This is a genomic window from Pelagivirga sediminicola (assembly GCF_003072125.1).
Classification (GTDB): Bacteria; Pseudomonadota; Alphaproteobacteria; order Rhodobacterales; family Rhodobacteraceae; genus Roseovarius; species Roseovarius sediminicola.
Genome location: NZ_QCYH01000001.1, coordinates 115344 through 171331, shown reverse-complemented (window position 1 = coordinate 171331; position 55988 = coordinate 115344). Strand labels below are relative to the sequence as shown.

The following is a 55988-nucleotide window of genomic DNA, read 5'->3' as shown; positions in this document are numbered from 1 at the left end:
AAATGCGGTGGGATCGGGTAATGGATGACGGTGCCGATGCCCGCATCGGTCAGCCGTTGCTGGAATGCTGCACGATCGGGGTGGCGCAGGACGTAGAGATGCCAGACCGGATCGGCCCAATCCGGCACATAGGGCGCGCCAAGACCGGCTGCAGAGAATGCCTCGGAATAGCATCGGGCAATATTTTGGCGTCGGGTTGTTGCTGCGTCGAGCGTGCCCAGCTTGACCTTCAGCACAGCCGCCTGAATCGGGTCGAGGCGGCTGTTCACTCCCTTCATCTGGTTCTCGTATTTGACTGCCGATCCGTAGTTGCGCAACAGCCTGGTCCGGGCCGCGACCTGATCATCATCGCTCGTCAGTGCACCGCCATCCCCGAGCGCGCCGAGGTTTTTCGTCGGATAAAAGCTCCAGGCGACGGTGCCGGTACTGCCTATCTTGCGCGCCTTGTAGCGCGCGCCATGCGCTTGGGCGCCGTCTTCGAGAACGGAAAGACCGTGTTGCGCCGCGATCGCCTCGAGCGCGTCCATGTCGGCGGGCTGTCCATACAGATGCACGGGAAGGATGGCCCGTGTCCGATCTGTCACGGCCGCACGCACGGCTTCTGGGTCGATATTGTAGGTGTCCTCGCGCGGTTCAGCGGGTATCGGGGTCGCGCCGCATTGGCTGACGGCCAGCCAGGTGGCGATGTAGGTGTTGGCGGGCACGATCACCTCATCGCCTGGGCCAATGCCCATCGCTTTCAGCCCGAGGTGCAGCGCATCAAGGCCGTTGGCCAAGCCTACGCAATGACGGCTGCGCACATAGGCTGCAAATGCGCCCTCGAACGTCTCCAGTTCCGGGCCGAGAATATAAGAGCCCGACCGCGCGACGCGCAACAACTCGGCCTCGATGCGGTCTTCGATATCGGCATGGGCCGCTTGCAGATCAAGAAACGGAACCTTCACGAGGCAGCCACGGCGCTGATGAATTCCGCGCGATCCCGGATGTAATCGGATTCGTCGTAGGGGGCCGATGCCATGACCATGCAAACTGACCCGGAGGAAAAATTATCGAGGTATCGCCACATCATCGGGCAGACATAGACCCCGAAATACGACCTGTTCAGATGGAACCGCTGCGTTTCGAACCCGTCATCGAGCACCATGTCGAAACTGCCCGACATGCAGATCACGAACTGGTGCAACGCCTTGTGCGCGTGCTCTCCGCGATCGGCGCCGCCCGGCACGTCATATAGGTAGTAAACGCGCTTGATGTCGAATGGGATGTGATTGCCGCCCTCCACGAAGGTCAGGTTGCCACGCGCATCTGCGATCTTGGGCAGTTCTATAACACGGCAGTCGCTCAGGGACATGGAATTCGGGCCTCGCTTTTGTTGCTCATTAAGTATCCGACGAAGCGCCCTTCGACAATGGGTTTGCCCCTAGGCATCGGTGGTCGAGCGCCCTCGTGCAAGAGGTGTTGATCATGGGATCCCAACCAGCGATATGATACGGGACACTGGGCCGAACCCGGGAAAGTGGCATGGCAGAATGAACGAACCCCTGACGATAAGGCGCTATGCGCCCGAGGACGAAGAGGCGTGGAACATCTTTGTCGCCGCGTCCGCCAATGGCACCTTCCTGCATGACCGCCGCTTCATGGGGTATCATGCGGACAGATTCGAGGATCATTCGCTGATCATGGAGGTGAATGGCCGGATCATGGCCTTGCTGCCCGCGAATCGGGTTGGAAGGACGCTTCAGTCTCACGGCGGGCTGACCTATGGCGGGCTCATCACCGGGTCGGCCATGTCCGCGGAGATGATGGTCAAGACGGTATCCTCCCTGCGCGATACGCTGCGCAATTCGGGCTTTGACAGGCTGCTCTACAAGGCCATTCCGCATATCTTCCATCGCTTTCCGGCCGAAGCGGACATCTATGCCCTGCACCAGGCCGGCGCGCGGCTGGTGCGCTGTGACCTCGCGTCGGCCATCGCCATCGGACGGTCTCCGAAATTCTCCAAATCCAAACGGCAGGGCGCCAGCCGGGCCCGCAAGGCGGGTCTGGAGGTAAAGAAAAGCAACAATTTCAGCGCGTTTTGGCGCATCCTTACTGAGCGGCTAAGCGATGCGCACGGGGCGGCACCGACCCATAGCCTACAAGAGATCGAATTGCTTCGCGCGCATTTCCCCGAGAGAATTCGCCTTTACCTTGCTTGTGCAGGTGATCTGCTCCAAGGCGGACTGCTGGTTTTCGACTGTGGCCAGGTGGCGCATGTGCAATATATGGCGACCACCGATGCGGGACGGCGCGAGGGCGCGCTCGACCTGATCGTTTCCCATCTGCTCGATGAGATCTATTCGGACAGAACGTGGTTCAATTTCGGCATTTCGACCACAAATGGCGGACGAACGCTGAACACCGGGTTGGCAAGACAGAAAGAAATGTTCGGAGCGCGGAGTGTCTTGTTCGAGCAGTATGAATGGGATCTGGGCTGAAGGTAAGTTGTGGCTCGCGTGGGCTTGGGCTAAAGCCCGCCGTCCATGCAGATAACTGCGTGTTGCCCGCCCTCATCGCTTACGAAAATCTCGTAACATCTCGGATAAAAATGCGTGTGTCGTCGTGAGGGGACGGGTCAAAAAGCGTCGCGTCGCCCCAGGCTGCCTTCGATAATAGTCGAGACGCGTGGTCATCGAGTGAATCCTGCTGACCAAGACACGTCTGGCAGGATCATTCCGTGACAAACCGTAGATGTCAGCATCCTTTAGCCGCTGTTCGAGAACACGCCGAAGATTGCGCAAGATTTCTATGCGACGCGTTCTGTTATCGATTTCTCCTTGTCCAGCGCGTAGTTGGCTCGAGACTCCTATGCTTTCATGATACAAGACCAATTCCTCTTCTATGTAGTGAATGCTGTCCTCAAGAACTGCGCGGAATCCGAGAATGAGATCTTCATAGGCCCGCTCGGCGGGAAAGCCGCCGTATTTACGATACAAATCCTTGTGCCATGCAGCGGTAGCGCCAAGATACAGCGCGAAAGAAATCGCCGCCGATTTCACGCTACTTTCATGGTACAACAGCGCGCGCTTATAGGCGTCTGATCCACGTGAGCCGTCCTTAAGCACAGTTTGCGCATCCGAGAAGATGAGTTTTGCGCCGGTTTTGCGATACGCATCGATAATTCGTTGTGCGCGATGCGGAAAATTGATGTCATCTCCTGCCGTCCAGATCATGAGATCGGAGTCGGCCAGCTTGATGGCGCGTTCTATATGCCGATTTACACCCATATTCACAGCATTTTGACGTGCGACGATGCGGTGAGGACCTCGGTATGAGTGCGCCAGATCGGATATCTTCTTGAAGGTTTCATCTGTTGAAGCATCATCTGAAAGGATCACCTCAATTGGCTCACATGCCTGATCGAGTACAGACTGAGCAGAAGCCACAATTGTATCTTCCTGATTGTACGAGAGTAAAATGAAGCTTGCTGCGAGTGGCTTTGTCGCCTCGGTCATTTCGCTGGCTCCTGCGGAGGATCGAATTGTGTCCTGAAATTGTGCCCTGAAAAGGAGGCGGGCAATAACGCTCTAATCGATCCAACGCGCGACGCCGACACCGGTGCGCCCCATGCCGTTCCCGTTGTAAAATAGGAACTTGGACGTGTTCGAAGCTTCGATATGCGCAGGATAGCACGTCATTTCATCGTCCCAACTCCCGGCCTCGCCACGCGGAAGTTCATCGTCCTCGGTTCGCGAGAAATTGACACCGTCTGGCGACAAGAATCTGTGGCTGGAATATTGTTTGGAATAGGTGTCTGATGTTGCACGCAACTCCCAGGTCCCATCCTTCATCAAGTTGGCACGTGGACGGCCGATCCGATATTCGTTTTCGTTCGGAGTGATGATGCGCTGAGCTTTTGCATTATCGAAAAACAATCCGTCGTCACTTACGACAGTCCAACAATCATATTGCGGATATTGCCGGCCATTTATCTCCTGCCAGCCACGGCCACGTGATATCCATGCACGATACCGGCCATCCTGCAGGCGCGCTATGGAGTGCATCGCGCCAATAAACGTGCCTTCGGGGCAGCGATCCAATATCGGTGTAGTCCGGTGGCGCGTGAAGGTATCGCCACGGTCTTCGCTGATTGCCACACCGGTGAACGCCATGAATTTCACCTTTTCAACCAGTTGAAAGCCAACATAGTAGAGGCGTAGCTCATAAGGCGACACCTCGAGCACGTCACCCAAGATCACTCCATTGTCGTCGAACATGCCGGGCGCGCCTAGATCAAGGGCCGGACTGTCGGAAACCGCTTTGACATCAAGCGGATTTGAACTGTCCAAATCCACCCAGCCAATTCGGCTGATTCCTTTATCGTCCCGCATTCCGCCGAAAACACGTATCGTGTCTTTATCGCGCAGCCAGGGACTCGGTGTCATGAATGAGTGTCGCGCCCAAACTTGTCGGCCATCAGGGCAAAAGGCCAACCCCATCTTGCGCCAGGTCATTTCGGTGGCTTTAGCTTATAGTAGCGATAGGAAGAAACCCTAGACGCTTCCGCTGGGTGTCCGTTCAGTATCTGTCCGGGCCTCTCGAATGATTTGTTGATGACGGCTGCCATACCGACCAAGCTGTCAGCACCCACCGTCACACCATCGGCAAACGTTGCGTTGACGCCGACAAAACTACGCGGACCAATGTTGCAGTAACCGGAAACCACGATATGGGATGACAGAAAACAATAATCGCCAATCTGTGTCTGGTGACCGATGTGGTTTCCGGACCAAAGAACACATCCATTCCCAATTTGAACGCCATGTTGGACTACGTTATTTTCGAAAATGAAAACATTCGATCCCAACTTCGCCGTTCGCCAAACCATCGCCCGGGGACTAATGAAGTTGACCAGCGTATAACCATGATCTTTCGTGAGCCCGATCAGGCGCTCGCGGACCCTGTTGAGTTGTGTCGACGTGACTGCGACATGTGCCTTTGTAGTTTCGATATCGAAAATCGATGCCGCTTCGTCCAAAGCGACCACAGGAAGGCCGAATTTTTCGCTTTGAGTCAGGTGCTCACGTTCGACCGCAAACCCTACCACGCTATATTCACTGTCCACAGTGAAATACTCATAAGCGATATCGGCGAACTCACCGGCTCCGATCAGAAGTAGATTTTGCGACATAAGATAGCCTAGTTATGCTCATATTGTACAAGATGGTGGATACGTAGTTTGAGCATGCCTCTGCTCAACTGCCGATCCATACGGGTTCTAGCTGGTTCCTGAGATGTTGACATATCAATCGCCCCGGCGCCACCCGAAGACTGGAAGGGGATTGTGAATCTTCGCCGATTTGCAGGCCCAGGGCTACAGCGACGCCGGTGGACGCTGGAATGACTGGCTCATCGTGGAGCCGTCGCAGACGTTCGCAGACCACGCGCGAGCCAGTACACTGCCTCATCTTCGCGTCGTGCAGGGGTTCTTCGAGGACCTAGCGGATCGGGTTCCGCGTGAGATCGACGTGCTACTTTGTTCCGGGCTGCTTCATGAAGTCCCAGATTCGGACCGCCTGATCGCGGCCATGCGCCGACAGATGACTACAGAGACCGTTCTGCACATCAACGTCCCCAATGCCGCATCCTTGCATCGCCAACTGGCCAGCGCCATGGGCCTGATCGACGACGTGAAGGCAATCAGCCCGCGCAACGCGAGCCTACAACAACCGCGTGTTTACGACCTACCCGACCTGACGGCGCAGCTGCGGCGTCACGGACTTGCGATTACCGACACCGGCGGCCATCTGGTCAAACCCTTCACCCATAGGCAAATGGAGCCTTTGGTAGACGCACTGGGGCGAGATGTGATGAACGGGCTTTATAAGCTTGGCAAACGCATGCCGGAGTTAGCGAGTGAGATCTTCGTTGAGGCGCAAATTTTTTGATGAAATTCAATTTGCGCAAGAAATTAATCGCTCGGACTGATGTCAGTCTGATATTTGCGCACCGCGATGCCGAGACCGGCGCTGAAATCCAGCGCGTCCTTGTCTTGGACACAAGCTTCGAGGCGATCGCCCGGCAGGCAGACCGGTGCTCGCGATACAGCCGAATGCCGCGCTCACGGAACTCGGCCGTGTATGTCGGAGTGTGCTTCTCCTTCGACTCCATAAGGGTCATCATCTGAGAGTTTTATCCTTTCGAAAACCCGGGGCCGTTCAAACTGATCTGACACCATCGCCCCGGCTTCGCGGTCACGCTCCATCCATTCGCGGACCTCATCGTCTCAATAGCGAATGTTGAAGCCTTGGCGATAGAACGGAGGACCTTGGCGTTTTGCTCGAAGTGCCTCCAGCGTAGCCTTCTTGTACTTGGTGAGTTCCGCCACTTCTCGGGTGGTAAGATATTCGGGACGCGCATCCGGCGTTGAAGGACTGATTACACCCAGTACCAGAAGAAATCCGATCGCGCTTTTTTGCATCAGAAGAAATGTCGCCGGAATGAGAAACCCGCGCCGGATCATTCGACGTTCGGGCAGATTAATGACACTCGCACTGTCGCCAGTTTCGCTAGTCTGGACGCCTTGGAACTTGTTCTCCCGTTGGCCCCACGCTGTGATACGCCTTGGTTCACGACAGGAACTTTTTCTGCCCGTTGAATTGACCCCATATCCCAAGATGCGCGACCTTATATTTACATATCTATAACTTACCTCAACACCCCACCACCCCAGCCAGTTTTCTGAAATCATTCTTTGGAAACAGAGCCACCAGCAAGCTGGCTCAGGTGATCTGAGGATTTGGTCGCACGCGTGTTTAAACTAATGGTCGCACAAGTGTTTACTGCGACGGGCGCGGCCGGTTTGCTGATCTTGCTCGCCGGGCGGCGCGGGCGGCCGCGCATCCGGGATAGCCAGCCTTCCGGGCGCGCCGAGAACCTATCTGAATGCCTTCATATGAGGAAACTGGCCCTCGGCGATGTACGCCTCCTCAGCAGCACTCGATATGCGGTTCAGTATTTCATTGCGATGAGGATGTCGGCCGAATGCCGCAATGAGCTTGCGAACGGCGCGGGCCTGGTCGGCCAAGGCCGAGTAGATCGGTCCTAAGTGGCGTGGCGCGGTGGCGGCGATGTTTTCGCGCAGGCGGATCAGCCGGTCGAGCCGCTCCAAGTGATCGGGGCCTTCGCAATGCCCCAATGGCAGGCCATGGACGACCTGAAACCAAGGCGCTTCCAACGCTGCATAGTGCCCGTTCGAAAGCCCCTCGGTTGCCAGCGAGAGAGCATGGGGATCCTGCGCGAAGGCGCGCGCGTCATCGCGCCAGACCGAGCGGGAGAACTGATCGAGAAGGATGATCAGCGCCAGCCGCCCGTGCGGATCTTGCGCCCAGTGATCGAGGTTGCCACCCGCCGCGTTCCTGGTCAGATCTGAGAACTGCGCGATGATCTGGGCGTCCGCGCCGCCCTGCATGCGCCAACGCCAATGTGCATGGTGGGTCTGCTCATCCACATCGAGAAAGCGCCCTTCAGGAAACCAGAAATCGAGAACATCATCCCATTCTTGGCGATCCTTGATTACCGTCATGTCAACTTCCTTTCCGGCGAGGTGAAATGCATTGCCCGCGCCAACATAGCGCGGGCGCTGTACGATGTGTGCCGACGTTTATGCGGCAACGCGTTCGGTGCCCTCTTCAGCGGCTCTGGCGCGGTGGGCTTTCGGCACGCGCAGCAGGCGCATCGCGTTGAGGATGACGACCAATACCGACAGCTGGTGAACCAGCATTCCACCGGCCATGTGGACAGTGCCGGTATAGACCCCGAACAGCAGGCCCACAACGGTCAGGACCGCGATTACAAGGTTCTGGCGCATGTTGGCCAGCGTGGCGCGGGCGATTTCCATCGCCTCGGCGATCTTGCCCAGATCGTCGGTCATCAGGGCGATGTCTGCCGTCTCGATGGCGATGTCGCTGCCCGACGCGCCCATCGCGATACTGATATCGGCCGCCGCGAGGGCCGGAGCGTCGTTGATGCCATCGCCGACCATCGCCACATGCAGGCCCTCAGCGCGTATCGCGCGGATATGCTCCAGCTTGTCGTCAGGCATCATCGCGGCATGCACCTCGTCGACGCCGACCGCGCTGGCAATCGCCTCGGCCGCCGGGCGCTGATCGCCGGTCAGCATGACGACGCGGTGAACCCCCAGCGCGTGCAGCCGGTCGATCATCGGCTTGGCACTGGCACGCGGCATGTCGGCCAGACCCAGCAGGCCCACGACCCCGCCGCCTCTCGCCACGATCACCACGGTGTGGCCCAGCCCGTGCAGGCGCGCGATGCCGTCTTTCGCCTCGGTGTCGAAGTCGATCTTGAGATGATCGAACAGGCGGTGGCTGCCGACAGCGATCTGATGGCCGTCATGGCGCGCGATCAGGCCCATGCCGGCGATCTCCTCCAGAGACTCGGCGGTGGGCAGAGGGCCCTGCTTGCGCGCCGCTTCGATGATCGGGCGGCCCAGCGGGTGGGTCGATCCGGTCTCGGCGATACCGGCCCAGAGCAGGACATCGGCCTCGCTCTGGCCTTTCAGCGCCACGATTTCGGCCAGGCGCGGCTGGCCTTCGGTCAGCGTGCCGGTCTTGTCGAGCGCCAGCGCGGTGATGCGCCCGGCGTTTTCCAGATGCTCGCCACCCTTGATCAGGATACCGGCGCGGGCTGCGCGCCCGATCCCTGCAATCACCGACACCGGGGTCGAGATGACCAGCGCGCCTGGGCAGCTGACGACCAGCAGCGTCAGCGCCAACTCGGCGTTGCGCGTGACGATGTAGCTGATGATCGCCATGACGAATACGCCCGGCGTGTACCAGCGCCCAAAGTTTTCGATCATCCGCTGGGCCGGGGCCTTGGCCTCTTGCGCCTCTTCAACGCGGGTGATGATCCGCGCCAGCGTGGTGTCGGCGCCGACGCCGGTGGCACGCAGATGCAACAGACCGTTTTCGGCGAGCGTTCCGGCAAAGACCTTTGAGCCGGGGGCCTTTTCCGCCGGGATCGGCTCGCCGGTGATCGACGCCTCGTTGACCGCGGCGGTGCCGTCGATCACCTCGCCATCGACCGGCAGGCGCTCACCGGCCCTGACCAGAACAGTCTCACCCAAGCCCACCTCATGGGCGGCCACCTCGATCGTCTCGCCATCGCGCAGGACAGTCGCCGTCACTGGTGCCGCATCGATCAGCGCCTTCAGCGCGCCGCGCGTGCGGCTCATGGTGCGAGACTCCAGCCACGCGCCCAGCATGAACAGGAACGTAACGGCAGCGGATTCCCAGTGGTTGTTGATGAAGAGCGCGCCAATCGCGGCCACGATCACCAGCAACTCGATGCTGAGCTGACGCTGGCGCAGAGAGCTCCAGGCCCGCAGCGCGATGTCATAGCCGGCGAGAGCGGCGGCAATGGTCATCAGCGGCGCCCAGGGCGCGGCCAATCCGAACCCATACCAAGCGACCAGCGCCGTGGCGATGAACACACCGCTTGCGATGGTCAGCCATTTGCGGCGACTGACGGGATGCCTCAGGATGTTCATAAGTCCGGCAAACATGATCTTGTCTCCTTGCATCGGAAAGCCCCGCCGCCAAGGGGCAGCGGGGAAAGGGGTGGAGGTCTAGAACGCCGAAGGTTTGGCGGTATAGCCGGTCTTGGCGATGGAGTGCACCAGGGCGTCAACGTCGGTGAGCGTTGGATCATGCTCGACATCGATCCGCCCGCTGGCAAACTTTACCTCGGCACTCGTGACGCCCGGCAGCGCCAGCAGCGCATTTTCGAGCTTTGACACGCAGGACGGACAGGAAAGCTCGTCGCTGCGCAGTTTCGTATGGATTGTCTTGTTGGACATGGCGAAATCCTTTCGTGAGTTGTTGTCGCGCTTGGAATAGATATAGTCATTTACTCTGCGCACAGGGATTGGCGAAACCGGCAAGGAGCGATTGCATGAGTGCACAGCTTGCGAATTGGGACGATCTGCGGGTCTTTCTGGCCGTGGCACGTGCGGGCAGCCTCGCAGGCGCCGCGCGCCGCCTCGGCGTCAACCATTCCACTGTGTTCCGCCGGATCGCCGGACTTGAGGAAACGCTGGACGTGCGACTGTTCGAGCGTCTGCCGACCGGCTATGCGCTGACAGCAGCGGGCGAGGAAACACTTGGCATCGTCGAACGCATCGAGGCCGATGTCACGACGCTTGACCGCACCGTCACCGGGCAGGATCTGCGCCTCAGCGGCACCGTGCGGATCACGGCGATCGACATGCTGGCGTTCGGGCCGCTGGCAGATCATCTCGGGCGCTTTCGCGACATGTATCCGGGGATCGAGCTGGAGATCGTGGTCGGCAACGAAACGCTCAACCTGTCGCGGCGGGAAACCGATATCGCGCTGCGCATCGGGAACACTCCGCCGGAAACCTTGGTGGGACGGCGGGTCGGGCAACTGCAGTTTGCGATCTACGGGGCGGCGGATTACTGCGCCGCCCACCCCGGCGCGGACCTGACACAGCATGACTGGATCGGATTTGATAGCGCCCACGCCCCGCTGACGCGCCAGTTGGACAAGCTGTTGCCGGGAATGCGCCCGGCGGTGCGATCAAACTCGGTGGCCTGTGCCGTGCGTCTGGCCAAGGCCGGGATCGGTCTTGCGGTGCTGCCCTGCGCCGTCGCTGACCTGGAACCGGGCCTGACCCGTGTCGCAGAACTGCCTGAGGCCTTTGGCCTTGATCTGTGGCTGCTGACCCACGAAGACCTGCGCCACACTGCCCGCATCCGTGCCGTTCTGGACTTTCTGACACCCGCACTGGCTGAAAGCCTGTAGGGGGCTGACGCGCATTCCCAGCTATAGCCCGGAAATTTGCATTGCGTGAAAGAATGCGAAAGGCGCAGTTTTGCGCGGGCAAGTATCTGTGATAGTGGTTATTTTACTAAATAAAATCCGAAAGATACTGAACCAGTTCAATTCGAATATTGTCCGCGCGGCAAAGCGATACGGTCTGCCAAGGGATGATAACCGCAATTTGCCGGTTTGGGCTGACAGGAAAAGGACGTTGAAGTTGAAGATTGCTCGGACAGTTGGATTACTTGCGCCTGTCGCAATTGGCGTTGCCGTTGCCGTCTGGTTGATTTCCACGTCCGAACCTCCTGCCCGTGTCGACAGCCACGAACGCGGCGTCGTTGCGCACACCGTCATGGCCGAAGCGGGGCCTGTTCGCGCGGTCGTGCGTGGGTTTGGCAATGTTCAGGCCGCCCGAAGCTGGGAGGCGATCTCCGAAGTTTCCGGCGCGATCACCTGGCGCCACCCCGATCTGGACACCGGCAACCTGCTGCGCGAAGGCACCAGGGTTCTGAAAATCGACCCGACAGCCTATGAGCTTCAGGTTGCGCAGGCCGAGGCGGATCTGGCCGCGCTGGACGCAGAAGCCGCGCAGCTCGACATCGACGCGACCAACACTGAGCGGCTGCTGTCGCTGGAGCAAGACCGCCTTGATCTGGCCGAGACCGAACTGGCGCGGATGCGCGATCTGGTTGAACGCGGCGTTGCGTCCCAGTCCGGTCTGGACGGGCAGGAACGCGCCACGTTGCAGGTCCGCCGCACCACGGTCGAGTTGCAGAATGCCCTGGATCTGATCCCCACGCAGCGCAAGAAGCTCGATGCGCAAATGGCCCGCACGAAGGCAATTCTGGCCCGCGCAAGGCGTGATGTCGAAAAAACCGACATCGTGGTTCCGTTCGATCTGCGGGTCGGATCTGTGCATGTTCAGCGGCACCAGTTTGTCACGGCGGGGCAGCCGCTGGTGACGGCGGATGACGTCTCGCAGGCCCAGATCACGGCGCAGATCCCCCTGATGTCGTTCCGGCGATTGATGGGCGGCGGCGGCGAGGGCAGCGCCCTGTCACTGGGCGACATGCCCACGCGTTTCAACGGGATATCGGCCGAGGTGCAGCTTGTCTCGGACCCGTCCCAGACATGGACCGGACGGCTGGTGCGGGTGGAAAGCGCGCTGGATCCGCAGGCCCGTTCGGCGCCCGCAGTCATCGTCGTGGACGACCCATACGCCAACACTAACCCGCCGCTGCACCTGCCGCTGGTCCCGAACATGTATGCGGAGGTTATTCTGACCGGTCCGGTCATATCGACCAGCGTGAAGGTTCCCGGCAGCGCGGTTCACGGCGGCAATCTTGTCTATCTGCGCGACGCGGATGGCCGGCTTGAGCTGCGCGAAGTGTCCGTCGCCTGGCGTCAGGATGGCCAGGCGGTGCTGTCGGGCGGCATCGCGCCGGGCGAGGAGGTGATTCTGGGCGATCTGGTGCCTGCCATTCCCGGCATGATCGTCACCCCGGCGGAGCGCCCCGAATGATCCGCTGGTTCACCGCGCATCCCACCGCGTCCAACCTGCTGCTGGTCCTGATCCTTGCCGCCGGGGCGATGGCGATCCCCACGCTCAAGCGCGAAACCTTTCCCGATTTCAGGCCGGTGGAGGCGGAAATCAGCGTCGAATATCGCGGCGCCACCGCCGAGGAGGTGGAGGATGCGATTTGCCGCCGCGTCTGGGATGCGGTCGAAGGTGTCGAGGGGCTGGACGAATTGACCTGCACCGCGCAGGGCAATATCGCCCGCGCCGTTGCCAAAATGGACGCCAGCGGTGACAGCGCCCGTTTCGTCAACGACCTGCGCACCGAGGTCACGGCGGTCGATGATTTCCCGGACGCGGCCGAACCTGCCATCGTGCGCGAATTGCACCGCACCGATCCCGTCACCTCGGTTGCCGTGGCGGGCGATCTGCCGCCCGCCCAGCTGGAGCGCTATGGCGCGCAGTTGCAGGACCGCCTGTCGGCCCTGCCCGGCGTGGCCAAGGTCACGATGTCGGGCTTTGGCAAGCGGCAGTTCCGCATCACCGTGCCCCGCGCGGTGATGGAGCAGCACGGGCTGACGGTGTCCGCCCTTGCCGCCAAGATCGACGCGCAAAGCGTTGACCGCCCCCTCGGCAGTCTGGAGACGGAAACCCGCGATATCAGCCTGCGCTTCACCGACGAGCGCCGCGATGTGGCGGGGCTGGCGGATCTGGTGGTGTTGTCAAACCCCGATGGCGCGCAGCTGACGCTGGGCCAGATTGCAACCATCACGGAAACCTATACGCCCCAGGAGGAGCGCGCGTTCCTCGATGACCAGCGCGCCGTGTTCCTGCAAGTCGACAAGGCGCTGAATGCCGACGCGCTGCGGGTGTTCGATCACATCGAAACTCTGGTCGCCGGTGAGCGGGCGGTGTTGCCGGACACGCTGCGTCTGGAGATCGTCAACGACATGACCAGCATCGTGCGCGACCGGCTACAGATGCTGGTCGAGAACGGCGTGATGGGGCTGATACTGGTCATCGCGGTGCTGGCGCTGTTTTTCCGGCCCGGTTTCGCGATCTGGGCGGCGATGGGGCTGCCGGTGGCCTTTCTGGGGGCGTTCGCGGCCATGGCCTTGCAGGGGCTGTCGCTGAACATGATGACGCTGGTTGCATTGCTGATGGCGATCGGGATCGTGATGGACGATTCCATTGTCATCACCGATTCAATCGCGCAGGCGTCCGCGCGCGGTGCATCGCGCGTGGAGGCCGCCGTGCAGGGTGCGCGTGCCGTGACGCCGGGGGTGCTGTCGTCGTTCGCCACGACCATCGCGGTTTTCGCCCCGCTTGCCTTTCTGGTTGGCGAACTGGGCGCGGTGCTGGAGGTGGTGCCGATGGTCCTGATCGCGGCGCTGGCCGCCAGTCTGGCGCAGGCGCTCTGGGTTCTGCCGCACCATCTGAGCCACGGGTTGAAAGGCGCGGAGAAGCCCTCCTCGCGGTTTCGTGCGGGCTTTGACAGCCGGTTCGAGCGGTTCCGCGAAAGGTGGATCGGCGGCATGGCCGATCTGGCCATCCGGCGGCGCTACCTGGTCACTGGCCTCACGGTTGCGACGCTGATCGTGACCGTGGGCTTGATGGGCGGCGGGTATCTGAAGCGCGAGGCGATCCCGGCCATGGACGGCGATGTTCTGGAGGCGCGCATCCTGATGGCGCAAGGCACCCCGCAGGCCCGCACCGAGCAGGTGGTGGACCGGATAACGGCGGCGCTGACCCGCGTCGACGCCGCCTTTGCGCCGGGTCAGCCGGAGGGCGCGGCATTGGTCAAATCCGTGCAGGTGCGGTTCAACCACAACGCCACCGCAGGCGAATCCGGCCCGCATGTCGCCACCATCGCCGCCGACCTGCTGGGCGCCGAAATCAGAACCGTGACGCTGGATGAAATCGTCACGCTCTGGCGCCGCGAAATCGGCGATGTGCCCGGCGCGCTGGCCATCCTGTTGACCGAACCGGGCATCGGCCCGCAGGGCATCGCCATCGAAATCCGCCTGTCCGCGCCGGACCTGGAGGTGCTGGCGCGGGCCGCCGACGCGCTGCAATCGGAAACCGAATCCTATGCCGGGGTGTTCAACGCGATCCATGATCTGCGCCCCGGCAAGCCCGAATTGCGCCTGCACCTTGAACCCCATGCGACGTCATTGGGGCTGACAGCGCGCAGTGTCTCAGATCAGCTTGGCGCGGCGTTTCTGGGGCGGGTCATCACCACGGTGCAGACCGGCGACATCAGCCACGAGATCGAGTTGAAGCAATCGCCGCAGGACCGCGATTCGCGCGACGACCTGCGCGATTTCACCGCCACGCTGCCGGGTGGCAAGGCGGTGCCGCTGTCGACCGTGGCCCGCATGGAGGACGCGCGCGGCTGGTCCAGCATCACCCATGTTGACGGGCGGCGCACCGTGACCCTACAGGCCGATGTCGATACCCGCATCGGCAATGCCGACGCGATCGTTGCCGAGCTGGAAAACGGGTTCCTGCCCCGGCTGGCCGGCCAGATACCCGGCCTCAGCTTCGAGATTGGCGGGCAGACCGCGAATTCCGCCGAAACCGTGGCGTCGATCCTGCGCGGTTTTCTGCTGTGTCTGGTCGGGATCTATGTCATCCTGTCGTTCCAGTTCCGCAGCTACGTGGAGCCGTTGATCGTGATGGTGTCGATCCCGCTGGCATTCATCGGCGTCATTCTGGGCCATCTGGTCATGGGCTATAACATCTCGATGCCGTCGCTGATCGGCGCGGCGTCGCTGGCCGGGATCGTGGTCAACAACGCCATCCTGCTGGTCGAGGTGATCAAGCAGCGCGCGGGCGAGGGCATGGATCTGGCCCGCGCCGCGGGGCAGGCCAGCCGCGAGCGGTTCCGCTCGATCCTGATGGCCTCCTCCACCACCATCATCGGCCTTGTGCCGCTTTTGCTGGAAACCAGCACGCAGTCGCAATCCATGAAGCCGCTGGTGATCTCGGTCGTCTTCGGTTTGTTAACGTCAACCATCTTCGTGCTCGCGGTCTTGCCCGCCTTCTACGCGATCCTCGGCGATCTGGGGCTGGCGCAGGCGACGCGCGCCCGCCAGCAGAGAAAACTCCAGGGTAAGGGCAGAATTTCACACTGACCGATGCAACGAGCGCCGTTATCTTGCGACCCGAATGCCAATCTATTCGCGTCCAAGAATTAGCTGAAAGGGCAGCGTTCGGGCATCCGCGTTCAGCCTGCGAGTTTCGTCGCGGTCAGGATCGGGCCAGCATTCGTGATGGGCGTTACGGTTGCCGGAAAACACCGCCCCGCAAAGACTGGACCTTTCGCCCGCTTTCGGCCGTCGCCCCATTTCCCTGGAGCGTTCCACGACGATCATCATCGAACCGGTCCCGATCAACGGCCCCCAGGTCGAGCCCAAATCACCGACAACCGCCATGGCCAAAACGAAGATCAGTGTGGAGAATTCAAATAGGTTCGGCCCGGCTTGCCTACGCTTTTTTGCTATCGGGGACACGGCTGGCGAAGCTGTGCTGGCTAGCCGCGCCTGACGACGCGCTGTCCCGCCATTGCGCGTAGCGCGGCCACCCGGTTTTCGGTCGCGGGATGCGTCGCGAAAAGGCTGTCGCGTTTGTGCGCATGCAGTGGGTTGACGATGAACATATGCGCCGTCGCCGGGTTGCGCTCGGCCGCATCGTTGTCGATCCGGGCCGCGCCCATGGCGATTTTCTCCAATGCGGAGGCCAGCCAGAGAGGCTGGCCGCAGATCTCGGCGCCCGCCTTGTCGGCGGCATATTCGCGCGTCCGGCTGATCGCCATTTGCACCATATAGCGCGGCTTTCTATCTGAATTTGCAACGCTGGAACGGAAAAAACCCCTGCATTGCAAGGGCTTTAGTTGAATTCAACAGATTAAAATGGTGGGTGATAAGAGATTTGAACTCCTGACATCTTCGATGTGAACGAAGCGCTCTACCACTGAGCTAATCACCCTTGGGGCGGTTTTTAGCGTCACTCCGCGTCGTCTGCAACCGCTTCTTTCATGCGGCTTGAGCGGGCACTGTCGGGGCCTGCCGACGCGGATCGGGCGAGCGGTGCCGGCGGGGTCTCTGCGCCGCTTGCCATGGGCTGGCGGATATTGGCGACGATGACCCGGGCCTTGCCAGTATCCTTGACACGCTTGCGCTTGATCTTGCCCATGGGTTGCAGGTTCAGCTCGCGGCCCTCGGCAAGGGCATCGCCCAGCACGGACAGCATTGCCTCGATTACCGGCTTGGCGTGTTTCTTGGATATCTCCGTTCGCGCGACAACCTGCTCGATCAGCTCTTTTTTCTTCAGCGCTTCGCTGGCATCCGCGCCATCGGCACCGGCCTGCGCCGCCACGTCGGAGCGCGGCGGTTCGGGCACCATAGTGGATCCGCCGCCAGCGGTGCGCATGGCGGGCGGTGTCGTGAGCGGCATGGCGCTGGCGCGGCTGGGCTTGGCGCTGTCGGATTTGGATTTACTGCCCGTCTGCTTGCGGCTTGCCATTTCGGCGGCCTCCCTATCGTTTCTTGTTTGGCAACAGATTAGACACAAGGCCGTGATTATGCCAGCGATCTGTTGGTCATCCGCCCAGTGAATGTATCCAATTTATCGTTTCCGTAGGCGCATCAGCGCCCCTTGAAGAGACTGCCAAGGATACCGCGCACGATGCGGCGCCCGGTGGTGCCCTGCAGCTCCTTGAGCACTGCGCCGCTGATCGCCTCGCCGAACTCGCCCGCCGTGCCGCCGGGTCGACGCGCCGCTGTCGAGCGGCCCACGCGGCTGCCTGAATAGCGGCGCCCGGCGTTGAATTCGCGCTCGGCAGCTGTGCTCTGCTCGGCCTGCTCCTCGGCGGCGGCGGCCTCGGCGGCGGCGCGGCCTGCGCGGGCCTTGAGCATCTCATAGGCCGACTCGCGATCCACGGCCGCGTCGTATTTGCCCGCCACGGGCGAGGCCTGCATCACGGCGCGGCGCGCGGCGGCGTCGATCGGCCCCAGCTTCGACGATGGCGGACGGATCAGCGTGCGCTCCACGATACCCGGCGCGCCCTTGTCCTGCAGCATCGACGTCACCGCCTCGCCGGTGCCGACATCGCGGATGGCGTCCACCGTCGAAAACCGCGCGTTGGGCCGATAGGTCTCGGCCGCGCGCATCAGCGCCTTGCGGTCGCGAGCGGTGAAGGCGCGCAAGGCGTGTTGCACGCGGTTGCCGAGCTGACCGAGAATGTCGTCGGGGACATCGTCGGGATTTTGCGTGACGAAATAGACGCCGACGCCCTTGGAGCGGATCAGCCGCGCCACCTGCTCGACCTTGTCGATCAGGGCCTTGGGCGCGTCGTCGAACAGCAGATGCGCCTCGTCGAAGAAGAAGACCAGCTTCGGCTTGTCCGGATCGCCCACTTCGGGGAGCGTCTCGAACAGCTCGGACAGCAGCCACAAAAGGAAGGTCGCATAAAGGCGCGGCGCGCCCATCAGCTTGTCCGCGGCAAGGATGTTGATCTGCCCGCGCCCGTCCGCGCCGACATGCATCAGATCCGCCAGATCCAGCGCAGGCTCGCCGAAAAGCTGCGCGGCGCCCTGATTTTCCAGCACCATCAACTGGCGCTGGATCGCGCCCACCGACGCGACCGACACGTTGCCATAGCGCAGCGACAGGGTATCGCGATTCTCGCCGATCCAGACCAGCAGCGCCTGCAGATCCTTCAGATCCAGCAGCGGCATGCCCTCCTCGTCGGCGACGCGGAACGCGATGTTCAGGATGCCCTCCTGCGCGTCGCTCAAAGCCATCAGACGGCTCAGCAGAAGCGGGCCCATCTCGGCAAGGGTCGTGCGCACCGGGTGGCCCTGCGCGCCGAACAGATCCCAGAACGTGACGGGGAACGCGTCATAGGCGTAATCGGCAAGCCCGATCTTGGCGGCGCGGCTGGCAAAGGCCTCGTGCAGTTTGAAATCCGCACTGCCCGAGGCCGCGAGTCCCGACAGATCGCCCTTCACGTCCGACAGGAACACGGGCACGCCCGCGGCCGAGAACCCTTCGGCCAGGATCTGCAAGGTCAAGGTCTTGCCGGTGCCGGTAGCGCCCGCGATCAGGCCATGCCGGTTGGCGTATTTCAGTGCCAGCGTCTGCGCCTGTCCGTAATCCGGCCCGCCGCCGCCGATAAAGATGCCGTCAGCCAAAGATCAATCCCCTGCCCCATGATGTCTTGCGTGCCGCGCGACCATACATTCTTAACCAATCGGTGCCAGTATCATTTTCATTCCGGTGCCACATGTCCTCCGAGCGCCGGGACAACTTTCCTCTCTGTCAGACTGGCCGCGCCCTCGGGTGCGGCCTCTTTTTTAAGTCGCATTTGCAATCATTTTGCCTGTTGACGGCGATTCTCCGCTGGCGTAGCGTCACGTCCAATCATTAAGTCGGCCAAGTCCGGCGGGGAGAGACGAAAGGGGGCCTTGCGGCCCCTTTTCTACGCGGCGCCCTTCCGGGTGGTCGGGCGGCGGGCTCCCGCCGGATCTGCATGCGAAATTCCGCCTTGCAGCCTCGGCGCGTCTGCGATTTGATCCTGACAGCCGCGGCGCGCCATGTTAGAGCGCCCGTGAAACTTCTGATAATGACGGGGAAATCATGCATAAATCACTTTCCATTCTGTCTTTTGCCGCCGCTCTGAGCCTGGCTGGCGCGGGCTTCGCGCAAGACACGGCCGCCGACGGCGCCGATGCGGCCGACAGCGCGCCCGCAACTGACGCCGCCGAGCAAAACACGGACACGAACGCGGAGGCGACCCAGACCGAGGGCGCCGCGGACACCGCCACCGCGGATGGAGCAGCGGACGCTGCCGCCGACGGCGCCGCGACCGACCGGGATGCCGAAGCGCCCGCCGCTTCGGGCGCATTCTCCACCGGAACCGAAGTGGAAGGCGCGGCCGAAGGTGAGGGCCAGCCCGCCGAGCCTGCCGTCTATATCAAGGAAAAGTTCGGCGACTGGAACCTGCGCTGCTTCCGCAACGCGGAAGGCGAGGATCCCTGCCAGCTGTATCAACTGCTGCGCGAGGAAGGCGGCAACCCCGTTGCCGAGTTCAGCATCTTCCGCATCGAGGGTCAGGCCCCCGCCGTGGCCGGCGCAACCGCGATCGTCCCGCTGGTCACGCTGCTGACCGAAGAGCTGAAACTGTCGGTCGATGGCAATGCGGCCAAAAGCTATCCCTACCGGGTATGCACCGAGGCAGGCTGCGTCGCGCAGATCGGCCTGACCGAACAGGACGTCGCCACCTTCAAGAGGGGCAAGGCGGCCCAGATCGTTCTGGTCCCCGCACAGGCGCCCGATCAGAAAATCAAGATCAAGGTTTCGCTGAACGGCTTCACCGCCGGATATGACGCCGTCGGCGCGTTCGTCGAGTAACCTCGCCGCATCGGTGAGACAAGGCGGGGGCGGCTCGAAAGGGCCGCCCCTTTTCAATGCGCCCTACCCTGCCCGGCGCAGCGCCAGAACGGCGTTCAGCCCGCCGAAGGCGAACGCGTTGCTGAGCGCCACCTCGACATGGGCCTCGCGGGCCTCGTTGGGGACGACATCCAGCGCACATTCGGGGTCCGGCTCGTCATAATTGATGGTGGGCGCAATTATTTTATCGCGCAGCGCCATGATGCAGGCCAGCAGCTCGACCGCGCCGGTGCCGCCGATCAGATGGCCGTGCATCGATTTGGTGGACGAGATCATCAGCTTGTCGGCGTGGCGCCCGAACACATCGGCGACGGCGGCGCATTCGGTCTTGTCATTGGCGGCTGTGCCGGTGCCGTGGGCGTTGATATATCCCACATCCTCGGGGTTCAGCCGCGCGTCGCGCAGGGCGCCCGAAATCGTGCGGGCCGCGCCCTCCTTGGAGGGCATGACGATGTCGGACGCGTCCGAGGACATGGCATATCCCACCACCTCGGCCAGCATGTCGGCGCCGCGTGCGCGGGCGTGCTCGTATTCCTCGAACACGAACACCCCGGCCCCCTCGCCCTGCACCATGCCGTTGCGGTTGGCCGAGAACGGGCGGCAGCCGTCCTTCGACATGACGCGCAACCCCTCCCATGCCTTGACCCCGCCAAAGCACAGCATGGATTCCGAGCCCCCGGTCAGCATCACGGGGCAAAGGCCGCCATGCACCATCTGGAATGCCTGCGCCATCGCGTGATTGGACGACGCGCAGGCCGTCGAGACGGTAAAGCTCGGCCCGCGCAGCCCCCAGGCCATGGACACATGGCTTGCCGCCGCGTTGTTCATCAGTTTCGGCACCACGAAGGGATGCACGCGGTTCTTGCCGTCCTCATAAACGCTGCGGTAATTTTCATCCAGCGTGGTCATGCCGCCGCCGGAATTGCCCAGGATCACGCCCGCGCGCAGCGACAGCGCTTCGGTGAACTCCAGCCCCGATTGCGCGACGGCCTGCCGCGCGGCGATCAGGGTGAATTGCGTGAACCTGTCATAAAGCGCCAGTTGCTGGCGGCTGAAGGCGGTGTCGGGATCGTAATCCTTGACCTGCCCGCCGATCCGGATGGCCAGTCGGTCGACATCGCGAAACTCCAGCTCGCCGATGCCGCAGCGCCCCTCGCGCATCGCCTCCAGCGTCGTGTCCACGTCCTTGCCAAGCGCATTGATCGTGCCGGCGCCGGTGATGACGACCCGCTTCACGACTGCTCGGCCACCAGCCGCTGAATGCCCGTGGCGATGGCGCCGACGGTCGAGATGTCGAAATCGCCCGCCGACGGCTCGTTCGCGTTGAAGGGAACGGTGATGTCGAACGCCTCCTCGATGGCAAAGATCGCCTCGACCAGCCCCAGCGAATCGACGCCCAGATCCTCCAGCGTGCTGTCCAGCGTCACGTCGGAGGGCTCCAGCATGGCTTGCTCGGCGATGATGGTGATCACGCGCTCGGGTATGCTCATGGCATGGCTCCTTCAGAGTATCGCACTGATCTAGTCACTCTGCCCATCCTTGAAAACCGATTTCTTGAGCAGCGCCACATCCGACACCAGCCGTCCCAGACGGCGCAGATGCTTGTACATGTCGATATGCGCATCCATCTTCATCGCCGGATATCCCAGCATCACGCGCCCGGCCGGCACGTTGCTGAGGATCTTGGTGCCGCCGCCCGCGATGACATTGTCGCCGACGAAGAGGTTGTCGCCCACCCCCACCTGACCGGCCAGCACCACGTTGTTGCCGATGCGCGAGGATCCAGCGATACCGACAAGGCCGCAGAGCAACGTATCGGTGCCCACCACCACGTTATGCGCGACCATCACCAGCGTGTCGATCTTGGTGCGGTCCCCGATGACGGTGTCGCGGATCGTGCCGCGGTCGATGGCGGCATTGGCGCCGACCTCGACATCATCGCCAAGGCGCACGGAGCCCAGCGAGTGGATGCGCACATAAGATTGCGCCGCCGCGCCGCCCTGATCGCCCAGCGTCTCGCGCACCGTTTCAACACCTGATTTTTCGGGCGTGACAAAGCTGAACCCGTCGCCGCCCAGAACCGCGCCGGGATTGATGATCACGCGCGCCCCGATCCGCACCCGCGCGGCGATGCGCACGCCCTCGCGGATCAGGCCGTTCTCGCCGATCTCAGCATCCGCGCCGATACAGGCCTGCGGGCCGATGCGGCAGCCCGCGCCGATCCGCGCCCGCGCGCCGATCACCGACAGCGGCCCGACATGCACGCCCTCGCCCAGCTCTGCGGTGTCGTCGATCACGGCGCTGGGGTGAATACCCTCGCCCCAGCCCTCGCCCGGATCCATCATCCCCGTGAGCCCCGACATCGCATAACGCGGGCGCGGCGCGATGATCGCGGCCTCCAGCCCCAGCGCCTGCCACTCGGCGCCCTCCCACAGCAGGGCGGCGCGCGCGCGCCCCTGCGGCAGCGCGGCGGCATATTCAGGCTTGGTCGCCAGGGCCAGATGGTCCGGCCCGGCATCGGCCGGTTCGGCCAGCGCGCGCACGCGGATGTCGCCTGCGCCAACCGCTTGGATATTCAGCGCGGCGGCGATCTGATCAATGGTATAGGACATGGCATTCCCCTTTTACGGGGCGATATCTAGCCCTGAACGGCGGGCAGTGAAACCCCTGCCTTTTGCAGCGCATCCCACACCTTGGCGTCGCGGCCATAGATGTCCTCGCGGTATTGCGCCGGTCCCTTGGCCGGAACGGTGGCGGTGCGATAGATGATATGCACCGGGATCTTCTGCTCCAGCGACACGCGCGTCTGGCGCCCCGAATTCACGATCCTGTCGAAAAAGGTCTTCGGGTCCGCCTCCTGCCGCGACAGGATCTCATAGGCGAAATCAAAGGGCTGCTGCAGGCGGATGCATCCATGGCTGAAGGCGCGCACGTTGCGGTCAAACAGGCTTTTGGACGGGGTGTCATGCAGATAGATGTTGTATTTGTTGGGAAACATGAACTTGACCAGCCCCAGCGCGTTGCGCGTCGAGGGCGGCTGTTTCAGGGCGAAGGGGAAGTTGCGCGCGTTATACGCGTTGAAATTGACCGCCGAGCGGCTGACTTCCTGCCCGCGCGAATTATAGAGCTTGAGATGCCCCGCCGCGCCGCGGTTACGCTGCATCTGCGGCAGGTATTCGCGCACCGTGATCGAGCGCGGCACGTTCCACACCGGGTTGATCTCCAGATATTCCATCTCATCGGAGAATTCGGGGCTTTGATGGGTCTTGAGGTTCTTGCCGATCACGGCGCGGGTTTCAAAGGTCAGCCGGTCATCATCCATGATGCGCGCGGTGAAATCGGTCAGGTTGACCAGGATATGACGGGCACCGCGCGGCCCGCTCAGCCAGCGTTCGCGCTCCATCGCAACGTGGATCATCGGCAGGCGCCGCGAGATGGGCACATTGATCTCGGCCATGGTCTGCGCGCCGGCGGTGCCGTCGGCGACAAGGCCATGCGCCTCCTGAAAGCGCATCACGGCCTGTTGCAGCGCGATGTCATAGCGGCTCGACGCCGTACGCTCCAGATAGCCCATGCGGATCAACCGGTTGCGCAGCGCCACGACGCCCTCGCCGGACTGGCCCGGCGCCAGCGACGCGGCAGGCACCGCAGGACCCCAGCCGCCGGTCTCCAGCAAGCTCTCCAGACGCATCTTTTCGCGCAGGAGGCGGGCATATTCGCCGGATTTGGGCGCAAGGCTGCGCAGGAAACCCGCGGGGTTGCCCGCCGTGAACCCGCTCAGCAGCTCATCGGCGCTGCGCACGGGCACCGCGCGCACCATGCCACTGTCGATCTGCGCCGGGGTCAGCATTCCCGTCTGCATGTCCTGCGCCAAGCGCAGGAATGTGCGCGACATCGCGATTTCGACCGCGCCCAGATCACGCGGCGTGCGCGCCTGCCGCATCATCCGCAGCAGCCCTTGCGCATCATATCGCGCGACGGGCAGTCCATGAGCATCCGCCGCATCGATCGCCTGCAACAGCGCCTGGCGGCGTGCGCGATCCGCCTCGCCCGTGCCGGTCCAGATGGCGCCATAGCCGTTGTTGCGATAATACTCCGCCAACTCGCCGTCGCGCGCGGCGCCTTCGGCCACCGCTTGCTTGAACGCGGTCACGCCCGCCAACGCGCCCTGCGGCGCACCGAACGCGAGCATCAGCGCGGCTGCGGGAATCAAAAACCTGCGGCTCCACCCGCCGGGCCGGTGGGCACACAGTCCCGATTTCAAAGCTGCGGCCAATTTCATCGGATCCCCCAAGTAACCTGTGCACGTCGCGCGGTGGCCTACCAATCAGCCTGCCGCGGCGCGATTTGTCCAATGAAATATCGCACTTGGCGCCTTTTGGACATGCTCCGAGACGTTTTCGCACCAAGTCATTGCAGAACCGCCACACCCGGCGGAATTGCGCGGATTCATGCCGAAATGCATTGATGAAAGAAAATCTGGGAACCTGTGTCTTGGTTAGCGAATCTTAATATGCCATAGCTACAAGTGCATCCGGGGGATGAGATGAACGCCCGCGTTCAGCGGGGATGAACTTGAAGCGACGGACAGGCAAAACCTATGACCCAACCTAATTCCGCAAGCCTGTCGCGGCGTGCGCTCCTTGGCGCATTCGCGGCAACCGCCCTTGTGGCGGCCCCCTCCTACGGTAACGCATTCGGCCTTTTGCGCGGTGCCGGCGATATACGCCGACTGCGCATGATATCGCCCCGTACCGGCGAGAAGATCGACACGATCTACTGGATCGAGGGCGAATATATCGCCGAGGCCGTGCAGGAGATTTCGCACGTGATGCGCGACTGGCGCAGGAACGAAGTGAAGAACATCGACACGCGCACCATCGACATCATGACGGCCGCGCATAACCTGATGGGCACGACAGAGCCTTATACGCTCCTGTCCGGTTACCGCTCCCCGCAGACGAACGCGATGCTGCGCAGCCGGTCCAGCGGCGTTGCCAAACATTCGCTGCACCTGAACGGTCAGGCGGCGGATCTGCGGATGGGTTCGCGCTCGGTCGGACAGATCAGCAAGGCGGCGCTGGCATGTCATGCAGGCGGTGTCGGGCGATACTCGCGCTCGAATTTCGTTCACATGGATTGCGGCGTCGTGCGCAGCTGGGGCGGTTGACGCGGCCGCAATTCCGCAGCAATTCGACCACTGTCGATCAAACCCGCCTTTTGGCGGGTTTTTCGTCTGCCGGCCTTGCGGCGCGCGCGATTCCAGCTTGAAGAGGATGCGGCGTCAATGCTACGTAAAGCGACGCGGCGGGTATGGTGAAAAGGTATCACGGCAGCTTCCCAAGCTTTAGTTACGGGTTCGATTCCCGTTACCCGCTCCAGCCAGTTCCGCCATGTTCCGAAATGCCGCACCGCGGCCCGGCGCTTACTCCGCCTTTTCCGCCAGCGCGAGCCATTCCTCCTCGGCCTCGGCCAGCGCGCTTTGGCGCTGGGTCAATGCCTCGGTCGCCTTGCGGAATTTCACCGGCTCCCGCGTGAACAGCTCGGGGTCCGACATCAGGATTTCCAGCTTGGCGATCTCGGCCTCCAGCCGCGACATGACGTCGGGCAGCTCGCTCAAACGATGCTTTTCCGTGAAACTCAAAGCGTCAGTTTTCGCCTTCTTCGGCGCGGCGCTGTCCTTGGGGGATGCGGCGCTCTTGGCCGGTCCGCTGGCGTAATCGGGCACCTGCTGGCGCTGCGCGCGGTAATCGCTCCAGCCGCCGGCATAGGCCGTGGCGCGCCCGTCCCCTTCCATCGCGATGGTCGTGGCGGCGACGCGGTCCAAGAAATCGCGATCATGGCTGACCAGGATGATGGTGCCGTCGTAATCGTCCAAGAGCTCCTGCAACAGATCCAGCGTCTCGATATCCAGATCGTTCGTCGGCTCGTCGAGTACCAGAAGATTCGATTCGCGCGCCATCAGCTTGGCCAGCAGCAGCCGCGCCTTCTCGCCGCCCGAGAGCGACCGGACCGGCGCGCGCGCCTGCGCCTCGTCAAACAGGAATTCCTTGAGATAGCCGACCACGTGGCGGGGCGATCCGCGCACCAGGATCTGGTCCGCCTTGCCGGAAACGCGCATGTCCGGATCGCCCGTGAGGCTGTCCCACAGGCTCATGTCCGGGTCGAGCTGCGCGCGCGCTTGATCGAAGATCGCGGGCAGCAGATTGGTGCCGAGGCTGACCGTGCCGCTATCGGGCGGCTCAAGGCCCATCAGCATGTTCAGCAGCGTCGTCTTGCCCACGCCATTAGGCCCGACCAGCGCCACGCGATCGCCGCGCTGGATCTTGATCGAGAAATCGCGCAGGATGATCTTGTCGCCGTAAGCCTTTGATATTCCGTCCGCCTCGATGACCTTCTTGCCGGATTTCGGCCCCGAATCGAGCGCCATCGCGGCGGTGCCCTGACGCTTGATCTGGCCCGCGCGCTCGGCGCGCAGATCCTGCAGGGCACGCACGCGGCCCTGGTTGCGCTTGCGCCGGGCGCTGATGCCTTCCACGGCCCAGCGGGCCTCGGACTTGATCTTGCGGTTGAGTTTGTGACGGGACTGATCCTCGTCCTCCCAGACCTTGTCGCGCCACTCCTCGAAATGGGCGAATCCCTTTTCCTGTCGCCGCACCATTCCCCGGTCAATCCAAAGGGTTGCGCGGGTAAGTTCACGCAAAAAAGCGCGGTCGTGGCTGATCAGGACATAGGCCGTGCGCGTGTCCTTCAGCGTCTGCTCCAGCCAGGCGATCGCTTCGATATCCAGATGGTTCGTCGGCTCGTCCAGAAGCATCAGCTCCGGCGCTTCGGCCATCAGCTTGGCCAGTGCGGCGCGGCGCCGCTCGCCGCCCGATGCCGTCTCGACCGGGCGGGCAGGATCGAATTTCAGCCCCTCGCCGGCCATCTCGACGCGGTACATCTCGGACGGATCCAGCGCGCTGCCGGCAAAATCGCCGAGCGTTGCGAACCCGGCCATGTCCGGTTCTTGCTCCATATAGCCGACCGAAGCCGCGGGCGCGACCGTGCGCGCGCCGGAATCAGCCTCGACCAGACCGGCCATCACCTTGAGAAGAGTGGACTTTCCCGAGCCATTGCGCCCCACCAGCGCGACGCGATCGCCCGGTTGGACGACCAGCGACAGATCCGCAAAAACGGGATCGCCCCCGAAGGTGAGCGAGATGTCGTTGAGTTGCAAAAGGGGGGGACGTGCGGCCATGAGCGCGGGCTACCTTGCCGCGCAGGCGCCGTCAAGCGCCGCCGCTCACTGCTCGCGCATCCGCCCGCAAAAGCCGCTGGCGCGCGGGCGGTATCGCGGCAATCTCGACCCCGGTAAAGACATGCAGCGTGTTCATCTGCGCGTCGACCACCGCATGATCGCTGACCTTGCCGCCCATCGCGAGGTAACTGCGCAAGAGCGGCGGCAGCGCGTGCAGGCCGCCCGCGCCCTGCCCGGCCCGCAGCGGCACGGTATGCGCCGCGCGCCGGCCCGGCGCCCAGTCCGGCGGCGCCAGGTGGCCGCGCGCCAGCAGATCGAACGCGCTGGCGTAAGGCGCCGGGTCAATGCCCCGGAACGAGGTGCAGCCAAACAGCATCTGCACCCCCGCCGCATCGACATGCGCCGTTATCGCCGCCCAGGCCGCGCGCAGGATATCGGGATCGCGCGTCGCGGGGTGGATACAGAAACGGCCCAGCTCGGTCATCGGGCTGCGCTTGCGCGACAGACGCCCCAGATCATAGAATCGCGCCGAATAGCTGCGCGCGATCTGCGCGCCACTCGCCAGCGGCATCATGCGGAAACAGCCCACCACACAGGCGCGGCGGCGGTCCTCGATCACGATGTGAAGGCAGGCCTCGTCGATCGTGTCCAGATCCGGCGCGCTCAGACCGAAGGCTGCGACGCGCAGCGCCTGCGCCTCGGCCAGATCCGCCGCGCCCTCGGCCATGCGAGCCACATAGCGCGGACCGTGCTGTATCGGGCGGCCCGCCTGCGGCACCGGCGGCGCGCCCGGCCTAGAAGAAGTCGGCCGGGTTGAGATTGCCAAAGTTGCCCAGGATCTGCTGCAGGAACCCTTTGCCGGACACGCTGCTGTCGGTGACGCGGCGCGACAGCGCGACCGGATGCCCGTCGCGCAGGCCAAAGCGTTCGATATTGGCGATCACCCCCTGGCCGTCAAAGCTGATGGCCAGAACCTGGCGGTCGACCACCTCGGGGCGCAGCATGCCGTAGGTCTTGACCCGGCTGCGCACGTAGTAATAGTCGCCCCCGCTCAGCAGCCCCGCCGCCGACGGCGCGCCGATCACGTCATCGACAGTCGCGCGCGTATCCACACCCGGCACCAGCTGTTGCAGATCCTCTTCGGGCGGCACATAGCCGTGATTCTGATACAGCGCCGTGCAGCCTGAAACGGCCGTCATCAAGGCCAGTCCGACCACCATAAAGGCGGCTTTCAGCGAAAATTCGGTCCCGAACATGACTGTCCTCTTGATATTGGCCCGGCGGGCCTTTTATCCCGCTTACATCAACCCGGCCCCTGTGTTCAAGAAAGGAAGCGTTCCGCCATGGCAAAGCCGCTGACCGAGCCCGCCGCCCTGCGCGTCGCCGACCTGCCCAAGGGGCGCACGCAATCGTTCGACATCACCCCGGACGCAGAGGCGCGCGCGGCGCTGGCAAGCGCCCTGGGCATCAACGCGCTGCGAAAGCTGCGATTTCACGGAACGCTTGCGCCGCTGGGCCGGCACGACTGGCGCATCAACGCCGATCTGGGCGCGACGGCCGTTCAGGATTGTGTCGTGACGCTGGCGCCCGTGACGACGCGCATCGACACGCGCGTCGAGCGCAGGTTCCTGTCCGACATGCCCGCCCCGTCCGAACTGGCCCCGACGCCCGAGGACGGCGTCGAGATGCCCGAGGACGACACGAACGAGCCCTTGGGCGATGTGATCGATCTGGCCCGCGTGCTGCACGAGGCGCTGGCGCTGGCGCTGCCGGACTATCCGCGCGCCGAAGGTGCCGACCTTGCGCGCGCGCAGGCGGCCCCGCCGGGCGCGGCGCCGCTGGAGGATGCGGATCTGAAGCCCTTCGCAGGTCTTGCCGGGCTGAAGCGCAAGCTGGAGGAAAACGGCGGCGACGAGAGCTGATCGCAGCGCGAGAATTCGCTTGCAGTTGCGGCGTTTCGCTGTATTTTCGCGCTTTCACGGGATTTGGGGTTGAACCGGCTCCGCAAGGCGGACTAAGAGCCGCTGAACCTTATGCAAACAGGGCCCGTTCGGCCCACAGGAATCGGGATCGCGACATGGCTGTCCAGCAGAACAAAGTATCGAAATCGCGCCGCAACAATCGCCGCGCACATGACGCCCTCAGCGGCGCCAACCCCAACGAGTGCCCGAACTGCGGCGAGCTGAAGCGCCCGCATCACGTTTGCTCGGCCTGCGGCCACTATGCCGATCGCGAAATCGTCGCGATGGCGGACGAGGTCGATCTGGACGACGACGCGGCCTGATCCGCGCCAGCGGCACCTCAACCAAGGACGGACCGCCCGTATGACCGTGCGTCCAGAGACCACAGACGCGGATGCAGGCCATCCCGGCCCATCCGCGGATGGTCCGGGCGCTATTGGCGCATCCAGAGGCAAGACCGTGATCTCCGTCGATGCGATGGGCGGGGATGCGGGCCCTGCCACTGTCGTTGCGGGAATCGCCGACAGCGCCCGCAAGAACCCGGACATTGCCTTTATCCTGCACGGCCCGAAAGCCGAGCTTGAACCGCTGGTCGCGCGCCACCGCGCGCTGGCGGAGTGTTGCGAGCTGCGCGATGCGCCCGGCGTCGTCACCATGAACGACAAGCCCGGCCATATCGCCCGTCATGGCAAGGATACCTCGATGTGGTCCGCGCTGGAATCGGTGCGCGCGGGCGAGGCGACGGTCTGTGTCTCCTGCGGTAATACCGGCGCGCTGATGCTGATGTCGGTGCTGCGCCTGCGCCGCCTGCCCGGCATCTATCGCCCTGCCATCGCGGTGATGTGGCCCTCGCGCAATCCCCAGGGATTCAACCTTTTGATGGATGGCGGCGCCGATATCAGCGCCGATGCCAAGGATCTGATGCAATATGCGCTGATGGGTGCGTCCTATGCGCGCGAGGGATTCGGCGTGACGCGCCCGCGCATCGGACTGATGAATGTCGGCACCGAAGAGCACAAGGGCCGCGCCGAGCTGCGCGAGGCGCATGATCTGATCAGCGCCCATGCACGCGGCGCCGATTTCGATTTCGTCGGGTTTGTCGAGGGGCGCGACCTGCCCGGCGACACCGCCGATGTGATCGTGACCGACGGGTTCACCGGAAATGTCGCGCTGAAGACCGGCGAAGGCACGGCGACGCTGATTGCGGACCTTCTGCGCGAGGCGTTTCAGTATTCGGTCACCTCGCGCATCGCCGCGCTACTGGCCTATCCGTCCTTGCGCCGCCTGAAAAAGCGGATCGACCCGCGCCGCGTCAATGGCGGCGTGTTCCTGGGCCTGAACGGCACCGTCGTGAAATCCCATGGCGCCGCGGACGAGACCGGCGTATCGGCGGCGGTCAAGCTGGCGTTCAAGCTGGCGCAGAAGGGATTCACGCAAAAACTGGCGGACCGGGTTGCAAAGGCGACCTTGATGTCGCAGGACCATGGCGCGGATGATGACGGCGCGGAGGGCGGCTCCGGCGGCGAAGACACCTCCAGCGAGGCCAAGACATGACCACACGCGCCGTTCCTCTCGGCATCGGCCATTACCTGCCCGAACGTATCGTGCCCAACGCCCATTTCGAGACGCTGGTCGACACCAGCGACGAGTGGATCCGCACCCGCTCGGGCATCGAGCGGCGCCATTTCGCCGCCGAGGATGAGACCACGTCCGATCTGGCGACCCATGCCGCGCGCGCCGCGCTCGATCATGCAGGGCTGGCCCCGGACGAGATTGACGGCATCATCGTCGCCACCTCCACCCCCGATCTGACCTTTCCATCGGTCGCGACAATGGTGCAGGCCAATCTGGGGATGACGCGCGGCTTTGCGTTTGACGTGCAGGCGGTCTGCGCCGGTTTCATCTTCGCGCTTTGCACGGCCGACGCGATGATCGTATCGGGCCAGGCGCGCCGCCTTCTGGTGATCGGCGCCGAGACCTTCAGCCGCATCATGGACTGGACCGATCGCAGCACCTGCGTGCTGTTCGGCGACGGCGCCGGCGCGCTGATCCTGGGCGCCGAGGATGGCGCGGGCACCTCGCAGGATCGCGGGATCCTCGCCACCGACCTGCACTCGGACGGGCGCCACCGCGACATGCTCTATGTCGATGGCGGTGTGTCCTCGACCGGCACCACCGGCAAGGTCCGCATGCAGGGCAATCCCCTCTTCCGGCAGGCCGTCGAGAAGCTGACCGAGACGGCGGATGCCGCGCTGGCCAAGGCGAACCTGACAGCAGATGACGTGGCGTGGATCGTGCCGCATCAGGCCAATATCCGCATCATCCAAGGCACGGCGAAAAAGATGGGCGTGTCGATGGACCGCGTCATCCTGACGGTGCAGGACCACGGCAATACCTCGGCCGCGTCGATCCCGCTGGCGATGTCGGTCGGCGTGCGCGACGGGCGCATCAAGCGCGGCGATCTGCTGCTGAGCGAGGCGATCGGCGGCGGATTGGCCTGGGGCGCGGTCGCGCTGCGCTGGTAGGATGGCAAATTCACGCTGCCGCCGCACTTAAACGGTCCATTCCAAGCCATTGTAATTGACTCGCAAATTTCTTCGCCCCTATTGTTGGCAAACTGCAATCGGGGGATGGCGATGAGTGACAAGACATTGACGCGCATGGATTTGAGCGAGGCGATCTTTCGCGAGGTCGGCCTGTCCCGTAATGATTCGTCGCAGCTGGTGGAAAGCGTGCTGGAGCATATGTCGGACGCGCTGGTGCGCGGCGAGCAGGTGAAGATCTCGTCCTTCGGCACATTTTCGGTGCGCGAGAAGTCCGCGCGCGTCGGCCGCAATCCGAAGACCGGCGAGGAGGTTCCCATCAACCCGCGCCGCGTTCTCACCTTTCGTCCGTCGCATCTGATGAAGGATCGCGTGGCGGCCGGCAACAAGCGCTAGGCAGGCAATGTCAAAATCCGCAGACGCCTTTCGGACCATCAGCGAAGTCGCAGACTGGCTGGGCATTCCCGCCCATGTCCTGCGCTTCTGGGAGAGCAAGTTCACCCAGGTGAAACCGGTCAAGCGCGCCGGCGGGCGCCGCTATTACCGCCCCGCCGACATGCAGTTGCTGGGCGGGATTCGCAAGCTGCTGCATGACGAGGGGATGACGATCAAGGGCGTCCAAAAAGTGATGCGCGATCAGGGCGTGCGCCATGTCGCCGCCATGTCCCCCCCGCTCGATGCCGATCTGGAAGAGGCGATCGCCGGCATCGCGCTCGATGTGACCGAGGCCGAGGAGCCGCGCGGCACGGTGCTGAGCTTTGATCGCGGCAGTGCAGATGCGCCGCAGGCGGCCGAGCCGCAGCTGGAGGATGACGCACCTTCAGCGCCCCCGGTCGATGCTGAGGAGAATGCCGCCTCGGCAGAAAGCGACGCAGAAATCCCGGCCCCGCAAAAGCCCGCGTCGGCGGACCCTACAGATAGCACCTCCGCGCCGGACGATGCGAGCGATGCAAGCGCGCCCGCCGAGGAGGACCACACGGGCGAGCCCCGCGCCGCGCAGCCAACGCCCAAGCCTGCGACCGAAGCGGCACGCACATCCCCAGCCCCCCCCGAGGATGCGGCGCCCGCCGCCCCCGCACCGGCCGAGCCTGCCACCAAGCGCCCCGCACGCATCACCGTTCCGGACGATCCGGTCGATACCGTCCCCGCGCCTGCCTCGCAGCTGAGCGCGCTGGCGGGCATGGACGCTGCCGCACTGGACACGCACCGCCCGGCTCTGCGCGATCTTTCCGGGCGCATGGCAGAGCTGCGCGCGCGGATGGGCAGCGCGAAAACTTCGTGATGGCAGGGCGGTAAAAATCGGAAATACCTCTTGTCCCTGCTCCAGAAACAGGTATGACACCCACATCGTCGGGCTATGGCGCAGCCTGGTAGCGCGTCCGTCTGGGGGACGGAAGGTCGCAGGTTCGAGTCCTGCTAGCCCGACCATAACCACCCTCCCCGTTTTACAAAAAATCGCTCTACCTGCCGCAGTTCCGGGAGCGCCCGGAATTGCCAAGACCGCCCCTGGCGGGTACATCTTTGGAGATTTCAAAAGGACGCATCAATGACCGGGGTTCTCTCCAGCCAGCAGATCCGATCGTTGATCGACAGCGGTGCCATCACCGCCGCCCCCGCTATCCTGCCCGCCCAGATTCAGCCGGCGAGCCTCGATCTGCGGTTGGGCGATATCGCCTACCGCGTGCGCGCCTCCTTCCTTGCCGGTGAAGGGCGCAGCGTCGCCGAGCGGTTGACCGAGTTCGAGATGCATCGCATCGACCTGCGCGCCGGTGCGGTGCTGGAAAAGGGCTGCGTCTATGTGGTCCCGCTGATAGAATCGCTTGCCCTGCCCGAGGGCGTTCAGGCGACGGCCAATGCCAAATCCTCAACCGGGCGGCTGGATCTTTTGACCCGCGCCGTCACCGATGGCGGCGCCGAGTTTGACCGCGTTCCCGCCGGCTATCACGGCCCGCTTTATGCCGAGATCTGCCCCCGCTCCTTCTCGGTTCTGGTGCGTCCCGGGATGCGGCTGAACCAGATCCGGTTCAGCAGCGGCGAGGCGGTCCTGAGCGACGCCGAACTGTCAGAGCTGCATGCGCGCCAGCGGCTGGTCGATTGCACGCCGGTCATCAGCGACGGCCTCGGGTTTTCAGTCGACCTGCGCCCTGAAACCGGCACGCTGGTCGGCTATCGGGCCAAGCCACATGCCGGCGTGATTGACCTTGACACTATCGGGCATTACGACCCTGCCGACTTCTGGGAAGAGGTTCACACGGACGAGGGGCGGATCATCCTTGATCCCGGCGCGTTCTACATCCTTGTCAGCCGCGAAGCGGTCCATATACCCCCCGACTACGCCGCCGAGATGGCGCCCTACCTGGCCATGGTCGGAGAGTTCCGCGTTCACTATGCCGGATTTTTCGATCCCGGATTTGGCCACGACGCCGCCGGCGGCACAGGTGCGCGCGGCGTGCTGGAGGTCCGCTGTCACGAAGCGCCCTTCGTGCTCGAACACGGCCAGACGGTGGGGCGGTTGATCTACGAGCGCATGGAGCAAGTGCCCGCCACTCTTTATGGCGCCGATCTAAGCTCCAACTACCAAGGCCAAGGTCTGAAATTATCCAAGCACTTCAAGTCCGTATAAAGCGAACTTGACGCTTTGCATTACATTCGGCCGATCCGGCGCGCCATCTTCATCGTGCTGCGCGCGCGTTTCTGCGTCTGCTTGGTGTCGGGGCTTTTGCCCGGCGCCTTGCCCTTGTTCATGCGCTTACCGGCAGCGCCGATTCCCGCGTTGACACCCGTCCGCATAAGACGGCGCATGATCATGCGTATCGCCATGTTGATCATCCGATTGGCATTCATTGCGCGCTCCTGCTTTTCCTCACATGGTCTATATAGCAAAGAATGATGGAGATTTCAGGGCGTTTGCGATTATTCTTCAAAAAGCTCGCTCTGATCGCCGTCCTTCAGCGGTAATTCGTCCTCGTCATCCTCGGATTTAGCGCCGGGCATGGACATGGGCGGCAACCGGCTGTCCAGCAGACCGGCGGCGCGCAATTCCCTGAGACCGGGCAGATCGCGCGCGGTTTCCAATCCGAAATGCCCCAGAAACGTGTCCGTCACCACGAAGGTGACCGGCCTGCCCGGCGTCATCTTGCGGCGACCAAAGCGGATCCATTCCATTTCCAGCAACTGGTCCACCGTGCCGCGGCTGACCGAAACGCCACGGATTTCCTCGATCTCGGCGCGCGTGACAGGCTGGTGATAGGCGATGATCGCCAGCGTTTCGATCGCCGCGCGGCTGAGTTTGCGGATCTCCACCGTCTCGCGCTGCATGAGGTATCCCAGATCGGGCGCCGTGCGCAGCGCATAGCCGTCGCCGATCCGCGCCAGGCTCACGCCGCGCCCCTCATAGCGGCGGCGCAGATGCACCAGCGCCTCGGCAGCGTCGCAGCCATGCGGAAGGCGCGCATCAAGCTCACGCGCACTGATCGGCTCGGATGTGGCAAAGAGGATGGCCTCGACCATGCGCTCCTGCTCGGCCATCGGCGGAGCCTCGAACAGCGACTCTCTTTCTGTTTCAGCGTCTTGCGGCATGAACCTAACCTCGCCTGCGAAGTTCGATCGGCGCGAAGGCCTCGGATTGACGCAGCTCGATCCGGCCCTCCTTGGCCAGTTCCAGCGATGCGGCGAATGTCGACGCCGCGGCCGAACGGCGGCGCGCGGGATCCGTGCCGAAACCTTCGGGCAAATAGGCGGAAATGTCCGTCCACTCCCCGGCAAACCCGATCAATCCGCGCATTCGGTCCAGCGCCTGCTCCAGCGAAAAGATCGCCTCGCGGTCCATTGCGTAGGGGCGGAACTCATCCCGGGTGCGGGTGCGTGCGTAGCCCTGCATCAGGTCCAGAAGCGTGGCGGTATAGGTCACCTTACGGGTGCGGGTGACCGTTTCCGGCTGCCCGCGGACAAAGAAATCACGGCCCAGCTGATCGCGCGCCATCAGCCGCGCCGCAACGTCGCGCATCGCCTGAAGACGCTCCAACTGAAAGGCCAGATGCGCGGCCATCTCCTCGCCCGACGGGCCCTCTTCTTCGGGATCGGGAGGCAGCAGAAGGCGTGATTTCAGAAAGGCGAGCCATGCGGCCATCACAAGGTAATCCGCCGCCAGCTCCAGCCGCAGCTGTCGGGCTTTCTCCACGAATTCAAGGTATTGCCGGGCGAGGTTCAGAATACTGATCTTACGCAGATCTACCTTTTGCGTCCGGCTCAGCGTCAGCAACAGGTCCAGCGGCCCCTCGAAGCCATCGACATCAACGATCAGCGCCTCCGCGGCCAGCCGTTCGGCGACCGCGCCCGGCGCCTCGGCCCAGTCATCCGCCATATGTCAGCCCGCCGCTCATGGCAGACAGCTTTGCGTCCAGCGCCGGAATGTCAACCTCCGTCGGCGTGCGCCGCGCGGCCAGCGCGGCCTCGGCGCGGGCCTGCCCGGCATCGTCGAGGCGCCCGGCGATATCGGCCACGGCGCGCCGGTCCTCCAGCGACGCGTTGCACAGCAGCGCCACGTCACAGCCAGCATCCAGCGAGGCGCGCGTGATCTCCGTCAGGCTGCCCTTGAGCGCCTTCATCGAGATGTCATCGGTCATGATCAACCCGCCAAAGCCGATCTCGTCGCGGATCAGCCCCATCATCACCGGCGACACCGTGGCCGGCCGCGCATCCAGCGCGGAGTAGACCAGATGCGCGGTCATCCCTATCGGCAGATCGCTCAGCGCCTTAAAAGGGGCGAAATCGCAGGCCTCCAGCACCTCGCGGGGCTCGGCCACCACGGGCAGGTCCAGATGGCTATCGGCCTGCGCGCGCCCATGTCCGGGAATGTGTTTGAGCACCGGCAGAACGCCGCCATCCAGCAGACCCTCGGCCACCGCGCGGCCCAGATCGGCCACCTCGGCTGCGTCCGTGCCATAGCAGCGATCGCGCAGAAACCCATGCGTGACGGCGCCGGCGACATCCACCAGCGGCGCGCAATTGCTGTCGATGCCAAGGCCGTGCAGTTCGTCCGCGATCAGGCGATAGCGCAGATACATCGCCTCGCGGGCCTGCGCGCCCGCGGCCTGCACATGATCCAGCGGGGCGGGCCATTTGCGCCATGTCGGCGGGCGCAGACGCTGCACGCGGCCGCCCTCCTGATCGATGGTGATCGGTGCATCGCGCCCCACGGCGGCGCGCATCTCGTCACACAAGGCGCGCACCTGGTCGGGCGTGTCGATGTTGCGCGCAAACAGGATGAAGCCGAACGGGTCCGCCTCCGCAAAGAGCCGCTTTTCCTCCGCGGTCAGCCGCAGACCGTCCGCGTCAAGGATCGTCGCGCCGAAATGTGTCATGTGGCAGGTGTCATCAACATGAGGTTCACCGCGTAACCACCGGAATACATTCCGCCTTTTCAGATACCAAGGCCGAGCAGAAGCGCCGCGCCTCGGCCAGATCGTCAAATCCCATGGCGCGCAGGCGATAGAAGGTTCGCCCGCCACTGGTGGCGCGCTGGATCACGCGATCCTTGCCGGCGAGATATTCCTCGAACCGGGCGTCCAGACGGTTCCATTCCTCCCGCGCGATCTCTTCGCTGGAGAAGGCGCCAAGCTGTGCAAGGCGGGTGCCGACAGGGATCGTTTCGGGGTCAACGTCGCGCCCGCCCGGCGCGGCAGGCGCGGCGGCGGCCACTTCACGGATATTGCTGAGCCCGGACGGGCGCGCGCGGGGGCGCATGGAGGCCGCAACAGCGCCCTCATCTTCGGGCTCGGCGGCGTCCGCATCGGACGGATCCGGCAGATCCTCCATCGGTGTGATGCCTTGACTGATGGATTCGGCCAGAGCCAGCATGTCAGGCTCGGCCTGAGTGTCGGTCTGAGCCTCCGACCGCGCCTCGGCCTCGGCGATTTCCATCTCGGGCGTCTCCGGTAACTCGGGCGCGGCCTGCGCGGTCTGGACATCACTTTCGGGGGCCGGTTCCGGTGCGTCTGTGATGCCCGCCGCATCCTCATCGCTCAGATCGAGCGGCGCGGGGGCGAGGATCAGCTGGTCGGGCGCGGTTCCGGCGGCTCCGACGGCGGCGACGTCGTTTACCGAAAGCCCCTGGTTCTGGGTCTGGCGGCCGCCCGGATCCTCGGGCTGCACGCGCATCGGGCCTTCGGCGGCGCGGATCACCGGCACGCCGCTGACATCGCGCACCAGAAGCTTGTAGCCCCAGACACCAAGGCCGATCACCAGCCCGACGGACAGGATCGAGCCGAGCGCATAGGTCGCGCGCGTGACCAGATGAACAGGCGTATCTTCGCTGCGCGAAGTTTGCTGCGGATCCTCTTGAAATGATGCCATTTACTGCCTCTTCTACACCAGCGGATCAAACCCGCCGGCATGACTGCCCCGCCCGTCTTTCCGCCCGGCGTCTGTGCCGCTTCAGCGCATCTCTTCTGCCGGTGTGACGCCCAAGATACCCAAACCTGCGGAAATAACAACGGTAGCAGCCCGGACGAGGGCGATTTTCGCCTGACTTGTCGCAGCATCCCCCTCCTGCAGAAACCGCAGCTCGGGCGCGTCATGGCCCCGGTTCCAGAGCGCATGAACCTCCGACGCCAGATCATAGAGATAGAATGCCACGCGATGCGGCTCGTTCGTGCGCCCGGCAAGCTCGACCAGACGGGGCCATTCGGCGATCTTGCGCGCCAGCGTCAATTCGGCCTCGTGCGACAGAAGGCTCAGATCAGCCGCTCCAAGCGCCGCGTCGCTGGCATCGATCCCCGCGTCGGCCGCCTTGCGCAGCACCGAGCAGACGCGCGCATGGGCGTATTGGACATAAAAGACGGGGTTGTCCTTGGACTGCTCCAGCACCTTGTCGAAATCGAAATCAAGCGGCGCGTCATTCTTGCGCGTCAGCATCACGAAGCGCGTCACATCCGCGCCGACCAGGTCCACGACATCGCGCAGGGTGACGAACGTGCCCGCACGCTTGGACATCTTGAACGGCTCGCCGTTCTTCCACAGCTTGACCAGTTGCGTCAGCTTGATCTCCAGCGGCACCTTGCCATCCGACAGCGCCGAAACGGCGGCCTTCATGCGTTTGACATAGCCGCCATGATCCGCGCCAAACACGTCGATCAGCAGATCGAAGCCGCGCGTGATCTTGTCATAGTGATAGGCGATGTCCGGCGCGAAATAGGTCCAGCTGCCGTCGGATTTCTTGACCGGGCGATCCACGTCGTCACCGTGCGCGGTGGAGCGGAACAGCGTCTGCTCGCGCGGCTCCCAATCATCGGGCATCTTGCCCTTGGGCGGCTCCAGCACGCCCTCGTAGATCAGGCCCTTGGCATCCAGCGACGCAATCGCCTTTTCGATCAGGCCGGTGCCGTAGAAGGATTTTTCGGAGCTGAACCTGTCCATCTCGACGCCGAGCGATTTCAGGTCGGCACGGATCAGGTCCATCATCGCGTCGGTGGCATAGTCGCGCAGTTCGGCCAGCCAGACATCTTCGGGCTGGCCCACCCAGATATCGCCGATCTTCTGCTTCAGCGCCTCGCCGACCTCGATCAGGTAGTCGCCGGGATAGGTGCCGTCGGGGAAATCCACGGCGCGGCCATGCGCCTCAAGATAGCGCAGATAGACCGACCGCGCCAATGTGTCGACCTGCCCGCCGCCATCGTTGATGTAATATTCGCGCGTGACGTCATGGCCGGTGAAATCCAGCAGGCTGGCCAGCGCATCGCCGAAAACGGCGCCCCGCGTGTGGCCCACATGAAGCGGGCCGGTGGGGTTGGCGCTGACATATTCGACGTTGACGCGCCGCCCCTGCCCCATCTGCGAGCGGCCAAAGCCCGCGCCCTGGTCCATCACCGCGCGCACCACGTCCTGCCAGCAGGAAGGCGCAAGGCGCAGGTTCAAAAATCCGGGGCCGGCCACCTCGGCGGTGTCGATGCGCGCATCGCGCATCAGCTCGGCGGCCAGCGCATCGGCAATCTCGCGCGGCCTGAGGCCCGCAGGCTTGGCCAGCACCATCGCGGCGTTGGTGGCCATGTCGCCATGCGCCGGATCGCGCGGCGGCTCGACCGTGACGTTGGCGCGGTCAAGGCCCGCGGGCAGCAGCCCGGCGCCCTCGAGCGCGGTCAGTGCCTCCAGAACAGCGGCGCGGATATCGGTGAATAGGTTCATGGCTTGGCTTCCTTGCATACGCGGCCCGGTTTATCACCAAGGCCGCGCGCGTCAATCCACAGCTGGATCACCGGGTATTTCCGCCCCCTTTGCCTTGGCCTTGGCGTTTGCATCGGCCTCGGTCCGGGCGTCGGCCTCGGCCTCCTCCCGCGACTGCTCGGCGGCCTTCTGGGCATCCTCGGCCTGATCCTCGGTGGCGCCCTTGCGCTCGGCCGAGTCGGCGGCACGCTCGCGGGCTGGCGACAGGGCCAGCAGCCGCATGCCGGGGCCTGCCTTGATCTCAGCGTCGCCGGCGATGATGCGCATGTTGCGCCCCGGCGTCAGCTCGGCCAGCGGGACCGACTCGGGGTTGTCCTCGCGCCAGTCATCCACCGAATATTCCTCGGTGATGTTGGTCGAGCGGACCTCCCAGCCCTCCTGGATACGGCGGGCAAGCTCAAGATAGCGCAGCCCGCCTGCGATGCTGCGCCCGCCCAGCGTGGCAGGCAGCGCGTGGCGCGTCTGCTCCTGCTTGGCGCGTTTCAGCTGATAGACATGCTCGCGCCCGAATTCGGGGGCAAGATCAGTGGCCACCAGCGTGTTGTAGGCATCATTGTCCGATGTGGCGATAACGCGCCCATAGCTGATGAACTCGACACCATGCTCGGCCCCGTCCGACAGGATATCGCCCACATAGATCGGCAATCCCATCTCGCGGGCGCTGCGCAGGCGCGCGCGGTTGGCGTCGGCGATCAGCACGGGGATCTCCTCCTTTTGCAGGGCCTCGGCGAAGGCGGCGGAAAAGCGCGAGCCGCCGACGAAGATCACCCCCGGCACGCTGGTGCCCGCCAGCCCCAGCGCCTGACCAAGCGGGCGCAGGGTAAAGCCGTGCAGCACCACCGTGGCCGCCACCAGCACAAAGGCCAGTGGCGTCAGCAGCGCCGCATCCTCGACACCCGCGCTGACCAGCCGCTCGGAGAAAAGACCCGCAACCGCCACCAGAACCACGCCGCGCGGGCCCGTGAGAGCCACCAGAAGACGCTCTTTCATCGGGATGTTGGTGAAGGCCAGCGACAGCATGACCGTCGCCGGGCGCACAACGAGAATGACGACCACGACAAAGATCAGCGCGGGCCAGCCCAGCAGGCTCAGCCGCTCGATGTCCATGGATGCGGCCAGCAGGATGAAGACGCCCGATACCAGAAGGACGGTCGCGTGCTCCTTGAAACGGCGCAGCTCGGTATAGCTGGGCAGGCCCGCGTTGGCGATGTAGAAGCCCATGATCGTGACCGCCAGAAGGCCGCTTTCATGCAGCAGGCTGTCGGCCAGTGCAAAGACGATCAGCAGCGACGCGAAAAGCACCGGCACCTTCATGAATTCCGGCACCCGCCCGCGGCGGAACCCCTCGGACAGGAACCAGCCCGCGGCGATACCCATGACCGTGGCGCCGATGATACCCACGCTCATGTCCCAGACCGCCGCGCCGAACGTCTCGGTCGCGTAGATCACCAGCACCACCTCGAAGGCGAGCACCGCGGCCAGCGCGCCGATGGGATCGTTCACGATTGCCTCCCATTGCAGCAGTTGCGCGGGGCGCTTGGCCAGTCGCGCGGTGCGCAAAAGCGGCGCGATCACGGTCGGGCCGGTGACGATCATAATCCCGCCGAACACCGCCGAGCTGGCCCAGCTCAGCCCCGCCACGTAATGCAGTGCCAGCGCCGAGCCTGCCCAGCCCACGGGCGCGCCGATCAGCACCAGCCGCCGCACCCCCTTGGCCGCCTCGCGCAGCGATTGCAGGTTCAGCGTCATGCCGCCCTCGAAAAGGATGATCGCCACCGCAATGCTGATCATAGGCGTCATCAGCGGGCCGATGTCGCGCTCGGGGTGGAAGATCCCGAGGCCCGGCCCGATCACGAGGCCCGCCAGCAGCATCAGCACGATGGCCGGCAGGCGCAGCTTCCACGCCACCCATTGCGATCCCACGCCGATGGCCCCCACCAGCGCAAAGGCCATGATCGGCGACATCGCGCCTGCTGTCTCGACTGCCATTCAACGTCTCTCCATCTCGTCGGGCCAGGACCCTGCCCCGCCGGGACCGCCCAGATGCCGCGCATGCTGTGCCAGCGCAAAGCGGTCGGTCATCCCGGCGATATAATCGCTGACCAGCCGGGCCAGCTCGGTTGTCGTCTTGGCCGCGTCGACATCGCCCTGCCAGCGGCGCGGCAGATGTTCGGGCTGCTCCATGTAGAATGGAAACAACCCGTCGACCACATTGGTTGCCTGCGCGCGCTGAACCATCACCTTGGGCGCGCGGTACATCCGCGTAAAGAGGAAGCGGCGCACCCCCTGAAGATCGCTCCAAAGCACCGGGGAAAACCGGATCACGGGCCGCCCCAGGGTGCGCACGGCATCGATATCGCGCAGCCCCGCCTCGGCGATGATCGCGCGCGAGGTGTCGATCACATCGGCCACCATCACCCCAAAGACGCGGCGCAGCGCCTCGTGCCGACGCCGGTAGGCGTCAAGACCGGGATAGAGCCGGTCCACCTCGGCATAGCAGGGCCCGACGATCGGCAGCCCGGCAACCTCGGCCTCGGTGAACAGGCCCGCGCGCAGGCCGTCGTGCAGATCGTGATTGTTATAGGCGATGTCGTCGGCCAGCGCGGCAACCTGCGCCTCGGCGCTGGCATGGGTGTGCAGCTGCAGATCGTGCAGGGCCGCGTATTCGGCCAGCGCATAGGGCAGATCGCCGGTGACCGGGCCGTTATGCTTGGCCAGCCCCTCCAGCGTTTCCCATGTCAGGTTCAGACCGTCGAACTCGGCATAGTGACGCTCCAGCGCCGTGACGATGCGGATGGCCTGCGCGTTGTGATCAAAACCGCCGTAGGGCTGCATCAGGCGATGCAGCGCATCCTCTCCGGTATGGCCAAAGGGGGTGTGCCCCAGATCATGCGCCAGCGCGACCGCCTCGGTAAGCTCGCCATTGAGGCCAAGCGCGCCGGAAATCGTGCGCGCCACCTGCGCCACCTCGATGGAATGGGACAGGCGCGTGCGGAAATAATCGCCCTCGTGGGCGACGAACACCTGCGTCTTGTGCTTGAGCCTGCGGAACGCGCTGGAATGGATGATGCGGTCGCGATCCCGCTGAAAGCACGAGCGGAACGCGCTTTCCTCTTCGGGCGTGCGCCGCCCCCGCGAGGCGGCGGGACGCGCGGCAATGGGCGACGTGGCGGGCGCTGTCATGGCGGGCCTCCTTGCCGGGGGAACATGCGCCGCATATATTGCAAAGCGAGGGGCTGCGAAACTGCCCAAACACCTGCCGACGGAGATCTGTGATGAACCTGCCGCCCAAAGTCACCGACCGCGCCTTCGAGCGCCTGAGCGAAATCGGCGCCGGCGATCAGGGCCGCGCCTTGCGCATCGCCGTCGAGGGCGGCGGATGTTCGGGCTTTCAGTATGAGATCAAGCTGGACGATCCCGCCGAGGATGACCTGGTGCTGGAGCGCGCCGGACAAAAGGTGGTGGTCGATGCGGTGTCGCTGTCTTTCCTGACCGGCGCGGTCATCGATTTCACCGAAGAGCTGATCGGCGCGCGCTTCACCATCAACAATCCCAACGCCAGCAGCAGCTGCGGATGTGGAACATCTTTTTCGATGTAGATCAAAGTCTTGGATCGCGATAGTGATGTATCACATCACCACCGATGACATCACTCCGCAGGCACGATCTTGCGCAAGGCAGGCCGAGGATACACCTGATCAAGGATCAGCCACGCCCCGGCTGTGATCACAAGCCCCGCCCCGATATAGAGCGCCGCGCCCGGAACCTCGCCGAAGACAGCCGCGCCGATGGCGACCATCCACAGGAACTGCAGGTTCATCAGCGGTGTGATCACATAGGCCGGAAGCTGCCGCAGCGCCCCCACCAGCACCCAGCGGGCGGCGAAAAGGATCGCGGCATAGGCGCCGGCCCAGCCGAGGTCGATCGCGCCCATCGGCACCCAGACGAAGGGCAGCGCACAGGCCATGGCCCCCGCGAGCGCCAGATTGGGCCAGAACACCTGCGCCAGCAGATTGTCGTCCCGCAAGCCGATATAGCGCGACGCCATCATCGAAACCGTGCCCAGCAGCGCCGCCGCCAGGGCCACGACATGCCCCGCACCGAAGCCCCCCAGACCGCCCGGCGCCAGGAACAGAAGGCCGACAAGGCCCAGAACCAGCGCGCCCCAGGCCTGCGGGCGCGGCGCCTCGCCCAATACCGGCCCCGACAGGCACGCGGTAAAGAGCGGGATCAGCGCGATGAACAGAAACACCTCCGCAAAGGGCAGCAGGCGGAACGCATAAAAAAACGCAGCGGCGCCCAGCACCGTTGCAACCGCGCGAATGCCCATCGCCCGCGGACAGGCCGTGCGCAGCCCGCGCGGCGCGGGCGCGGCGCGGTCCGCAAACAGCGACAAAAGCGCAACGATGGCGCCTGACAGCGCAAACAGCTGCGGCGCGGCGTAGCTTTCGCCAAACATCCGCGTAATCGCATCGGCGCTGGAGATCAGCGCGGTATAGCCCAGCGTCAGGCCGACACCCAGCACGATGGCGCATCCCTGCACGCGAGCGCCGATCATGGCCGCGTCCCCGCGGCTGCGCGCAACCCGACACGCGCGAATCCCTCGAAAAAGGCGCCGAACTGATCCGTCGATGCCTCGGCCGCGATCAATGCGGCGCGCGCCTCATCCGAAAGCTGCCCCGCGATCTCGTCCTTCATCACGCCCCAGTCGCCGGACCGCGCGGGCCCCATGGAATAGATGCATTGCGACAACTCGCGCAGCGGCGCCGAGCAGGGGCGCGTGCGCGCAAATGTCAGCCGCCCATCGGGGACGGTATCGCCAAAGCCGCCCTGCCCCGCGCGCGACATGAACCAGTTCAGCATCAGGTATTCGTGATAATCATCCTGCAGCCCGTCGCAATCCTCCAGCGAAAAGGTGCGGATTTGCTGCGTCAGCCAGATTTCCCAGACATCGGGCGGCACCTGGCCTGCAAACCGCAGCGCAAGGCAGATTTCCGCCAGCAGATCGGCGTTGAAATCCAGAAAGGCGAGCGTGCCGGCGAACATCAGGCTGGTGGTGATCGCGGCACCGATCTGCGGATCCTTGCGGCCGTATTCGGACAGATAGAAAACGATATGGGTCAGCTCATACGCTGCCTTCTTGTTCGGCATCGCAAAGGTCTGCGAGCGGGCGGCAAAGGCGCGCAGCCGCGCATCCAGCCCGCCGTCATCGGGCAGCGGATCAATGCCGCGCCGCGCGCACAGGCGCCGCGCCTCGGCGCGCTGCAGATCCGACAGTTCGGCCTCGGCCAGCCCCTGCTGCGCGACCCACGCGCTCAAGGCCGCCCCCTTGGAGCCTGGCAGGCCCAGATCCTCAAGGTCGAGGCACAGCGACAGAAGAAAGCGGTAATATTGCGGAAAGAACTCCATCCGCTGCTCGATATCATCATGAAAGGCTGCATAGACATCCAGCGCGCCCGGCGCCAGTTCCGCGTCGGTGGATTCCAGGATATTCAGCATTTCGGCGTTTTCCTTGAGCCAGAAAACATCCTCCTGCGTGCGCCGCCCTTGCGCGAAGGTCTTGAGCAAGGCCGCTTGACGCGCGGCCTTGCTGTGCTGGCGGAACGGGACGTTGAGCTGGACGATGGTCGTCATGTCGGTGATCTCCATTGATCGGTCCGGGCCCAAGGCCCCGTTCAGGTGAGCGCTCAGAGGCTGGAGGTGAACATCTCGACGGCGTCGCCCTCACGCGCTTCGGCGGCCGGGGCCAGCGAAGAGGTGAATGCGCCAACCGCATCGCCCGCCGCCGCACGCGGAGCCAGCGAAGAGGTGAACATCTGAACCGCATCGCCTGCAGCCGCGTCTGCCGCAAGAGAGGGGCTGAGCGAGGATGTGAACATCTCGACATTGTCACCTGCCGACGCATCGGCGCGCGCTGCGGGGCTCAGCGACGAGGTGAACATCTCGACATTGTCGCCCGCCGACGCATCGGCCCGGACAGCGGGGCTGAGCGAGGAGGTGAACATCTCCAGACCCTCGCCCATCGTTGCATCGGCGCGGCTGGCAGGGCTGAGCGAGGAAGTGAATGCCTCGACCGCGGCGCCGTCATGCAGGCTTGCGGCTGTCATCGACGCGGCAGCGGAGGTGGCGAATACGGTTTCAACTTTGCGTTGTGCTGTCATTTTGTTGGTTCCCCAGATTGGTGTTGCAGACCCCTCAAGGCTTGCAGCAGTTCCGAATTCTGCCAAGCGGTTTTTCAACCTGAGGGAGAGTATTAACACGAAATTAACTTCAACTTCAGGTTGTAAGTTCTCTTTGACATTACCAAATCTGAACGTAAAAAATACTTATCCACAGGGGGATTTTCGCGCCATTTCCGCCCATCCCACGGGCATCGGCGGCCCTCCCTCGGCGACAACCTATGCGTGCGCATGCCTCTGTCGCCCCCTTGGCCGGATCGAATCGCACCCCCGTCGCGAACCGATTCGCAGCAGCGTCCGTCCACCGCTTGCCCCCGGCGCGCGGCTGGGCGATAGAAGGGAACGCCTTCCGCCAGCGAGGACTGCCCATGAAGATCGCCACATTCAACATCAACGGCATCAAGGCCCGCATCACCGCCCTGCCCGACTGGCTGGACGAGGCGGACGCCGATGTCGTGCTGCTGCAGGAGATCAAGTCCGTCGACGAGGCATTCCCGCGCGAGCTGTTCGAGGATCGCGGCTATAGCGTCGAAACGCACGGCCAGAAGGGGTTCAACGGGGTCGCGATCCTGTCGAAACTGCCGCTGGAGGACGTCACGCGCGGCCTGCCCGGCGACGAGAGCGACGAACAGGCCCGCTGGATCGAGGCGACGGTGATGGGTGAAACCGCAATCCGCGTCTGCGGCCTCTACCTGCCGAACGGCAATCCGGCGCCGGGGCCGAAATACGACTACAAGCTGGCCTGGATGGACCGGATGCAGGCGCGCGCCGCTGAACTGCTCGCACTGGAAGAGCCGTTCCTGCTGGCGGGCGACTACAACATCATCCCGCAGGACGAGGACGCCAAGCACCCCGAGAAATGGCAGGAGGATGCGCTGGCCCGGCCCGAAAGCCGCGCCGCCTATCGCCGGATCCTGAACATGGGTTTTACGGAGGCGTTCCGCGCGCGCGTTCAGGGGCCCGGGCATTATACGTTCTGGGATTATCAGGCGGGCGCGTGGAATCGCGGCGACGGCATCCGCATTGACCATTTCCTGCTCAGCCCCGACTGTGCCGATCTGCTGGAGGATTGCCAAATCGACGCCGAGATTCGCGGGCGCGAAAAGCCGTCCGACCATGTCCCTGTCTGGGTGCGCCTGCGCGCCTGAGCTGGCCCGGAAAGGGAATGAGTAATGGATAACTTGCGCGGCAGCGCGCTGATGGTTCTGGCGATGGCCGGATTCGCGCTGGAGGATTATTTCGTCAAACTGCTGTCCGAGGGCCTGCCCGTGGGGCAGATCCTGATGATGCTGGGCACCGCCGGCTGCCTGATCTTTGCGGTCTTCACCAAGATGGGACGCGGCAAGCTCTTTACGCGCGTGCTGCTGACCCGCGCCGTGATCCTGCGCAACGTGGGCGAGATCATCGCGGCCGTGTGCTATGTCACGGCGCTGGCGCTGGCGGATCTGTCCACCGTCTCGGCCATCCTTCAGGCCACGCCGCTGGCGGTGACAATCGGCGCCGCGCTCTTCATGGGCGCGCAGGTGGGCTGGCGGCGCTGGTCGGCGATCCTTGTGGGAATGGCGGGCGTGATGATGATCGTGCGCCCCGGCATGGACGCGTTCGATGCCTCCTCGATCTTTGCGGTCATATCGGTCGTCGGGCTGGCCATCCGCGATCTTGCCACCCGCGCGATCCCGCCCAGCGTTTCGTCGATGCAGCTGTCATGCTATGCGTTCGGCACGATGGTGCCGACGGGCGCGGTGCTGCTGTTTTTCAGCGGCGGCGCCGCCCCGCTGGAGCCGGTCGGCTGGGCCTATCTGTTCGGCGCGATGGTGTTCGGCGTGATGGGGTATTACTTCATCGTCGGCGCTATGCGCGTGGGCGAAGTGGCCGCGGTCACGCCGTTCCGCTATGCGCGGCTGATCTTTGCGCTGATCCTCGGCATGACCCTTCTGGGCGAGCGGCCGGATCTGTGGACGCTGATCGGGGCGGCCGTCATCATCGCGTCGGGCCTTTATACGCTGGTGCGCGAACAGCGGCTTGCCCGCGCGCACCGCCGGGCCAAACCTGCCGGACCGCTCTGAGGACGGCGCAGGACAATTCCCTTCGTCTGAGCAATTTGCTAAAGCGGCGCCAACGCATTTCATCAAAGGATCCCCATATGAGCAGCATCATCGACATCCACGCGCGCGAAATCCTCGACAGCCGGGGCAACCCCACCATCGAGGTGAACGTGACCCTTGAGGACGGCACCATGGGCCGCGCCGCGGTGCCCTCGGGCGCATCGACCGGCGCGCATGAGGCGGTCGAACGGCGCGATGGCGACAAGGCGCGCTACATGGGCAAGGGTGTGCTGGGTGCGGTCGACGCTGTGAATGGCGAGATCCTCGATGCGCTGGAGGGCTTCGATGCCACCGAGCAGGTCGCGCTGGACATGGCGATGATCGAAATGGACGGCACCCCCAACAAGTCACGCCTTGGCGCCAACGCGATCCTTGGCGTCTCGCTCGCCGCCGCCAAGGCGGCCGCCGATTACACCGGCCAGCCGCTTTACCGCTATGTCGGCGGCACCTCGGCGCGCATGTTGCCAGTGCCGATGATGAACATCATCAATGGCGGCGAGCATGCCGACAATCCGATCGACATCCAGGAATTCATGATCATGCCCGTGGCCGCGCAGAATATCCGCGAGGCCGTGCGCATGGGCGCCGAGGTGTTCCACACCCTGAAAAAAGAGCTGTCGGCGGCGGGCCTCAGCACCGGCATCGGCGATGAGGGCGGCTTTGCCCCCGATATCGCCAGCGCCCGCGAAGCACTGAATTTCATCCTGAAAAGCATCGAGAAAGCAGGCTACAAGCCCGGCGAGGATATCTATCTGGCGCTCGATTGCGCCGCGACCGAGTATTTCAAGGGCGGCAAATACGAGATGACCGGCGAAGGCAAATCGCTGACCTCAACCGAAAATGCCGACTACCTCGCCGCGCTGGTCGCCGATTACCCGATCATCTCGATCGAGGACGGCATGGCCGAGGATGACTGGGACGGGTGGAAGGCGCTGACGGACAAGCTGGGCGGCAAGGTGCAGCTGGTCGGGGATGATCTGTTCGTGACCAACCCCGACCGTCTGGCCGACGGCATATCGCGCGGCTGCGCGAATTCGATGCTGGTCAAGGTCAACCAGATCGGCACGCTGACCGAAACGCTGCGCGCCGTCGATATGGCCCATCGCGCCGGGTTCACCAACGTGATGTCGCACCGCTCGGGCGAGACCGAGGATGCCACCATCGCCGATCTGGCGGTGGCCACCAATTGCGGACAGATCAAGACCGGATCGCTCGCGCGCTCCGACCGGCTGGCCAAGTACAACCAGTTGATCCGGATCGAGGAGATGCTGGGCGAGACCGCCGAATACGCTGGGCGCAGCGTCCTGCGCGGCTGAAACGCGGGTCTTCGCGCGAAATAGCACGAAAAAAGGCGCGGCAGATCTGCCGCGCCTTTGTTGTTTCTTCAGGCCGCTGAATTTACGGGCACGGCGCCTCATAATAGGTGCCGTCGCCGCGCGAATAGGCGCAAACCTTGCGCTGCTGGTTCTGAGCCACGACGGTACCCGCCGCCGCGCCGCCCAGTGCGGAGATCAGGCGCCATTTGCTGTCCGCGCCAAGCGCTTCGGCTGTCAGCAGACCGGCAGCCGCGCCGCCTGTCACACCGGCAACGGTGCGCTGTTGAGAAGTCATGTTGTCGCAGGCTCCAAGGCCCAGCACGGCGGTGCATGCAATCGCGGATATCCAGGTTTTCATCGTGATCTCCTTTGTCACTCTTTCACTGCTGCCAACGCACGGCGTTTCCCTCGCGGAAAGCCCCAAAAGCGGGCGCTGACACTGAAACGCAGAGTGACACCGAAGGTTCCCAAGAGCACGAAAGGTTTTTTCGATCGGCAGAAAAACGCGGACGACTTGAAACCTTTTGCGCAACTGTGCGTGTATTAGCACGTGGCGCGCAGGCAGTATGGCGAATTCTCCCAACGGTCGGCGCGGGTGCAGGTCCGGCCCGTGAGGGTCGTTTGTGCCGCGAGGGCGGGTCAGCCGCTGTATGATTGAACGAATGTAACCAGTTGCCGGGTCGATCCGTCCTTGTCCGCCAAAGGCGCCGCGCCATCCAGAACCGCCTGTAGGTCCGTGGCCAGCACCTTGCCCAGCTCGACCCCCCATTGATCGAACGAGTTGATGCCGAGCATGACCCCTTCGACGAACACCCGGTGTTCATAGAGCGCAATGATCTGCCCCAGCCTGTAGGGCGTCAGCAGATCGTAGATCAGCGTGGTGGAGGGGCGCCCGCCGGGAAACATCCGGTGGCGCGCCTGCTGCTCCAGCGCCGCGCCGCGATAGCCCTCGGCGCGCATCAGCGCGCGCGCCTCCTCAAGGCTGCGGCCGCGCATCAGCGCCTTGGACTGCGCCAGGCAATTGGCCACCAACAGCCTGTGATGATGCGCCAGCTCCGGCTCGTGGCCGCGTGCGGCGATCAGGAATTCGCACGGAATAACGGCCGTGCCCTGATGGATAAGCTGGTAAAAGGCATGCTGGCCGTTCGTTCCCGGCTCGCCCCAGACGACGGGACCGGACGGATATGTCAGGCTGCACCCGTCCATCGCCACGCCCTTGCCATTGGATTCCATCTCAAGCTGTTGCAGATACGCCGGCAGTCGGCCCAGCCGCTGATCGTAGGGCAGCACCGCGCGCGTCGGATAGCCGCAGGCATGGGTGTGCCACAGCCCGACAAGCGCCAGCATCACCGGCATGTTCGCGTCCAGCGGAGCGGTGCGGAAATGGATATCCATCGCTTCTGCGCCGCGCAGAAACTCGGTAAAGGCATCCGAGCCGATGGCGATCATCAGGGACAGCCCGATCGGCCCCCAGATGGAATATCGCCCGCCGACCCAATCCTCGAAGCCAAAGACGCGGGCGGGATCGATGCCCCATTCCGCCGCCTTGTCCACCGCCGAGGACAGCGCGACGAACTGCGCGCCGGGATCATCCACACTGCGCTCCATCCAGCGGCGCGCGGTCGCGGCGTTGGTCATGGTCTCGGTCGTGGTGAAGGTCTTGGACGCCACCAGGATCAGCGTGCGCGCGGGGTCCAGCCCGTCCAGCGCCGCGGTGATATCGGCGCCGTCGATGTTGGACACGAAATGACAGCGCGGCCCGTCCGCATAGGGCGCCAGCGCCCGCACGGTCATCTCCGGTCCCAGATGAGAGCCGCCGATGCCGATATTGACCACATCGGTGATCGCCCCGCCCGCCCCGCGCAAGGCGCCGCTGCGCACCGCGTCGGCAAAGCCCTTCATGCGCGCCAGCGTGTCCAGCACGCCCGGCATCACATCCTCGCCATCGGCGATCACGGGCGCGCCGCCCAGATTGCGCAGCGCGGTATGCAGCACGGCGCGATCCTCGGTCTGGTTGATATGCGCGCCGGTGAACATCGCCTCGCGCCGGGCGGGCACGCCGCGCGCCTCGGCTTCGGCCAGAAGGGCGGCGCGCGCCTCGGCATCGATCGCCGTCTTGGAATAATCCAGCAGCATCCCGTCCGCCCGGACCGAGAAATCCTCGGCCCTGCCGTCACCGAACAGCGGCGCGATGCCGCGCCTGCCTGCCTTGTCGGCCATGATCTTCAGATCGCGCCACATGGGTCAGGGCGCCCAATGCACGGTGGCATCGTCCAGCAGCGCGGCAATGGGCGCGATCAGCGCATCCTGCCCCTCTGCGCGCTCCAGCGCCTCGCGCTTGTCTGCGCCGGTGATGACGACATGCAGATGCATCGCGGATTTCAGCACATGCGCGGCCAGCGTGACACGCGGCTCCGGCTCGCCCTCGATCCGCATGGGCAGCACCAAGGGCGCGTCATGCGCCAGCGCCGCCTCCAGACCGGGCGCGCGGGGGAAAAGCGATGCGGTGTGCATATCCGCGCCCATCCCGACCAGCGCCACGTCGATCGGAAGGCGCGGCGCGATTGCCTCGGACAGGCGCGGCGCGGCATCTTCGGGCGTCTCGTCCGCGATGTAGAGCGGCAGAAGATTGGCCACCGCCGCCCGCTCGCAGATAAGGCGCTGCGCGATCAGGCCCGCGTTCGAGCGGATATGCGCCTGCGGGCGCCAGCGCTCGTCGCTGGGCAGGATATCGACGCGCTCCCACTCCAGCCGCGCGCCGCAGAGCGTGTCAAAGACCGGCCCCGGCGTGCTGCCGCCCGGCACCACCAGCAGCGCGCGATCGCGCTGGCGCAAGGCCGCGTTCAGTTGGGTCGCGATCACGTCGGCCAGCCCCATCGCCATGAATTCGGCGTCAGGATATTCTTGAAAATTCATGGCTTTATCTCCCGCCAGCGGCGCCCGTCACGATGGATCAGCGCCAATGCGTCATCGGGGCCCGAACTGCCCGTTGCGTATAGCACCGGCTCGGAACCCGGCGCCTCCCATGCTTCGATGATCGGATCGGTCCAGGCCCATGCCGCCTCGACCTCGTCGCCGCGCATGAACAGGGTCTGATCGCCGCGGATCACATCCATGATGAGCCGCTCGTAAGCGTCGGGGATATCCGCGGCCTGCGGCCCCAGCGCCTCGGAAAAGGTCATGTCGAGCGGCACATCGACAAGGCGCATGCCCCCCGGCCCCGGCTCCTTGATGGTGACGCCCATCTCGATCCCCTCGTTGGGTTGCAGGCGGATCGTCAGGATGTTGCGGTGCCGCCCCGCGTCCGAGCCGAAGATCGAATGCGGCGCGTCCTTGAACACAACCGCGATCTCGCTTGCGCGCGCGCGCAGACGCTTGCCCGTGCGCAGGTAGAACGGCGTGCCGGCCCATCGCCAGTTGCCGATCCGCGCCTTGAGGGCAACGAAGCTTTCGGTCGTGGTGTCGCGGCTGCCCACCTCGTTGCGGTATCCGGCCAGCCGGTCGGTGGCCTCGTACTGGCCGCGCACCACGTCCCTGGGCTCGACCGGCTCCAGCGCGCGGATCACCTTCAGCTTCTCATCGCGCACCGAATCGGGATCGTATTTCGCGGGCGGCTCCATCGCGGTCAGGCACAAAAGCTGCATGATGTGGTTTTGCATCATGTCCCGCATCGCGCCGGATTTGTCGTAATAGCCGCCGCGCGTGCCGACGCCGCCCGACTCGGCCACGGTAATCTGGATGTGATCGACATACTGGCTGTTCCACAGTGGCTCGAACAAGGTGTTGGCAAAGCGGATCGCCATCAGGTTCTGCACCGTCTCCTTGCCGAGGTAATGGTCGATCCGGTAAATCTGCGCCTCGGTGAAATGCTCTGCCAGAACCTTGTTCAGCGCGCGCGCGGAGTCCAGATCGCGACCGAAGGGCTTTTCCACCACGATCCGGCAGTCCGGATTTGACAGCCCATATGTGTGCAGACGCATGGCCAGATCGCCGAACAGCGACGGGCCGACCGAGAAGTAAAAGGCGCGGATCCGCTCGGATCCGGCCAGCCGGTCCTGCAGGGCGTCCCATCCCGTCTCGCCCGCGGCATCCAGCGCGACATAGCTTAGCTGCTCAAGAAACGGCTCCAGATGCGCGGCGTCGCTGGCGGCGTCGACGTCGAATTCGATGATCGCATCGCGCGCGAAGGCGCGGTAGCCCGCATCGTCCATCTCGGCGCGCGCGGCGCCGATGACGCGGGCCTGCGCGTCCATCTGGCCCGCGCAGAAACGGCGAAAGAGCGCCGGCAGGATCTTGCGCCGGGCCAGATCGCCGGTGCCGCCGAAAATGACCAGATCGAACGGCTGGACGGGTATGACGCGCGATACCATTGGCTTTCCCCTCAAGGCGTTCTGCACCGTCTTCGGGCGCGTTCTGATGTCTTGCCGCCCGCACAGGCCGGGCCGCTTGTCGCGCCGCGCCGCGCCTCCATGGCGGGCCTGCCCGCCTGGCCGAGCGGGCCGCACCGGGCGCACTTTAGCAGTCTTGGCCGCGTTCACAACTGTGTCAGACATGCGCGCACCGCTTTCCCCGGCGCGCGGGCCGCGTTAGGCAGGGCCGCCAAAGCACAGGTCAGGACAGCATGAAAGAAAGCGCAGCCCCATCGGCGAATATCGGCAAGTTCCAGGACCCGAAACGCACCGCGAAGGGCGAGCCGCGCGCCCATGTCGGCCTGACGCGCCCGCGCACGCTGTGGTTCAATACGGGCACGCTGTGCAACATCGAATGCGCCAATTGCTATATCGCCTCCTCGCCCAGCAACGATGCGCTGGTCTACATCACCGAGGCCGAAGTCGCGGCGTATCTGGACCAGATCGAAGAACGCGCGTGGCCGATCGAGGAAATCGCCTTTACCGGCGGCGAGCCGTTCATGAACCCCGAGATGATCGCCATGGCCCGCGCGGCGCTGGCGCGCGGCTACAAGGTGCTGGTCCTGACGAACGCCATGCGCCCGATGATGCGCCCCGCCATGCAGGACGGGATCGCAGAGCTGAGTGATGCCTATCCCGGCCAGCTGACGCTGCGCATCTCGGTCGATCACTGGACCGAGGAGCTGCACGACAAGGAGCGCGGCGAGGGTGCCTTTCGGCAGACCATCACCGGTATGAGATGGCTTGCCGCCACCGGCGTGCCCATGGCCATCGCCGGGCGCACCGTCTGGGGCGAGAGCGAGGACGAGGCGCGCGCAGGTTACGGCGCGCTGTGCGCGCGGCACGGTTTTGACATAGATGCGGGCAATCCGGCGGCGACCGTGCTTTTTCCCGAAATGGACGAGAATATCGAAGTCCCCGAGATCACGACCGCCTGCTGGGATATCCTGAACATCTCGCCGGGTTCGGTGATGTGCGCATCCTCGCGCATGGTGGTCAAACGCAAGGGCGCGGCCAGCCCCGCCGTGCTGGCCTGCACGCTGCTGCCCTATGCGCCCGAATTCGAACTCGGCACGACGCTGGCCGAGGCCGAGCGCGACGTGGCGCTGAACCATCCCCATTGCGCCAAATTCTGCGTTCTGGGCGGCGCCAGCTGCTCGGCCTGACCGGGCCGGTCGCGGCGGCGAGGGACGAGCGGGGCTCTGCCCCGCACCCCGGGATATTTGCGGCAAGAAGAACCAGCGGTGCGCGCCCGGCGTCTTGATGGTGCGTCTGCGGCATCACCGCAGCTTGCAGCGGGGGCGCGGCGGTTCCATATTATACCCATGCTCAAGTTCACCCCGATCCTTCTGGCGATCATCTATGGCTATGTCATGTTCCGCTTTTCGGTCTGGCGCACCACGCGCGACCTGAGCGAGCGCTCGACCGAGCTTGTCGATCCGCGGTTGAAGGTTTTGACGGACCGTCTGGCAGAGGCGCTGGATCTGGCACGCATCCGCGTCAACATCTACGAGATCGCGCCCGTGAACGGGCTGGCTGCACCTGACGGGCGGATCTTCATCACGCGCGGTTTCTACGCGAAATTCCAGTCCGGCGAAGTGACCGGCGAGGAGATGGCCTCGGTCATCGCCCATGAGCTGGGGCATGTCGCGCTGGGCCATTCGCGGCGGCGGATGATCGACTTTTCCGGCCAGAACGCGCTGCGCACCGCGCTGGCGATGGTGCTGTCACGATTCCTGCCGGGGATCGGCGTGATGATCGCGGGCGCGCTGACCTCGCTTTTGTCGGCGGGCCTGTCGCGGCGGGACGAGTATGAGGCGGATGAATATGCCTCGGCGCTGCTGGTCAAGGCCGGGATCGGCACGGGCCCGCAGAAATCGCTGTTCGAGAAGCTGGAGCGTCTGACGCAATCCAATTCAGGCGCCGCGCCCGCCTGGCTGATGAGCCACCCCAAGACGGCCGAGCGGATCGCCGCGATCGAAAAGAACGAGGCCCGATGGAGCGGCGGCTGATTATCCCAGCGCCTTGGCAAGGCGCGGCAGGCGCGCTTTTTTCAGCAGCGCGCGCAATGTCCAGTCATCCGCGCTGAGACGGCGTGCCTCGGCCAGAACATCGGCGCCGAGCTGCGCCATCATCTCCGGCTGGGCCTGCCAGATGCCGTGCAGCAGCGCGTCGGGATCGCTGCGCGACAGCCCCTCTTCGGCC

General features: G+C 64.2%; 54 protein-coding genes, 3 tRNA genes and 1 pseudogene (2 of these 58 cut by a window edge). 22 read left to right on the top strand and 36 right to left on the bottom strand.

What is annotated here, in order from left to right:
- Both DC366_RS00755 and DC366_RS00750 read right to left on the bottom strand, forming a co-directional pair.
- Positions 1 to 944: the 5' portion of a DegT/DnrJ/EryC1/StrS family aminotransferase gene (locus DC366_RS00755; protein ID WP_108690281.1), read on the bottom strand. 151 nt of this gene lie to the left of the window's left edge; only the first 944 of its 1095 coding nucleotides appear in the window; the start codon lies at positions 942 to 944; its stop codon lies beyond the left edge, outside the window.
- Positions 941 to 1351, bottom strand: a complete 411-nt coding sequence (locus DC366_RS00750) for a sugar 3,4-ketoisomerase (RefSeq protein ID WP_108690280.1) — start codon at positions 1349 to 1351, stop codon at positions 941 to 943. The genes DC366_RS00755 and DC366_RS00750 overlap by 4 nt, the downstream gene beginning before the upstream one ends.
- Before the next feature lie 178 nt (positions 1352 to 1529).
- Between DC366_RS00750 and DC366_RS00745 the strand changes: the two genes are divergently transcribed.
- Complete coding sequence (locus tag DC366_RS00745) at positions 1530 to 2477, top strand: GNAT family N-acetyltransferase (protein WP_108690279.1); 948 nt, start codon at positions 1530 to 1532, stop codon at positions 2475 to 2477.
- 72 nt (positions 2478 to 2549) lie between these two features.
- Here DC366_RS00745 and DC366_RS00740 read toward each other — a convergent pair whose 3' ends face one another.
- The 3 genes from DC366_RS00740 to DC366_RS00730 all read right to left on the bottom strand — a co-directional run bounded on the left by DC366_RS00740 (position 2550) and on the right by DC366_RS00730 (position 5170).
- Positions 2550 to 3494: a glycosyltransferase family 2 protein gene (locus DC366_RS00740; RefSeq protein ID WP_108690278.1), complete on the bottom strand. Its 945-nt coding sequence runs from the start codon at positions 3492 to 3494 to the stop codon at positions 2550 to 2552.
- Positions 3495 to 3566: 72 nt separating this feature from the next.
- Positions 3567 to 4493, bottom strand: a complete 927-nt coding sequence (locus tag DC366_RS00735) for a hypothetical protein (RefSeq protein WP_108690277.1) — start codon at positions 4491 to 4493, stop codon at positions 3567 to 3569.
- Positions 4490 to 5170: an acetyltransferase gene (locus tag DC366_RS00730; RefSeq protein ID WP_108690276.1), complete on the bottom strand. Its 681-nt coding sequence runs from the start codon at positions 5168 to 5170 to the stop codon at positions 4490 to 4492. Before DC366_RS00730 ends, DC366_RS00735 begins: the two co-directional genes overlap by 4 nt.
- A 409-nt stretch (positions 5171 to 5579) precedes the next feature.
- Here DC366_RS00730 and DC366_RS19595 point away from each other — a divergent pair, with 409 nt between their 5' ends.
- Positions 5580 to 5927, top strand: coding sequence for a hypothetical protein (locus tag DC366_RS19595; RefSeq protein ID WP_133176148.1), 348 nt, complete (start codon positions 5580 to 5582; stop codon positions 5925 to 5927).
- A 338-nt stretch (positions 5928 to 6265) separates the two neighbouring features.
- On the opposite strand, the gene DC366_RS19780 is transcribed toward DC366_RS19595, so the two are convergent.
- The 4 genes from DC366_RS19780 to DC366_RS00705 all read right to left on the bottom strand — a co-directional run bounded on the left by DC366_RS19780 (position 6266) and on the right by DC366_RS00705 (position 9856).
- Complete coding sequence (locus DC366_RS19780; protein WP_165802819.1) at positions 6266 to 6655, bottom strand: helix-turn-helix domain-containing protein; 390 nt, start codon at positions 6653 to 6655, stop codon at positions 6266 to 6268.
- A gap of 261 nt (positions 6656 to 6916) precedes the next feature.
- Positions 6917 to 7564, bottom strand: a complete 648-nt coding sequence (locus DC366_RS00715) for a DUF924 family protein (protein ID WP_108690273.1) — start codon at positions 7562 to 7564, stop codon at positions 6917 to 6919.
- A gap of 78 nt (positions 7565 to 7642) precedes the next feature.
- Entirely contained in the window at positions 7643 to 9562 is a 1920-nt protein-coding gene (locus DC366_RS00710) for a heavy metal translocating P-type ATPase (RefSeq protein WP_108690785.1), read from the bottom strand.
- A gap of 63 nt (positions 9563 to 9625) precedes the next feature.
- On the bottom strand, positions 9626 to 9856 hold the full coding sequence (locus tag DC366_RS00705; RefSeq protein WP_108690784.1) for a heavy-metal-associated domain-containing protein: 231 nt from the start codon (positions 9854 to 9856) through the stop codon (positions 9626 to 9628).
- A 95-nt stretch (positions 9857 to 9951) separates the two neighbouring features.
- Between DC366_RS00705 and DC366_RS00700 the strand changes: the two genes are divergently transcribed.
- The 3 genes from DC366_RS00700 (at position 9952) to DC366_RS00690 (ending at position 15492) form a co-directional block, all read left to right on the top strand.
- The gene (locus DC366_RS00700) at positions 9952 to 10821 is read left to right on the top strand and encodes a LysR family transcriptional regulator (protein ID WP_108690272.1); all 870 of its coding nucleotides are present in this window, start codon (positions 9952 to 9954) and stop codon (positions 10819 to 10821) included.
- A 235-nt stretch (positions 10822 to 11056) separates the two neighbouring features.
- On the top strand, positions 11057 to 12361 hold the full coding sequence (locus DC366_RS00695; RefSeq protein ID WP_165802818.1) for an efflux RND transporter periplasmic adaptor subunit: 1305 nt from the start codon (positions 11057 to 11059) through the stop codon (positions 12359 to 12361).
- Entirely contained in the window at positions 12358 to 15492 is a 3135-nt protein-coding gene (locus tag DC366_RS00690) for an efflux RND transporter permease subunit (protein ID WP_108690270.1), read from the top strand. Before DC366_RS00695 ends, DC366_RS00690 begins: the two co-directional genes overlap by 4 nt.
- A 398-nt stretch (positions 15493 to 15890) precedes the next feature.
- On the opposite strand, the pseudogene DC366_RS00680 reads toward DC366_RS00690, so the two are convergent.
- The 4 genes and pseudogenes from DC366_RS00680 to DC366_RS00665 form a co-directional block, all read right to left on the bottom strand.
- A pseudogene (locus DC366_RS00680) lies at positions 15891 to 16181 on the bottom strand (M48 family metalloprotease); the annotation flags it as partial.
- Positions 16182 to 16270: 89 nt separating this feature from the next.
- A tRNA-Val gene (locus DC366_RS00675) sits at positions 16271 to 16345 on the bottom strand.
- 18 nt (positions 16346 to 16363) lie between these two features.
- On the bottom strand, positions 16364 to 16882 hold the full coding sequence (locus DC366_RS00670; RefSeq protein ID WP_108690268.1) for an HU family DNA-binding protein: 519 nt from the start codon (positions 16880 to 16882) through the stop codon (positions 16364 to 16366).
- Between the two features lie 122 nt (positions 16883 to 17004).
- Positions 17005 to 18552, bottom strand: coding sequence for a helicase HerA-like domain-containing protein (locus tag DC366_RS00665; RefSeq protein WP_108690267.1), 1548 nt, complete (start codon positions 18550 to 18552; stop codon positions 17005 to 17007).
- 445 nt (positions 18553 to 18997) lie between these two features.
- On the opposite strand from DC366_RS00665, the gene DC366_RS00660 reads away from it, so the two are divergent.
- The gene (locus DC366_RS00660; RefSeq protein WP_108690266.1) at positions 18998 to 19771 is read left to right on the top strand and encodes an invasion associated locus B family protein; all 774 of its coding nucleotides are present in this window, start codon (positions 18998 to 19000) and stop codon (positions 19769 to 19771) included.
- Between the two features lie 63 nt (positions 19772 to 19834).
- Here the strand turns inward: DC366_RS00660 and DC366_RS00655 are convergent, their stop codons facing one another.
- The 4 genes from DC366_RS00655 to DC366_RS00640 are packed head-to-tail and all read right to left on the bottom strand — an operon-like array spanning position 19835 to position 24092.
- On the bottom strand, positions 19835 to 21046 hold the full coding sequence (locus tag DC366_RS00655; RefSeq protein ID WP_108690265.1) for a beta-ketoacyl-[acyl-carrier-protein] synthase family protein: 1212 nt from the start codon (positions 21044 to 21046) through the stop codon (positions 19835 to 19837).
- Positions 21043 to 21300: an acyl carrier protein gene (locus DC366_RS00650; protein ID WP_108690264.1), complete on the bottom strand. Its 258-nt coding sequence runs from the start codon at positions 21298 to 21300 to the stop codon at positions 21043 to 21045. Before DC366_RS00650 ends, DC366_RS00655 begins: the two co-directional genes overlap by 4 nt.
- A gap of 30 nt (positions 21301 to 21330) precedes the next feature.
- On the bottom strand, positions 21331 to 22422 hold the full coding sequence (lpxD, locus tag DC366_RS00645) for a UDP-3-O-(3-hydroxymyristoyl)glucosamine N-acyltransferase (RefSeq protein ID WP_108690263.1): 1092 nt from the start codon (positions 22420 to 22422) through the stop codon (positions 21331 to 21333).
- A 26-nt stretch (positions 22423 to 22448) separates the two neighbouring features.
- Positions 22449 to 24092 (bottom strand): L,D-transpeptidase family protein, encoded by a 1644-nt coding sequence (locus DC366_RS00640; RefSeq protein WP_500690303.1) that lies wholly within the window; start codon positions 24090 to 24092, stop codon positions 22449 to 22451.
- Between the two features lie 318 nt (positions 24093 to 24410).
- Here DC366_RS00640 and mepK point away from each other — a divergent pair, with 318 nt between their 5' ends.
- Both mepK and DC366_RS00630 read left to right on the top strand, forming a co-directional pair.
- Positions 24411 to 24980: a peptidoglycan L,D-endopeptidase MepK gene (mepK, locus tag DC366_RS00635; RefSeq protein ID WP_108690261.1), complete on the top strand. Its 570-nt coding sequence runs from the start codon at positions 24411 to 24413 to the stop codon at positions 24978 to 24980.
- Between the two features lie 137 nt (positions 24981 to 25117).
- A tRNA-Gly gene (locus DC366_RS00630) sits at positions 25118 to 25191 on the top strand.
- 44 nt (positions 25192 to 25235) lie between these two features.
- On the opposite strand, the gene DC366_RS00625 is transcribed toward DC366_RS00630, so the two are convergent.
- The 3 genes from DC366_RS00625 to DC366_RS00615 all read right to left on the bottom strand — a co-directional run bounded on the left by DC366_RS00625 (position 25236) and on the right by DC366_RS00615 (position 28306).
- Entirely contained in the window at positions 25236 to 27050 is a 1815-nt protein-coding gene (locus DC366_RS00625; protein WP_108690260.1) for an ABC-F family ATP-binding cassette domain-containing protein, read from the bottom strand.
- Between the two features lie 31 nt (positions 27051 to 27081).
- On the bottom strand, positions 27082 to 27777 hold the full coding sequence (locus tag DC366_RS00620) for a GNAT family N-acetyltransferase (RefSeq protein ID WP_108690259.1): 696 nt from the start codon (positions 27775 to 27777) through the stop codon (positions 27082 to 27084).
- A gap of 67 nt (positions 27778 to 27844) precedes the next feature.
- Positions 27845 to 28306, bottom strand: a complete 462-nt coding sequence (locus DC366_RS00615) for an outer membrane protein assembly factor BamE (RefSeq protein ID WP_243404992.1) — start codon at positions 28304 to 28306, stop codon at positions 27845 to 27847.
- 87 nt (positions 28307 to 28393) lie between these two features.
- On the opposite strand from DC366_RS00615, the gene DC366_RS00610 reads away from it, so the two are divergent.
- The 8 genes from DC366_RS00610 to DC366_RS00575 all read left to right on the top strand — a co-directional run bounded on the left by DC366_RS00610 (position 28394) and on the right by DC366_RS00575 (position 34177).
- Complete coding sequence (locus DC366_RS00610) at positions 28394 to 28972, top strand: YceD family protein (protein WP_207768640.1); 579 nt, start codon at positions 28394 to 28396, stop codon at positions 28970 to 28972.
- A gap of 155 nt (positions 28973 to 29127) precedes the next feature.
- On the top strand, positions 29128 to 29334 hold the full coding sequence (gene rpmF, locus DC366_RS00605; protein WP_108690258.1) for a 50S ribosomal protein L32: 207 nt from the start codon (positions 29128 to 29130) through the stop codon (positions 29332 to 29334).
- A 40-nt stretch (positions 29335 to 29374) separates the two neighbouring features.
- Positions 29375 to 30565: a phosphate acyltransferase PlsX gene (gene plsX / locus DC366_RS00600; RefSeq protein WP_108690257.1), complete on the top strand. Its 1191-nt coding sequence runs from the start codon at positions 29375 to 29377 to the stop codon at positions 30563 to 30565.
- The gene (locus tag DC366_RS00595) at positions 30562 to 31536 is read left to right on the top strand and encodes a beta-ketoacyl-ACP synthase III (RefSeq protein ID WP_108690256.1); all 975 of its coding nucleotides are present in this window, start codon (positions 30562 to 30564) and stop codon (positions 31534 to 31536) included. Before plsX ends, DC366_RS00595 begins: the two co-directional genes overlap by 4 nt.
- 111 nt (positions 31537 to 31647) lie before the next feature.
- Complete coding sequence (gene ihfA, locus DC366_RS00590; protein WP_108690781.1) at positions 31648 to 31950, top strand: integration host factor subunit alpha; 303 nt, start codon at positions 31648 to 31650, stop codon at positions 31948 to 31950.
- 7 nt (positions 31951 to 31957) lie between these two features.
- A complete protein-coding gene (locus DC366_RS00585) occupies positions 31958 to 32836 on the top strand; it encodes a MerR family transcriptional regulator (RefSeq protein ID WP_108690255.1) in 879 nt (292 codons plus the stop codon).
- Between the two features lie 69 nt (positions 32837 to 32905).
- A tRNA-Pro gene (locus tag DC366_RS00580) sits at positions 32906 to 32982 on the top strand.
- A gap of 118 nt (positions 32983 to 33100) precedes the next feature.
- A complete protein-coding gene (locus tag DC366_RS00575) occupies positions 33101 to 34177 on the top strand; it encodes a 2'-deoxycytidine 5'-triphosphate deaminase (protein WP_108690254.1) in 1077 nt (358 codons plus the stop codon).
- 20 nt (positions 34178 to 34197) lie between these two features.
- On the opposite strand, the gene DC366_RS00570 is transcribed toward DC366_RS00575, so the two are convergent.
- From DC366_RS00570 to DC366_RS00535, 8 genes are all read right to left on the bottom strand, one after another.
- Positions 34198 to 34398, bottom strand: coding sequence for a hypothetical protein (locus DC366_RS00570; protein ID WP_133176145.1), 201 nt, complete (start codon positions 34396 to 34398; stop codon positions 34198 to 34200).
- 69 nt (positions 34399 to 34467) lie between these two features.
- Positions 34468 to 35133: an SMC-Scp complex subunit ScpB gene (gene scpB / locus DC366_RS00565; protein WP_108690252.1), complete on the bottom strand. Its 666-nt coding sequence runs from the start codon at positions 35131 to 35133 to the stop codon at positions 34468 to 34470.
- Positions 35134 to 35137: 4 nt separating this feature from the next.
- Positions 35138 to 35917, bottom strand: a complete 780-nt coding sequence (locus tag DC366_RS00560; RefSeq protein ID WP_108690251.1) for a segregation and condensation protein A — start codon at positions 35915 to 35917, stop codon at positions 35138 to 35140.
- Entirely contained in the window at positions 35907 to 36917 is a 1011-nt protein-coding gene (gene nagZ, locus DC366_RS00555; protein ID WP_108690250.1) for a beta-N-acetylhexosaminidase, read from the bottom strand. Before nagZ ends, DC366_RS00560 begins: the two co-directional genes overlap by 11 nt.
- A 25-nt stretch (positions 36918 to 36942) precedes the next feature.
- A complete protein-coding gene (locus DC366_RS00550; protein ID WP_108690249.1) occupies positions 36943 to 37908 on the bottom strand; it encodes an SPOR domain-containing protein in 966 nt (321 codons plus the stop codon).
- Positions 37909 to 37989: 81 nt separating this feature from the next.
- Positions 37990 to 39735: an arginine--tRNA ligase gene (argS, locus tag DC366_RS00545; protein ID WP_108690248.1), complete on the bottom strand. Its 1746-nt coding sequence runs from the start codon at positions 39733 to 39735 to the stop codon at positions 37990 to 37992.
- Between the two features lie 51 nt (positions 39736 to 39786).
- Positions 39787 to 41763: a cation:proton antiporter gene (locus tag DC366_RS00540; RefSeq protein ID WP_108690247.1), complete on the bottom strand. Its 1977-nt coding sequence runs from the start codon at positions 41761 to 41763 to the stop codon at positions 39787 to 39789.
- The gene (locus DC366_RS00535) at positions 41764 to 42957 is read right to left on the bottom strand and encodes a deoxyguanosinetriphosphate triphosphohydrolase (RefSeq protein ID WP_108690246.1); all 1194 of its coding nucleotides are present in this window, start codon (positions 42955 to 42957) and stop codon (positions 41764 to 41766) included.
- A gap of 92 nt (positions 42958 to 43049) precedes the next feature.
- Here DC366_RS00535 and DC366_RS00530 point away from each other — a divergent pair, with 92 nt between their 5' ends.
- A complete protein-coding gene (locus DC366_RS00530) occupies positions 43050 to 43373 on the top strand; it encodes a HesB/IscA family protein (RefSeq protein ID WP_108690245.1) in 324 nt (107 codons plus the stop codon).
- Positions 43374 to 43423: 50 nt separating this feature from the next.
- Here DC366_RS00530 and DC366_RS00525 read toward each other — a convergent pair whose 3' ends face one another.
- The 3 genes from DC366_RS00525 to DC366_RS00515 are packed head-to-tail and all read right to left on the bottom strand — an operon-like array spanning position 43424 to position 45935.
- Positions 43424 to 44332, bottom strand: coding sequence for a DMT family transporter (locus DC366_RS00525; protein WP_108690244.1), 909 nt, complete (start codon positions 44330 to 44332; stop codon positions 43424 to 43426).
- Entirely contained in the window at positions 44329 to 45423 is a 1095-nt protein-coding gene (locus DC366_RS00520; RefSeq protein WP_243404991.1) for a DUF6902 family protein, read from the bottom strand. The genes DC366_RS00525 and DC366_RS00520 overlap by 4 nt, the downstream gene beginning before the upstream one ends.
- A 38-nt stretch (positions 45424 to 45461) precedes the next feature.
- A complete protein-coding gene (locus DC366_RS00515; RefSeq protein ID WP_133176144.1) occupies positions 45462 to 45935 on the bottom strand; it encodes a DUF6749 family protein in 474 nt (157 codons plus the stop codon).
- Positions 45936 to 46321: 386 nt separating this feature from the next.
- Here DC366_RS00515 and xth point away from each other — a divergent pair, with 386 nt between their 5' ends.
- From xth to eno, 3 genes are all read left to right on the top strand, one after another.
- Entirely contained in the window at positions 46322 to 47101 is a 780-nt protein-coding gene (xth, locus tag DC366_RS00510) for an exodeoxyribonuclease III (protein ID WP_108690242.1), read from the top strand.
- 24 nt (positions 47102 to 47125) lie between these two features.
- Positions 47126 to 48019 carry a DMT family transporter gene (locus DC366_RS00505; protein WP_108690241.1) on the top strand — a complete coding sequence of 298 codons (894 nt, stop codon included), beginning with the start codon at positions 47126 to 47128 and terminating at the stop codon, positions 48017 to 48019.
- Between the two features lie 77 nt (positions 48020 to 48096).
- On the top strand, positions 48097 to 49374 hold the full coding sequence (eno, locus tag DC366_RS00500; RefSeq protein WP_108690240.1) for a phosphopyruvate hydratase: 1278 nt from the start codon (positions 48097 to 48099) through the stop codon (positions 49372 to 49374).
- Between the two features lie 82 nt (positions 49375 to 49456).
- On the opposite strand, the gene DC366_RS00495 is transcribed toward eno, so the two are convergent.
- The 4 genes from DC366_RS00495 to zwf form a co-directional block, all read right to left on the bottom strand.
- Complete coding sequence (locus tag DC366_RS00495; RefSeq protein ID WP_108690239.1) at positions 49457 to 49732, bottom strand: YMGG-like glycine zipper-containing protein; 276 nt, start codon at positions 49730 to 49732, stop codon at positions 49457 to 49459.
- 281 nt (positions 49733 to 50013) lie between these two features.
- Positions 50014 to 51615: a glucose-6-phosphate isomerase gene (pgi, locus tag DC366_RS00490; protein WP_108690238.1), complete on the bottom strand. Its 1602-nt coding sequence runs from the start codon at positions 51613 to 51615 to the stop codon at positions 50014 to 50016.
- A 3-nt stretch (positions 51616 to 51618) separates the two neighbouring features.
- The gene (gene pgl / locus DC366_RS00485) at positions 51619 to 52290 is read right to left on the bottom strand and encodes a 6-phosphogluconolactonase (RefSeq protein ID WP_108690237.1); all 672 of its coding nucleotides are present in this window, start codon (positions 52288 to 52290) and stop codon (positions 51619 to 51621) included.
- A complete protein-coding gene (zwf, locus tag DC366_RS00480; RefSeq protein ID WP_108690236.1) occupies positions 52287 to 53744 on the bottom strand; it encodes a glucose-6-phosphate dehydrogenase in 1458 nt (485 codons plus the stop codon). Before zwf ends, pgl begins: the two co-directional genes overlap by 4 nt.
- Positions 53745 to 53995: 251 nt before the next feature.
- Between zwf and DC366_RS00475 the strand changes: the two genes are divergently transcribed.
- Positions 53996 to 54949 (top strand): radical SAM protein, encoded by a 954-nt coding sequence (locus tag DC366_RS00475; RefSeq protein WP_108690235.1) that lies wholly within the window; start codon positions 53996 to 53998, stop codon positions 54947 to 54949.
- 159 nt (positions 54950 to 55108) lie between these two features.
- Positions 55109 to 55795, top strand: coding sequence for a M48 family metallopeptidase (locus tag DC366_RS00470; protein ID WP_108690234.1), 687 nt, complete (start codon positions 55109 to 55111; stop codon positions 55793 to 55795).
- Here DC366_RS00470 and DC366_RS00465 read toward each other — a convergent pair whose 3' ends face one another.
- Positions 55796 to 55988, bottom strand: partial view of an RSP_2648 family PIN domain-containing protein gene (locus DC366_RS00465; protein WP_108690233.1) — the final stretch only. Its footprint extends 347 nt past the window's final position; the window shows 193 of its 540 coding nt (coding positions 348-540); its start codon lies beyond the right edge, outside the window; the stop codon is at positions 55796 to 55798.

Excerpts from the sequence above, each read along its gene's own strand:
- DC366_RS00750 (WP_108690280.1), bottom strand. The coding sequence starts at position 1,351 with ATGTCCCTGAGCGACTGCCGTGTTATAGAACTGCCCAAGATCGCAGAT.
- DC366_RS00745 (WP_108690279.1), top strand. The coding sequence starts at position 1,530 with ATGAACGAACCCCTGACGATAAGGCGCTATGCGCCCGAGGACGAAGAG.
- DC366_RS00740 (WP_108690278.1), bottom strand. The coding sequence starts at position 3,494 with ATGACCGAGGCGACAAAGCCACTCGCAGCAAGCTTCATTTTACTCTCG.
- DC366_RS00735 (WP_108690277.1), bottom strand. The coding sequence starts at position 4,493 with ATGACCTGGCGCAAGATGGGGTTGGCCTTTTGCCCTGATGGCCGACAA.
- DC366_RS00730 (WP_108690276.1), bottom strand. The coding sequence starts at position 5,170 with ATGTCGCAAAATCTACTTCTGATCGGAGCCGGTGAGTTCGCCGATATC.
- DC366_RS19595 (WP_133176148.1), top strand. The coding sequence starts at position 5,580 with ATGACTACAGAGACCGTTCTGCACATCAACGTCCCCAATGCCGCATCC.
- DC366_RS00715 (WP_108690273.1), bottom strand. The coding sequence starts at position 7,564 with ATGACGGTAATCAAGGATCGCCAAGAATGGGATGATGTTCTCGATTTC.
- DC366_RS00710 (WP_108690785.1), bottom strand. The coding sequence starts at position 9,562 with ATGTTTGCCGGACTTATGAACATCCTGAGGCATCCCGTCAGTCGCCGC.
- DC366_RS00705 (WP_108690784.1), bottom strand. The coding sequence starts at position 9,856 with ATGTCCAACAAGACAATCCATACGAAACTGCGCAGCGACGAGCTTTCC.
- DC366_RS00700 (WP_108690272.1), top strand. The coding sequence starts at position 9,952 with ATGAGTGCACAGCTTGCGAATTGGGACGATCTGCGGGTCTTTCTGGCC.
- DC366_RS00690 (WP_108690270.1), top strand. The coding sequence starts at position 12,358 with ATGATCCGCTGGTTCACCGCGCATCCCACCGCGTCCAACCTGCTGCTG.
- DC366_RS00670 (WP_108690268.1), bottom strand. The coding sequence starts at position 16,882 with ATGGCAAGCCGCAAGCAGACGGGCAGTAAATCCAAATCCGACAGCGCC.
- DC366_RS00660 (WP_108690266.1), top strand. The coding sequence starts at position 18,998 with ATGCATAAATCACTTTCCATTCTGTCTTTTGCCGCCGCTCTGAGCCTG.
- DC366_RS00650 (WP_108690264.1), bottom strand. The coding sequence starts at position 21,300 with ATGAGCATACCCGAGCGCGTGATCACCATCATCGCCGAGCAAGCCATG.
- lpxD (WP_108690263.1), bottom strand. The coding sequence starts at position 22,422 with ATGTCCTATACCATTGATCAGATCGCCGCCGCGCTGAATATCCAAGCG.
- DC366_RS00640 (WP_500690303.1), bottom strand. The coding sequence starts at position 24,092 with ATGAAATTGGCCGCAGCTTTGAAATCGGGACTGTGTGCCCACCGGCCC.
- mepK (WP_108690261.1), top strand. The coding sequence starts at position 24,411 with ATGACCCAACCTAATTCCGCAAGCCTGTCGCGGCGTGCGCTCCTTGGC.
- DC366_RS00625 (WP_108690260.1), bottom strand. The coding sequence starts at position 27,050 with ATGGCCGCACGTCCCCCCCTTTTGCAACTCAACGACATCTCGCTCACC.
- DC366_RS00620 (WP_108690259.1), bottom strand. The coding sequence starts at position 27,777 with ATGGCCGAGGGCGCGGCGGATCTGGCCGAGGCGCAGGCGCTGCGCGTC.
- DC366_RS00615 (WP_243404992.1), bottom strand. The coding sequence starts at position 28,306 with ATGTTCGGGACCGAATTTTCGCTGAAAGCCGCCTTTATGGTGGTCGGA.
- DC366_RS00610 (WP_207768640.1), top strand. The coding sequence starts at position 28,394 with ATGGCAAAGCCGCTGACCGAGCCCGCCGCCCTGCGCGTCGCCGACCTG.
- rpmF (WP_108690258.1), top strand. The coding sequence starts at position 29,128 with ATGGCTGTCCAGCAGAACAAAGTATCGAAATCGCGCCGCAACAATCGC.
- plsX (WP_108690257.1), top strand. The coding sequence starts at position 29,375 with ATGACCGTGCGTCCAGAGACCACAGACGCGGATGCAGGCCATCCCGGC.
- DC366_RS00595 (WP_108690256.1), top strand. The coding sequence starts at position 30,562 with ATGACCACACGCGCCGTTCCTCTCGGCATCGGCCATTACCTGCCCGAA.
- ihfA (WP_108690781.1), top strand. The coding sequence starts at position 31,648 with ATGAGTGACAAGACATTGACGCGCATGGATTTGAGCGAGGCGATCTTT.
- DC366_RS00585 (WP_108690255.1), top strand. The coding sequence starts at position 31,958 with ATGTCAAAATCCGCAGACGCCTTTCGGACCATCAGCGAAGTCGCAGAC.
- DC366_RS00575 (WP_108690254.1), top strand. The coding sequence starts at position 33,101 with ATGACCGGGGTTCTCTCCAGCCAGCAGATCCGATCGTTGATCGACAGC.
- DC366_RS00570 (WP_133176145.1), bottom strand. The coding sequence starts at position 34,398 with ATGAATGCCAATCGGATGATCAACATGGCGATACGCATGATCATGCGC.
- scpB (WP_108690252.1), bottom strand. The coding sequence starts at position 35,133 with ATGCCGCAAGACGCTGAAACAGAAAGAGAGTCGCTGTTCGAGGCTCCG.
- DC366_RS00560 (WP_108690251.1), bottom strand. The coding sequence starts at position 35,917 with ATGGCGGATGACTGGGCCGAGGCGCCGGGCGCGGTCGCCGAACGGCTG.
- nagZ (WP_108690250.1), bottom strand. The coding sequence starts at position 36,917 with ATGACACATTTCGGCGCGACGATCCTTGACGCGGACGGTCTGCGGCTG.
- DC366_RS00550 (WP_108690249.1), bottom strand. The coding sequence starts at position 37,908 with ATGGCATCATTTCAAGAGGATCCGCAGCAAACTTCGCGCAGCGAAGAT.
- argS (WP_108690248.1), bottom strand. The coding sequence starts at position 39,735 with ATGAACCTATTCACCGATATCCGCGCCGCTGTTCTGGAGGCACTGACC.
- DC366_RS00540 (WP_108690247.1), bottom strand. The coding sequence starts at position 41,763 with ATGGCAGTCGAGACAGCAGGCGCGATGTCGCCGATCATGGCCTTTGCG.
- DC366_RS00535 (WP_108690246.1), bottom strand. The coding sequence starts at position 42,957 with ATGACAGCGCCCGCCACGTCGCCCATTGCCGCGCGTCCCGCCGCCTCG.
- DC366_RS00530 (WP_108690245.1), top strand. The coding sequence starts at position 43,050 with ATGAACCTGCCGCCCAAAGTCACCGACCGCGCCTTCGAGCGCCTGAGC.
- DC366_RS00525 (WP_108690244.1), bottom strand. The coding sequence starts at position 44,332 with ATGATCGGCGCTCGCGTGCAGGGATGCGCCATCGTGCTGGGTGTCGGC.
- DC366_RS00520 (WP_243404991.1), bottom strand. The coding sequence starts at position 45,423 with ATGGAGATCACCGACATGACGACCATCGTCCAGCTCAACGTCCCGTTC.
- DC366_RS00515 (WP_133176144.1), bottom strand. The coding sequence starts at position 45,935 with ATGACAGCACAACGCAAAGTTGAAACCGTATTCGCCACCTCCGCTGCC.
- xth (WP_108690242.1), top strand. The coding sequence starts at position 46,322 with ATGAAGATCGCCACATTCAACATCAACGGCATCAAGGCCCGCATCACC.
- DC366_RS00505 (WP_108690241.1), top strand. The coding sequence starts at position 47,126 with ATGGATAACTTGCGCGGCAGCGCGCTGATGGTTCTGGCGATGGCCGGA.
- eno (WP_108690240.1), top strand. The coding sequence starts at position 48,097 with ATGAGCAGCATCATCGACATCCACGCGCGCGAAATCCTCGACAGCCGG.
- DC366_RS00495 (WP_108690239.1), bottom strand. The coding sequence starts at position 49,732 with ATGAAAACCTGGATATCCGCGATTGCATGCACCGCCGTGCTGGGCCTT.
- pgi (WP_108690238.1), bottom strand. The coding sequence starts at position 51,615 with ATGTGGCGCGATCTGAAGATCATGGCCGACAAGGCAGGCAGGCGCGGC.
- pgl (WP_108690237.1), bottom strand. The coding sequence starts at position 52,290 with ATGAATTTTCAAGAATATCCTGACGCCGAATTCATGGCGATGGGGCTG.
- zwf (WP_108690236.1), bottom strand. The coding sequence starts at position 53,744 with ATGGTATCGCGCGTCATACCCGTCCAGCCGTTCGATCTGGTCATTTTC.
- DC366_RS00475 (WP_108690235.1), top strand. The coding sequence starts at position 53,996 with ATGAAAGAAAGCGCAGCCCCATCGGCGAATATCGGCAAGTTCCAGGAC.
- DC366_RS00470 (WP_108690234.1), top strand. The coding sequence starts at position 55,109 with ATGCTCAAGTTCACCCCGATCCTTCTGGCGATCATCTATGGCTATGTC.